Source organism: Candidatus Magnetaquiglobus sp., assembly GCF_058402785.1.
Genome location: NZ_JBZVFG010000017.1, coordinates 1 through 57671 on the forward strand (window position 1 = coordinate 1; position 57671 = coordinate 57671).

The 57671-nt window shown below is 62.3% G+C and carries 37 protein-coding genes (1 of these 37 running past the window's edge); 27 read left to right on the plus strand and 10 right to left on the minus strand.

Annotation, left to right across the window (positions count from 1 at the left end; genetic code table 11):
* Positions 1–19: 19 nt before the first annotated feature.
* The 7 genes from ACV4UY_RS07735 (at position 20) to ACV4UY_RS07765 (ending at position 20879) form a co-directional block, all read left to right on the plus strand.
* The gene (locus tag ACV4UY_RS07735) at positions 20–13861 is read left to right on the plus strand and encodes a beta strand repeat-containing protein (RefSeq protein WP_491607026.1); all 13842 of its coding nucleotides are present in this window, start codon (positions 20–22) and stop codon (positions 13859–13861) included.
* Positions 13862–13896: 35 nt separating this feature from the next.
* Positions 13897–15576, plus strand: coding sequence for an ATP-binding cassette domain-containing protein (locus ACV4UY_RS07740; RefSeq protein ID WP_491607027.1), 1680 nt, complete (start codon positions 13897–13899; stop codon positions 15574–15576).
* The gene (locus ACV4UY_RS07745) at positions 15573–16886 is read left to right on the plus strand and encodes an HlyD family type I secretion periplasmic adaptor subunit (RefSeq protein WP_491607028.1); all 1314 of its coding nucleotides are present in this window, start codon (positions 15573–15575) and stop codon (positions 16884–16886) included. Before ACV4UY_RS07740 ends, ACV4UY_RS07745 begins: the two co-directional genes overlap by 4 nt.
* Before the next feature lie 447 nt (positions 16887–17333).
* Positions 17334–18416, plus strand: coding sequence for a TIGR03032 family protein (locus ACV4UY_RS07750; RefSeq protein ID WP_491607029.1), 1083 nt, complete (start codon positions 17334–17336; stop codon positions 18414–18416).
* Positions 18417–18424: 8 nt separating this feature from the next.
* Complete coding sequence (locus ACV4UY_RS07755) at positions 18425–20236, plus strand: O-linked N-acetylglucosamine transferase, SPINDLY family protein (protein ID WP_491607030.1); 1812 nt, start codon at positions 18425–18427, stop codon at positions 20234–20236.
* A gap of 104 nt (positions 20237–20340) precedes the next feature.
* Positions 20341–20610 (plus strand): hypothetical protein, encoded by a 270-nt coding sequence (locus ACV4UY_RS07760; RefSeq protein WP_491607031.1) that lies wholly within the window; start codon positions 20341–20343, stop codon positions 20608–20610.
* A gap of 56 nt (positions 20611–20666) precedes the next feature.
* Positions 20667–20879, plus strand: a complete 213-nt coding sequence (locus tag ACV4UY_RS07765) for a hypothetical protein (protein WP_420904484.1) — start codon at positions 20667–20669, stop codon at positions 20877–20879.
* Between the two features lie 227 nt (positions 20880–21106).
* Here ACV4UY_RS07765 and ACV4UY_RS07770 read toward each other — a convergent pair whose 3' ends face one another.
* Entirely contained in the window at positions 21107–22459 is a 1353-nt protein-coding gene (locus ACV4UY_RS07770) for a class II 3-deoxy-7-phosphoheptulonate synthase (protein ID WP_491607032.1), read from the minus strand.
* Between the two features lie 266 nt (positions 22460–22725).
* On the opposite strand from ACV4UY_RS07770, the gene prfB reads away from it, so the two are divergent.
* Positions 22726–23839 (plus strand): peptide chain release factor 2 gene (gene prfB, locus ACV4UY_RS07775; RefSeq protein WP_491607069.1). Its coding sequence is split into 2 segments (ribosomal slippage): positions 22726–22794 and positions 22796–23839, totalling 1113 coding nucleotides; the frame shifts between segments, so codons are not numbered across the junction.
* Between the two features lie 78 nt (positions 23840–23917).
* Positions 23918–24757, plus strand: coding sequence for a fused MFS/spermidine synthase (locus ACV4UY_RS07780; RefSeq protein ID WP_491607033.1), 840 nt, complete (start codon positions 23918–23920; stop codon positions 24755–24757).
* 78 nt (positions 24758–24835) lie between these two features.
* Here the strand turns inward: ACV4UY_RS07780 and ACV4UY_RS07785 are convergent, their stop codons facing one another.
* The 4 genes from ACV4UY_RS07785 to ACV4UY_RS07800 form a co-directional block, all read right to left on the minus strand.
* Complete coding sequence (locus ACV4UY_RS07785) at positions 24836–25666, minus strand: hypothetical protein (RefSeq protein WP_491607034.1); 831 nt, start codon at positions 25664–25666, stop codon at positions 24836–24838.
* 112 nt (positions 25667–25778) lie between these two features.
* Positions 25779–27272 (minus strand): 23S rRNA (uracil(1939)-C(5))-methyltransferase RlmD, encoded by a 1494-nt coding sequence (gene rlmD / locus ACV4UY_RS07790; RefSeq protein ID WP_491607035.1) that lies wholly within the window; start codon positions 27270–27272, stop codon positions 25779–25781.
* 118 nt (positions 27273–27390) lie between these two features.
* Complete coding sequence (locus tag ACV4UY_RS07795) at positions 27391–27918, minus strand: LEA/WHy family protein (protein ID WP_491607036.1); 528 nt, start codon at positions 27916–27918, stop codon at positions 27391–27393.
* 94 nt (positions 27919–28012) lie between these two features.
* Positions 28013–29314, minus strand: coding sequence for an adenylosuccinate synthase (locus ACV4UY_RS07800; protein ID WP_491607037.1), 1302 nt, complete (start codon positions 29312–29314; stop codon positions 28013–28015).
* 251 nt (positions 29315–29565) lie between these two features.
* Here ACV4UY_RS07800 and ACV4UY_RS07805 point away from each other — a divergent pair, with 251 nt between their 5' ends.
* The 14 genes from ACV4UY_RS07805 to ACV4UY_RS07870 all read left to right on the plus strand — a co-directional run bounded on the left by ACV4UY_RS07805 (position 29566) and on the right by ACV4UY_RS07870 (position 47548).
* Positions 29566–34449, plus strand: a complete 4884-nt coding sequence (locus tag ACV4UY_RS07805) for an invasin domain 3-containing protein (RefSeq protein ID WP_491607038.1) — start codon at positions 29566–29568, stop codon at positions 34447–34449.
* Entirely contained in the window at positions 34427–35479 is a 1053-nt protein-coding gene (locus tag ACV4UY_RS07810; protein ID WP_491607039.1) for a hypothetical protein, read from the plus strand. Before ACV4UY_RS07805 ends, ACV4UY_RS07810 begins: the two co-directional genes overlap by 23 nt.
* The gene (locus ACV4UY_RS07815; protein ID WP_491607040.1) at positions 35476–36246 is read left to right on the plus strand and encodes a hypothetical protein; all 771 of its coding nucleotides are present in this window, start codon (positions 35476–35478) and stop codon (positions 36244–36246) included. The genes ACV4UY_RS07810 and ACV4UY_RS07815 overlap by 4 nt, the downstream gene beginning before the upstream one ends.
* On the plus strand, positions 36243–36791 hold the full coding sequence (locus tag ACV4UY_RS07820; protein ID WP_491607041.1) for a hypothetical protein: 549 nt from the start codon (positions 36243–36245) through the stop codon (positions 36789–36791). Before ACV4UY_RS07815 ends, ACV4UY_RS07820 begins: the two co-directional genes overlap by 4 nt.
* Before the next feature lie 8 nt (positions 36792–36799).
* A complete protein-coding gene (locus ACV4UY_RS07825; protein WP_491607042.1) occupies positions 36800–37171 on the plus strand; it encodes a hypothetical protein in 372 nt (123 codons plus the stop codon).
* A gap of 294 nt (positions 37172–37465) precedes the next feature.
* Positions 37466–37825: a hypothetical protein gene (locus ACV4UY_RS07830; protein WP_491607043.1), complete on the plus strand. Its 360-nt coding sequence runs from the start codon at positions 37466–37468 to the stop codon at positions 37823–37825.
* 61 nt (positions 37826–37886) lie between these two features.
* Complete coding sequence (locus tag ACV4UY_RS07835; RefSeq protein ID WP_491607070.1) at positions 37887–38519, plus strand: phosphoribosylanthranilate isomerase; 633 nt, start codon at positions 37887–37889, stop codon at positions 38517–38519.
* Positions 38520–38721: 202 nt separating this feature from the next.
* The gene (locus tag ACV4UY_RS07840) at positions 38722–39585 is read left to right on the plus strand and encodes a DUF4351 domain-containing protein (protein ID WP_491607044.1); all 864 of its coding nucleotides are present in this window, start codon (positions 38722–38724) and stop codon (positions 39583–39585) included.
* A gap of 112 nt (positions 39586–39697) precedes the next feature.
* Positions 39698–40651, plus strand: coding sequence for an acetyl-CoA carboxylase, carboxyltransferase subunit beta (gene accD / locus ACV4UY_RS07845; RefSeq protein ID WP_491607045.1), 954 nt, complete (start codon positions 39698–39700; stop codon positions 40649–40651).
* On the plus strand, positions 40651–41952 hold the full coding sequence (locus ACV4UY_RS07850) for a bifunctional folylpolyglutamate synthase/dihydrofolate synthase (RefSeq protein ID WP_491607046.1): 1302 nt from the start codon (positions 40651–40653) through the stop codon (positions 41950–41952). Before accD ends, ACV4UY_RS07850 begins: the two co-directional genes overlap by 1 nt.
* 43 nt (positions 41953–41995) lie before the next feature.
* Positions 41996–44260 carry an LPS-assembly protein LptD gene (locus ACV4UY_RS07855; protein ID WP_491607047.1) on the plus strand — a complete coding sequence of 755 codons (2265 nt, stop codon included), beginning with the start codon at positions 41996–41998 and terminating at the stop codon, positions 44258–44260.
* A complete protein-coding gene (locus tag ACV4UY_RS07860; protein WP_491607048.1) occupies positions 44244–45596 on the plus strand; it encodes a peptidylprolyl isomerase in 1353 nt (450 codons plus the stop codon). The genes ACV4UY_RS07855 and ACV4UY_RS07860 overlap by 17 nt, the downstream gene beginning before the upstream one ends.
* Positions 45593–46603, plus strand: a complete 1011-nt coding sequence (pdxA, locus tag ACV4UY_RS07865; protein ID WP_491607049.1) for a 4-hydroxythreonine-4-phosphate dehydrogenase PdxA — start codon at positions 45593–45595, stop codon at positions 46601–46603. The genes ACV4UY_RS07860 and pdxA overlap by 4 nt, the downstream gene beginning before the upstream one ends.
* A 48-nt stretch (positions 46604–46651) precedes the next feature.
* The gene (locus ACV4UY_RS07870; protein WP_491607050.1) at positions 46652–47548 is read left to right on the plus strand and encodes a metallophosphoesterase; all 897 of its coding nucleotides are present in this window, start codon (positions 46652–46654) and stop codon (positions 47546–47548) included.
* 560 nt (positions 47549–48108) lie between these two features.
* On the opposite strand, the gene ACV4UY_RS07875 is transcribed toward ACV4UY_RS07870, so the two are convergent.
* From ACV4UY_RS07875 to gap, 4 genes are all read right to left on the minus strand, one after another.
* Complete coding sequence (locus ACV4UY_RS07875) at positions 48109–48711, minus strand: nitroreductase family protein (protein WP_491607051.1); 603 nt, start codon at positions 48709–48711, stop codon at positions 48109–48111.
* Positions 48712–48849: 138 nt separating this feature from the next.
* On the minus strand, positions 48850–49383 hold the full coding sequence (locus ACV4UY_RS07880; protein WP_491607052.1) for a cytochrome b: 534 nt from the start codon (positions 49381–49383) through the stop codon (positions 48850–48852).
* A complete protein-coding gene (locus tag ACV4UY_RS07885) occupies positions 49380–50012 on the minus strand; it encodes a class I SAM-dependent methyltransferase (protein ID WP_491607053.1) in 633 nt (210 codons plus the stop codon). Before ACV4UY_RS07885 ends, ACV4UY_RS07880 begins: the two co-directional genes overlap by 4 nt.
* A 5-nt stretch (positions 50013–50017) precedes the next feature.
* Positions 50018–51019 (minus strand): type I glyceraldehyde-3-phosphate dehydrogenase, encoded by a 1002-nt coding sequence (gap, locus tag ACV4UY_RS07890; RefSeq protein ID WP_420904508.1) that lies wholly within the window; start codon positions 51017–51019, stop codon positions 50018–50020.
* Positions 51020–51354: 335 nt separating this feature from the next.
* Between gap and alaC the strand changes: the two genes are divergently transcribed.
* The 3 genes from alaC to recJ all read left to right on the plus strand — a co-directional run bounded on the left by alaC (position 51355) and on the right by recJ (position 56039).
* Positions 51355–52545: an alanine transaminase gene (alaC, locus tag ACV4UY_RS07895; protein ID WP_491607054.1), complete on the plus strand. Its 1191-nt coding sequence runs from the start codon at positions 51355–51357 to the stop codon at positions 52543–52545.
* 99 nt (positions 52546–52644) lie between these two features.
* Complete coding sequence (locus ACV4UY_RS07900; protein WP_491607055.1) at positions 52645–53955, plus strand: homoserine dehydrogenase; 1311 nt, start codon at positions 52645–52647, stop codon at positions 53953–53955.
* Between the two features lie 329 nt (positions 53956–54284).
* Positions 54285–56039 carry a single-stranded-DNA-specific exonuclease RecJ gene (gene recJ / locus ACV4UY_RS07905; RefSeq protein ID WP_491607056.1) on the plus strand — a complete coding sequence of 585 codons (1755 nt, stop codon included), beginning with the start codon at positions 54285–54287 and terminating at the stop codon, positions 56037–56039.
* 133 nt (positions 56040–56172) lie between these two features.
* Here the strand turns inward: recJ and ACV4UY_RS07910 are convergent, their stop codons facing one another.
* The gene (locus ACV4UY_RS07910) at positions 56173–56337 is read right to left on the minus strand and encodes a hypothetical protein (RefSeq protein WP_491607057.1); all 165 of its coding nucleotides are present in this window, start codon (positions 56335–56337) and stop codon (positions 56173–56175) included.
* A 259-nt stretch (positions 56338–56596) separates the two neighbouring features.
* On the opposite strand from ACV4UY_RS07910, the gene lysS reads away from it, so the two are divergent.
* A protein-coding gene (gene lysS / locus ACV4UY_RS07915) for a lysine--tRNA ligase (RefSeq protein WP_491607058.1) crosses the window boundary here: on the plus strand, positions 56597–57671 show its 5' portion. The gene runs 404 nt beyond the window's last position; the window shows 1075 of its 1479 coding nt (coding positions 1–1075); it begins with the start codon at positions 56597–56599; its stop codon lies off the right edge, out of view.

Genomic DNA, 57671 nt, shown 5'->3' on the forward strand with positions numbered 1-57671 from the left:
CGAGGGTTCGACCGGCGCGGTGACCCTGACCGGCAATCCGGATTACGAGACCCAGTCGAGCTACAGCTTCACCGTGATCGCCTCGGACGGGGTGAACGCCGGGGTGGAACAGGCGGTGACCCTGGCGATCGCCAACGCCAACGATCCGGACACGGGTGGCGCCACCATCGAGGGCATCGCCGCGACCGGCAACACCCTGACCGCCTCCAACGATCTGGCCGATCCGGATGGTCTGGGGAGCGTGAGCTATCAGTGGAAGGCCGATGGGGTGGCCATCGCCGGGGCCACCACCCACGAACTGGTTCTCAACAACAGCCATCTCGGCAAGGTGATCACGGTCACGGCGAGCGCCACGGATGGTTTGGGCAACGCGCTGAGCGCCACCAGCAGTGCCACTGCGGCTGTCACCTACACCCAACAGGCGGTGATCTCCCTGGCCTCGCTGGATGGAACCAATGGCTTCCGGCTGGTCGGTTCCTCGGGTGAATGGGCCGGCAGCGAGGTCAGCAACCTCGGGGATGTGAACGGAGATGGCATCGAGGATCTCCTGGTCGGTGCCCAAATGGCCAATCCCAGTGGCGGATACGTGGTGTTCGGTTCGGACAACGCCTGGAACGCCAGCATCGACCTCTCCGCATTGACCAGCAGTACCGGAATCCATCTGCAAGCCTTTGCCCAGGCTGAGAACGCCGGTCGTTCAGTCGGTTGGGCCGGCGACGTGAACGGCGACGGCTACGCGGACCTGGTCATCGGCGCCCCGACTTCCGCTCAAGGTGGCAACAATGCCGGTTCCGCTTATGTGGTGTTCGGCTCCTCCAATTGGAGCCATGTGAACTTCCAACTCTCCACCCTGAATGGTTCCCAGGGTTTCCGGATCGATGGCAACGCCCCAGGAGATGCCGGGGTTGGCATCCATGCCGGTGCTTCCGTGCATGGTGCGGGCGACATCAACGGTGATGGCTGGGACGACCTGATCGTGGGCGCGACCACCAGCTATGGCTACCCGGCTGGCGTGACCGGCGCGGGATATGTGGTGTTCGGCAAGGCGAGTGGTTGGAATTCGATCGTGGCGCTGGCCGAGTTGAACGGCAGCAACGGTTTTGGTTTGAAGGGCGTGAACGATGGCGCTCTTACAGGTTACTCGGTGAGTGGGGCCGGGGATATCAACGGCGATGGCATTGAGGATCTGATCATCGGCGCCCCAAATGCCAAACCGATTGGAACCTACATGACCGGCGCCAGCTATGTGGTGTTCGGCAAGACGGGCGATTGGGACGGGGGTCTGTACCTCTCGGAACTGGATGGTGGCAACGGCTTTCGCATCAGCGGCGCCGAGATCGGGGATGCGGTCGGGAGTTCGGTGAGCGGAGCCGGGGACATCAACGGCGATGGTTACGATGACCTGATCATCGGCGTCAAGGGGGACTCTGCGGACGGAACGCATGCTGGTTCGGTTTCCGTGCTGTTCGGCCACAGTCAGGGCGAAGGGTGGTCTTCGAGCATCTCGCTGGCTTCACTGGATACCAGCGTTGGGTTCCGCCTGGGTGGGGTCTCCTCCGGCGATTATACCGGCGTGAGCGTGAGTGACGCTGGCGATGTGAATGGCGATGGTCTGGCCGATCTGCTGATCGGGGCCTGGAAGGCCGATCCGAACACCCTCGATCAGTCGGGATCCGTTTACCTGGTGTTCGGACAGTCGAGCTGGGGAACCACACCGGTCACTCTGTTGCTTTCGGAGTTGAATGGTTCGAACGGCTTCCGTCTGGACGGGGTGGCCGCCAACGACAAGATCGGCGAATCGGTGAGTGCCGCCGGGGATGTCAACCACGATGGGTATGATGATCTGCTGATCGGTGCCTATACCGCAGAGGCTGGAGGAGCCAATGCCGGGGCCGCGTATCTGCTTTTCGGCGGGAATTTCAGCAATCTCTCCCTGGAGGGGCAAATCAAATATTTTGGCTCATCGACTGCCCACGAAGTCGTGATCGGTGGCGTGGGCGATGACACCCTGATTGGCTTTGGTGGCCCGGATACGTTGATCGGCGGTGCGGGGAACGACATCCTGGTCATTGGCGATGCCACCTTCCTGCGCCTGGACGGCGGCGGCAACACCGACACCCTGCGTCTGGAAACGACGACCTTCAATCTGGATCTGACCACGGCGGGCATGGCCAATCGGATTCGGGATATTGAAGTCATCGACCTCTCCACCGCCAACGACGGAGCAGGTAATCCGCGCCCGTATACGTTGAATCTGAATCCCGCGGTGGTCAGTCAGATCACCGGCGCGGGGGCGGATCTGCGCATCATGGGCGGCAGCGATGACTCCGTGCAGATCGGCGGGGGCTGGATCTCGGGTGGCACCGTGACCCTGGCCGGGGATGCCAACACCTATGTCTCGTATACGCATGGCGCCCAAACCCTGCTGATCGACCAGAGAATCGTCAATACCGCCGGTCATTTCAGCCAGGGCTATGCGCTGCAAGGCGATGTCACCCTCTCCGGCACGATGAATTACGGCCAGACCCTGACCATCACCCATACCCTGACCGATGCCGACGGGTTGGGCCGCATCGAATATCAATGGTTGCAGAGCGGTCACGCGATCACCGGCGCGACCGGGAGTTCGTTGTATCTTTCCGGTGATCTGATCGGCAGCACGATCAGCGTGCGGGTGACCTACACGGATGCCCAGGGCAGCGTGGAATCCAGAATCGGCACCATCGCCGGAACCGTGGCGTATACGCCGGTGGCTTCGCTGTCGTTGGCATCCCTGGATGGCAACAGCGGTTTTCGACTGGATGGCGACGCGGAAGGGGACTTCGCCGGCAAGTCGGTTTCCGGGGCCGGGGATGTGAACGGCGATGGGTTCGACGACCTGATCGTGGGCGCCTACATGGCGGATCCGGATGGAACCAGCAACGCCGGTGTCAGCTATGTGGTGTTTGGCAGCCGGACGGGATGGACCTTCTCGCACCCCCTTTCTTTTTTGGCCAACGGGATCAACGGATTCAGGATCGATGGCGCGGGCGCCGGGGATCAGAGCGGCGTGAGCGTCAGTCGCGCCGGGGATGTCAACGGCGATGGCATCGAGGATCTTCTGATCGGCGCCTCGTCCTCGGATGTGGGCGGAATGGACTCCGGGGCGGGCTATGTGGTGTTTGGCAAGAGCGACTGGAGTTCGACGGCCACGTTGGATCTTGCCAACCTGGATGGTGGCAACGGTTTCCGCCTGAATGGACCTTCCGCCATCGTCATGAGCGGCCATTCGGTCCACAATGCCGGGGACATCAACGGGGATGGCTGCGACGATCTGATCATCGGCGCACCCGTTCTGGGCAATACCGAGGGTGGCGCCTATGTGGTGTTCGGCAGTCAGAGCGCATGGTCCCCGAACCTCGATCTTTCCACCCTGGATGGCAGCAACGGGTTCTTGATCACCGGCGATGCGAATGGGGATTACGCCGGCTTTTCGGTGAGTGGGGCCGGCGATGTGAATGGCGATGGCCTGGCGGATCTGATCATCGGTGCCAAGAACAGCGATCCATTGAACAACAATGCCGGCTCGACCTACATCGTGTTTGGCAAGGCGACCGGGTGGAACCCGGTCATGGATCTTTCCACGTTGGTTGCCGGGCAGGGGGTGAGCCTGTTCGGCACCCAGGCCGATGAGAAGAGCGGCCTTTCGGTCAGTGCCGAGGGGGATATCAACGGCGACGGGTTCGCTGATCTGCTGATCGGCGCGCCCTATTCGGATCAGAACGGTACCGACAACGGGTCGATCTATGTCGTGTTCGGCGCGGCATCCTGGGGATCCACATTCCTGATGCTCTCCAACCTGGGGAACACCGGCGGCGGTTTCCGCATCGATGGCGTGGAGATGGCTGACAATGCGGGCTGGTCGGTGAGCAATGCCGGGGATTTCAACGGCGACGGCTACGACGACATGCTGGTTTCCAGTTGGAAGGCGGATTCAGTCAGCAACAGCGATGTCGGAGCGGTTTACCTGATCTATGGCAAGGGCAGTTGGAGTGGCATCACCGCCCTGGATCTCTCGGCTCTGGACGGAACCGATGGTTTTTGCCTGGAAGGGGTGGATGCCGACGATCGCGCCGGCATGGCGGTGCAGGTCGCCGGAGATGTCAACGGCGACGGCTTCGATGATCTGATCATCGGCGCATCCCTGGCCGAACCGGGTGTGTTCGGGAGTCCGAACTGGAACTCCGGGGCCAGTTATGTACTCTTTGGCGGCAATTTCAACAGTGCCGTTCGTCCCGATCTGACCGCCAGCGGGACCGTTCTGGTGGGTGGCGCGGGCTACGACACGCTCACCGGCGCGGCTGGTGGTTCCGCCGACGTGTTGATCGGCGGAGCGGGCAACGACACCCTCAAGATTCTGGATGGGAATATCCTGCGCATCGACGGTGGCGGCGGATTCGATACCCTGGTGTTGGGGGCGTCCGGCTACACAACGGGTGGGGATGTCGGTTATTGGACGCCTGGCAACGGCGTTTCGCTTGATCTGGGCGCAAGTTCGGTGATGGGGGCGCTCCGCGATATCGAGCGCATCGACATGGTGGGCAATAATTTCGCGCATCTGTGGGTGACCCCGTTGGGCGTGGGGCAGATCACCGGGGCGGGAACCACGCTCTACGTGACGGGTGATGTCACCAACACGGTCCACATCACCAACCACTGGGTGGATACGGGGATCCAGGTCACCGGACCGGATGGTCAACTGTACGACAAATACACGCTGGACAGCGTGACGTTGATGCTGGATCCGGATCTCAACTTCGCACCGGTCGGCCCCCTTTCGGTGACCGGAAATCCCTATCGGGGCCAGACCCTGACCGCGAGTACCGCGGGGTTGACCGATCGCGACGGCATGGGAGCGCAGAGTGATTACAGCTTCCAGTGGTATGCCGATGGGGTGGCGATCTCTGGAGCGAGCACCACCAATGCCACCAGTTCCACCCTGACCCTGGACAACGCCCTGGCGTTTGGCACGGCCATCACCGTCGAGTTCCGCTACAAGGACGGCAACAGCAACCATACCTACAAGAATTCCATCATCGGCCAGGCCAGTGGCGTGGTTCGGGGCGGTCCGGACAGCGGGGACTCGACCCTCACGATCACTGGCAACGCCCTGGTGGGCTCGGTTTTGACCGCCAATCTGGGCACGGATCCGGATGGCGGCGTGTTGAGCGGCAACGTTCCCACCTATCAGTGGAAAGCGGACGGGGTGGACATCAGCGGTGCCACCAGTTCGACCTTGACCCTCACGGTTGCCGAGGATGGCGCGGTGATCTCCGTGGAGGTCTCCTACATCGATGCCAACGGGTATGAAGAGCTTTTGACCAGCCAGACCCCGGCGGTTCAGACCCCGACCCTGGCGATGTCGTTGGGGAGTCTGACCAGCGGCGAAGGGATTCGCTTCACCAACAAGACCTTCGACGATGATGACTACGCGGGCTCCTCGGTCGCCGCGGTGGGGGACATCAACGGCGATGGCATCGCGGACGTGGCCATCGGCGTGCCGTATGCCAACTCCTCGGCCACCGATGCCGGGTATACCTACATCCTGTTCGGCAAGGCGGACGGTTTTGGGTCGAATGCCCTGGAGATGGCGTGTTCCCTGGGATCCTCGAGTGGTTTCCGTATCGCCGGCGGGTATGCGAACGATCGGTCTCCGCTGTCGATCGGACATGGGGATTTCAACGGCGATGGCATCGACGATCTGCTTATCGGCGCGCCCAACGCGTTCGCCGGCAACATGGTGAATGGCGGCAAGGCCTATGTGATCTTTGGCAAGGATACCGCGTTGGAGGGTGGTTTCGACGAGACCATCACCGTGAATACATTGAACGGCGGTAAGGGGTTTGGCATCAACGGAACCGCGGTCAACGGGTATCTCGGCAATGCGGTGGCATCCGCCGGGGATGTGAATGGCGATGGCTACGATGATCTGTTGATCGGGCATAGTTCCATGGACGTGATGCGTGGCGCGAATCTGGAAAGCGATGTGGGCGGCGCCTATGTGGTGTTTGGCCACGGCGGCACCTTCGCGGCGGAGTTCAACATCGGCGCCCTGGATGGCAGCAACGGTTTCCGCATCGAGGGGTCCGTGGCGGGCGACCAGGTGGGCTACTTGGTTGCCTCGGCGGGGGACATGAACGGCGACGGCTTTGCCGATATCGCGATCACCGCACCTTACTTCAATGGCGGGGAGGGCAGGGTCTATGTGGTTTTTGGCGCTTCGAGCGGCTTGGCCGCGTCTCTCGACCTGACCGATCTGGGAACCGGTTTCGCCGGTTTCGGTTTCAAGGGAAAAGTGGGCAGCAAGGCCGGTTGGTCGGTCTCGTCCGCCGGGGATGTCAACGGCGATGGGTACGATGATCTGCTGATCGGCGCGCCGAAGGCGGATGGCTCGGGGAGCGCGGGAAACTATCGCGGCGAGAGCTACGTGATCTTCGGCAAGGCGAGCGGCCTGACCGGCGTGATCGAGGCGGACGGGATCGATGGCTCCAACGGCTTCGCCATCTTCGGGGATCGGGACAACGACCGGACCGGTTTTTCGGTTGCCGGAGGCGGGGACATCAACGGCGACGGCTTTGCCGATCTGCTGGTCAGCGCGCCGTTCGCGGATGTCTACGATGGCAGCGCATGGGTGCCAGACCATGGTTCGACCTTCGTGATCTTCGGCAAGGACGGGGGGTTCGATGCAGCGATGGAGCTGTGTCAGCTCGATGGTATCGCGGGTTTCCGTCTGAATGGCGCGAACAGTCAGGATCGTGCCGGTTCGGCGGTCGCCAGCGCCGGGGATGTGAATCACGACGGCTACGAGGATTTCCTGATCGGTGCGCCCAATTTCTATTACAGCGGTCATGTGAACGCCGGCGCGGCTTATCTCTATTACGGCGGCAATTTCACCGGTCTGTCCGATGGGACGGCGATGGCCAATGGGAGCGCCTCGGCCAACATTCTGCATGGCGGGTTGGGCAACGATACCCTGAACGGTTGGGGTGGCACGGATGTGCTGCTCGGCGGAAATGGGAACGATCGACTCTCCGTGTCGGATGACACCTTCTTGAAGATCGACGGGGGCGGTGGCTTCGACACCCTGGAGTTGACCGGGCTGGCCAGCTTCGAGCTGGATCTGACCCAGACGGGTCTTCTCAACCGCATCTCCCACATCGAGGCCATCGATCTGATCGGATCCCTGGATGCCGACAACCTGGGCGAACTGCATGGTCATGCGCTCTGGTTGAGTCACCAGGCGATCTCCCAGCTCAGCGATCCGACCGACGGAATCGATCTGATCATCGAGGGGGACGCCTCCTGCCTGGTCCATCTGGAGTACGGTTTCACCCGTGATGCCGGTTTGAGCGCGGGCGATGCCACGTACGACGTGTATACCGACGGCGCCCTGGCATTGAAGATCGGCAAGACGGTGCAGGTACACACCTGGGTGCAACTGGGCAATCTGGATGGGTCGAACGGTTACCGGTTGAACGGATTGGCCGCCGGCGATGATGTCGGAACCGCGGTCGGCATGGGGGGGGATTTCAACGGCGACGGGTTTGGTGATCTGGTGATCGGCGCGCCGAACGTGCGGTATGCGGGCCAGAGTCAGACCTATGGCACCGGCGGCGCCTATGTGGTGTTCGGATCGAGTCTGCCCTTGTCTTCGGCGCCGGATCTGAGCACGCTGACCAACGCGCCGACCGGCTTTCTGTTTACGGGGCCGTTGAACGAAAGCCAATGGGTGGGCAGCTCGGTCTCGTTGAGCGGGGACATCAACGGCGACGGTTTCGCGGATCTGGTGGTGGGCGCGCCGAGGGTCGCGAATGTCACGACCGATGGCAACAATCAGCCGGTTACTTACGAATACGCGGGCGCGGTGTATGTGGTTTTCGGCAACGCCAATGTCAGCTGGACCACCCCGACGGATCTGACCGGGAATGACAACATGGGTTTTGCCATCTTTGGCCAGGCGAGCAACGATGCCTTTGGGTATTCGCTCGGATTTGCCGGGGATGTGAACGGGGATGGTTGGGACGATCTGGTGGTGGGCGCGCGGGGGGCACAGAGCGATTCGGGCGCGGCCTATGTGATCTTCGGCCATGGCGGTGTCTGGGCCACGGAGTTGGATCTGGATACCCTGAATGGCGCCAATGGCTTCCGTTTGAATGGCGCCGCGCTGGACCGGGCGGGCATCGCGGTGTCGTCCGCCGGGGACGTGAACGGGGATGGCCTGGCCGATCTGCTGGTGGGCGCGCCGTCGAACATCGTGGACGCTCCGGGCCGGACCTATGTGGTGTTGGGGCAGAGCGGCGGATGGAGCGCGCAACTGGATCTGAACAATCTGGGAAGCCAGGGTTTCGCCCTTGCCGGTTTCGGCGGCGAGGTGAATACCGGCTGGTCGGTGTCGTCCGCCGGGGATGTGAATGGCGATGGTCTGGATGACCTGATCGTTGCCGCGCCGTGGGGCGACAATGCCGACGGCGTGGCATCCGGCAGCGCCTATGTGGTGTTCGGGGCCACCAACCTGACCGCCATGGATCTCTCCACCCTGAACGGCACCAAGGGGTTCCGGATCGATGGGCAAATGAACGGGGATCTGGCCGGATTCTCGGTGTCCGGAGCCGGGGATGTGAATGGCGATGGACTGGCCGATCTGGTGATCGGCGCGAGCGGTTCGGATCATGCGGGCAGCGATGCCGGACGGGGGTATCTGCTTTACGGCAAGACCACCTGGAGCGATGTCGTCTCTTTGGATCGCATCGGTATCGCCGACGGACTCACCTTCGAGGGGGCCAAGGCCAACGATGGGGCCGGTTTCTGGGTGAGCGGCGGCGGGGATCTCAACAACGACGGCTTCGACGATCTGCTGATCGGATCGCCGGCGGTGACCAACAGCAACGCCCCTGGCGCGGTGGACGTGTTTTTTGGGGGGAACCTCAACGGTGCGACCGTCACCACGGTGGATGCCACCGGAGACAGGCTGATCGGTTCCTCGGGCGCGGACAACCTGCGTGGCAACGGCGGCACGGATGTGCTGCTCGCGGGTGCCGGGGACGATTATCTCTACGTGCCGGATATCGGCTTCCTGCGCGTGGATGGTGGAAGCGGCTACGACATCCTGAAAATCGAGGCGGATCCGTACTATCCCAGTCACGGCGTGGTGCTGGATTTCACCGAACCGGGCATGGCCGGTCGCATCCGGGGGATCGAGGAGATCGACATGTCCAACGGTCGGGTGGATACCCTGATCCTTGGCGGGCCGGAGTCGATCCTGTCGTTGCCAACCGGGGCGGGTTCCTCCAGCGGCATGTACGAATTCACGTTTCGTTCCGACGAGGCGGATCATCTGATCCTCAAAGGAACCTGGATCAGCGAACTCGGGCCGGGTGGTGATACCATGCTTTATCACGACGCGGCGAATCATATCCAGCTTACCACCGGTCCGTACATCTCGGTCACCATCCTGCCGAACGATGTCGCGGCCCTGAACGGGGGCAACGGCTTTGCGCTCGCCTGGGACAACGACGGTTTGCCTTACACCGGCTATTCGGTCTCCTCGGCTGGGGATTTCAACGGCGATGGCATCGCGGATCTGCTCGTGGGCGCGCCGCATCTGGCGGATCAACAGTATGGTGGAGCCTATGTGGTTTTTGGCGCCGGCCATGCCGTCCAGTCGGATCTCGTGTCGCTGGCGTTCGGTCTGTCCAATGGCGAGGGGTATCAATTGAGGGGGGCGAGCCCACATCAGCGCGCCGGCTATTCGGTCAGCGGCATCGGTGACATCAACGGCGACGGCGTGGACGACATCGTGATCGGCACCAACAACGATGGTGCGGGATACACCGGGCCGGGCACCTGCTATGTGGTGTTCGGTTCCACCAGCCTGGCGGGAACGTCGCTGAATCTGTCCGAACTGAATGGCACGAACGGTTTTCAGCTTTCCGGCCTGTACGACGGGGATCAGTTCGGGATTTCGGCCAAGGGCGCCGGTGATATCAACGGCGATGGCTGGGACGACATGATCGTGGGTGCCGTGCGCTACGACAGTCCGGATGGCGCGGGTGGTTTTTTGACCAGTGCCGGGGCGGCGTATGTGGTGTATGGACATGGCGGCAACTTCTGGAGCGATCACCCCTCCGCGACGGTTGGCGATCTGATCAGCGACAGCAACGGACCCGCGGCATTCCTGATCCGGGGTGTCGAGGGGCACGATCATGCCGGCATTTCGGTCGCCTCTGCCGGGGATATCAACGGCGACGGCCATGCCGATCTGATCATCGGCGCCGATCGGGTGGACAGCGTGCCGGGCAACAACCCGGACGACCGGTATGGCGCGGCCTATGTGGTGTACGGCAAGGCGGGGGGGTTCGGCACCGTGCTCGACCTCTCCACCCTGGACGGCACCAGCGGCTTCAAGCTGACCGGCACGGCGGCGTATGACTTTGCCGGGTGGAGCGTCTCCTCGGCGGGGGATGTGAACGGCGATGGTCTGGACGACATGCTGGTGGGCGCCTTCCGGGCCAACTCCAATGGCCAGTATGTCTCCGGTGCCGCGTTCGTGATCTTTGGCAAGACGGGCGTTTTTGCCAACGAGGTGAATCTTTCCGATCTGGATGGCGCCACCGGTTTTCGGCTTTCGGGATTGAACGTCGGGGATTATCTGGGCACTTCGGTCGCCTCGGCGGGAGATTTCAACGGCGATGGCTTCGACGACATCGTTGTCGGCGTGCCAGGCGCCCCGCCGGCTTTTCCTGGCGGCTATTCCCGACCTGGGAGCGCCTATGTGATCTACGGCAAGGGGAGCGGATTCGCCGCCACGGTGGATCTGGCCAATCTTGGTGGTCAGGACGGCTTCCGGGTGGATGGCCTGCCGGACGGAACCCAGGCGCTTGGTATGTCGGTGGCGGGCGCGGGCGATCTGAACCTGGATGGTTACGACGACGTGATCATCGGCGCGCCGGGTTCCCCGTCCGTCGGTGCGGGGGCCAACGAGCTGTCGTATGTGCTCTACGGCGGCAATTTCAATGGCGCCTCGCCAGCCGCCTGGACCATGGGCTTCAAGGTGCTGGGCGAGAACGCCTATGACCAAGCCGGCTTTTCGGTGAGCATGGCCGGGGATGTCAACGGCGACGGATTCGAAGACGTGATCATCGGCGCCCTGGCCAATCCCGCCACCCAGAATGGTCAGGGGGGCGCGGAACCGGGTCCGGGCGCGGCCTATGTGGTGTTCGGGAGCGCCTCGAACCAACCCTTCACCCTGGAGTTCTCCACCCTGGATGGCACCAACGGCTTCAAGCTGGCGGGTGTTGCCGACTTCGACAACACCGGCGCATCGGTCTCCGGCGTCGGGGATGTGAACGGAGATGGCTACGACGACCTGCTTATCGGCGCCTGGAACGCCAACAACGACGCCAATGCGACCACGGGGGTCAGCTATCTGTTTTTTGGCCGCGCGAACACGCTGTTTGCCGCGTCCAACGGCGCTTTCAACCTTGCCCAGTTGTGGGCCAACGGCGACGGCGTGCGCCTGGACGGGGTGTGGAACCAGGATCACACCGGTCGCGCGGTGAGCGGAGCCGGGGATCTCAACGGCGATGGCTTCGACGATTTCATCATCGGCGCCGCTCGTTATCCAACCGGCGATTCCGCTGGCGCGGCTTATGTGGTGTTCGGTCAGGCGGATTGGAGCCCCACCGGTCCGGTGAGTCTCTCCGGCAGCGGGAATGTCGATCATCCGCCCACGATCTGCGCGATCACGGGTGGCAACGGTTTCCTGGCCGGTTATTCGGTGAGCGCGGCTGGGGATGTGAATGGCGACGGCTATGCGGATCTGCTCATCGGGGCCATCGGGGCCGGAGGCAACTACAAGGGTTCGGCCTATGTGGTATACGGAAAGCCCGCCGGGTTGGGAACCACGTTCGACCTGACCGCCATGACCAGCAGCGACGGCATCAAGCTGTCGGGAATCGCCGATGGTGAGCAGGCCGGGTTTTCGGTCGCTTTCGCCGGGGATATCAACGGCGATGGGGTGGCGGATTTGTTGATCGGCGCCAAGGAAGCGGATACGGTGGACAACAATTCCGGATCCTTGTATGTGGTTTTCGGCGTGCGCGGAGGCGGGGCGGGTGAGATCGATCTCGCCAGTCTGAATGGCCGGAACGGTTTTCGCGTGGACGGGCAATCCTACCACGATTATCTGGGCAGCAGCATCGCCTCGGCTGGGGATTTCAACGGCGATGGCTTTGACGATCTGGTGGTGGGGCTCTCCTCGCAGGGTGAGGTTTATATCCTGTATGGCAAGGAGTCCGGCTTTGCATCGGTGTTGACTCTGGCCGACATCCAGGGTGCCAACGGTGTGCGCATCGATGGTCCGACCGGGTATGAGGGGTTCGGTGTTTCGGTGTCCGGCGCCGGGGATGTCAATGGCGATGGTTTTTCGGACATCATCGTGGGCGCCAATTATGCGGGCTCGAATTATAACGGCGCCAGTTACGTGATTTACGGCGGCAACGACAAGACCTCCCTGGCGGTCAATCGCCTCGTGACCGGTACTTCCGGGGCCGACATCCTGCATGGCTATCTGGGGGATGACACCCTTGTCGGGGGTGGTGGCAACGATGTGCTGATCGGCGGGGCCGGGAACGATCTTCTCGCGATTGGGGATGCCACCTTCTTCGCGGTGGATGGCGGCGGCGGGATCGACACCTTGCGTTTGGATGGCGCCGGCATGACGGTGAACATGACCACCTTTGGCACGGCCAGCAGCATCCACGACATCGAGATCATCGACATGTCCGGAGCCGGCGATCAAACCCTCCATCTGAACGCCAGGCTGGTGAAAGAGATTCTTGGGACCGGGAATGTCTTGAAAATTCACGGCACCGGAACGGATACGGTCCATCTGGGCAGTGACGTGACCTGGGTCGCCAATCCCAGTTCCCAGAATGTGGATGGACATACCTATGATGTTTATAATACCGGCACCCATGGCGTGTGGGTGTGGGTGGATCACGCCATGCAGAGTACCACCTATCTGGATCCTCTGGTGTTCGATCTGGATGGGGACGGGGTGGAGTTGCGCGATGCGGCGGTCTGGTTCGACATGGGCGGGCATGGAAACTTGCAGAAAACCGGCTGGGTGGCAGCCGATGACGGCTTGTTGGCCATGGATCGCAACCACGACGGAGTGATCAACGACGCCACGGAGCTGTTCTCCGAGCGGATGTTCGACGCTGCCCCCTCCGGCATGGCTGCCCTGGCCCGGTTTGACGACAATCTGGACCACCTGTTGGATGCCCATGATGCGGCCTGGAACGATTTGTTGGTGTGGCGCGATGCCAACCAGGATGGTTTCTCGCAGGCCGACGAGCTGGGCAGTCTGGCGCAACACGGCATCGCCTCGATCGCCCTTTCGACCACGGCCAACGGCCAGTGGCAGGGTGGAAACCAGATTCTGACCGACGCTTCCTTCACCCGTTCCGATGGTGGCGTGGGTGGGATCTCGGAGGTGAATTTCGCGGTCCATCCCACGGATACGATCGCGTTGCACGACGCGGTTGCCGCGTTGCTTCCGGAGAACGTTCCGGCGACCCTTTTGCCCGAGATCGCCAGAGGGGGGTATTTCGATATTCTGGAGGATGCCACGCCGGTGGTGGCGTCCACGGACCATGATCTCGACCTGGCGATTCAGGCGATGATCACCGCCGTGCCGGATGGTCCGCAAGCGGTGACGCCAGAGGTCGCGCCGACGGATCACGCCAGCGCGGTGGTGGTCCAGAGTCAACCGTTGCTGGTGGAGGATCCGTTCCATCCGCATGCGGTGGCGCACGCGTAAGGGGGGCAGGGGATGCATGCGCGGACGTTGATGTCATGAAGGAGCTTATGCGTTTTTTGTGGCTGCGACCGGTGCTGGCCATCGAGCTTTTGGCCGCTTCGCTGTTGATCAACCTGCTGGGGTTGGCTTCGTCGCTCTATGTGATCCAGGTGCTCAACCGTTATGTGGCCAGTGGGGTGGATGCCACCCTGATCACCCTGACCGTGGGCGTGGTGCTGGCGATTTTGATGGAGGGGGGATTGCGGCGTTTGCGTCGCGATCTGGCCAACCGGGTCACCAATCCGCCCATGGGTCGGGTGGCCGCCGGTTTTTTCAACAACCTGATCGGTGTGCGGCTTGCTGAACTGATGAGATTGCCCCCCGCCGGTCAACGCGAGTTGTTGGGACATCTGGCCACGGTGCAAAAGAGCTACACCCCGGCCACCATCGTGGCGCTGTTGGACATGCCGTATGCGTTGTTGTTCATCGCCGCGCTGTTGCTGATCCATCCGTGGATCGCCGCGATCGCGGCGTCTTTTCTGCTTGTCGTCTATCTCCTGACGCTTGTTTCCCAGCATCGTCTCAACAAACCGACCCAGGAGGTCACCCAACTGTCGGCCCGGCATGCGGCGTTCTCCGCCGCCACCCTGTCCGCCGCCGAAACGGTGCGCATTTTCAACGCCGGCGCTTTGTTGCGCAAAAGCTGGTGGGAGCAGACCGTCAAGCTGCATCTGGAGCAAACCCGCCTCATCGACCGGCAGGAGGGGTTGCAATCGGTCACCCAGGGGATTGGGGCCCTGATGGGGGTGGCGGTGATCGGGGTGGGGGCCAAGCTGGCGATTCTGGGCCAGATGGATACCGGTCTGATCATCGGCGCCAACATTCTGGCCGGTCGTGCCATCGCCCCGCTGCTGCGCAACGCACAATTGGCCCCGCAGTTGGCCAAGGCGCGTCAGGGGTTGGAGATGCTCGCCCAGTTCGGCAAGCTCCCGTTGGAGAAAGGGGAGGGGGTGATGCCACAAACCTTTTCCGGCCATGTCGCGTTGCAGAGTGTCGGCTTTGCCTGGCCGGGCAGCAAGGGGGTGTTGTTCGAGGCGCTTTCGTTGGCGATCGAGCCGGGAAAGCTGGTGGCCGTGGTCGGGGACAACGGCAGCGGCAAGACCACGTTGTTGCGTTTGTTGGCCGGGGTTTTGGAGCCCAATCGTGGCAAGATCCTGGTGGATGGGATGAATCTGGCGCAACTGCAACCCGACTGGTGGCATGCGTGTTTGACCTGTTTGCCTCAGGAGCCGTTGTTTCTGGAGGCAAGTCTGCGGGAGAATCTGCTCACCGTGCGGCCTGATCTGGATGACAACCATCTGCAAGGTCTGGTCGATCGGGTGGGGTTGCGGCGTTTTTTGAACGAAAGTGATCAGGGATTGGAGCGTCCGTTGACCGAAGCCGGGCAGAAACTCGCGCCCGGCATCCGGCGGCGCATTGCCCTGGCGCGTGCCATGGCGGTGGATGGGTGGTTGGTGTTGCTCGACGAGCCGTTGGAGGGGATGGACGGCGAGGGGCGCAAGTTGATGCTTGAGTTGATCAAGGGTTGGATTGCCGAGGGGCGGGCGGTGGTGATGGCCTCCCACGATTTCAATGCCGCCCAGGTGGCGGATGTGGTGGTGGATCTCAACGTCAAGCCGACGCCGATGGTGCGCAAGGCCGAGGTGCGTCCGGCACGGATCGGGGGGCCGGCATGAGCGCCGTCGAGAATCCGGTTCCGCCCTTCGGGGAGCTGGATCCCGATTCGGCGCGGGCCTCGCGGCGGTTTTTGTGGGCGGTTTTCGTGGTGATCGTGATTTTGTTGGCCTGGGGTCATCATGGCACGTTGGACATCATCAGCATCACCCAGGGAGAGGTGGTTCCTTCGTCGCTGGTCAAGAAGGTGCAGCATCTGGAAGGGGGGATCGTGCGTGAGATCCTGGTGCGCGAGGGGCAGGTGGTGCAGCGCGATCAACCCTTGCTGGAGTTGGAATCGACCGCCTCGGGGGCGGATGTGGGTGAGTTGAAGGCGCGGGTTACCGCGTTGCAGGTGGAGATCATCCGACTGGAGGCCGAGGCGGCGGGGAAGGAGGAGTTGCAGTTCACGTCCGAGCAGACCCGTGAGTTTGGCGAGCAGCGGGTGCGGCAGGTCAAGGATCAGTTCCAGTCGAGGCGGGTGAACCTCAAGAACGCCATCACCGGACAGTCCGAGACCGTGGTTCAGCGTCAGCACGACATCCAGGAGATTCAGGCGCGGTTGCGCAACGCCCAGAAGCGTTCCGGACTTTTGAAGGAGCAGGTGGATATCAGCGAGAAGCTGTTGAAAAACGACATTTCCAGCCGATATGGTCATTTGGATTTGTTGAAGGAGTTGAGTGCGGTGCAGAGTCGCATCGAGGAGGACACTTCGGCGGTGGCGCGGGCCGAGGCGATGTTGAAGGAGGCCAATGCCCAATTGAAGTTGGTGCGCAGTCGTTATGACGAGGAGGTGAGCAAGCAGCTTGAGACCGCGCGGCGTGATTTGATCGAGCATCAGGCTCGTTTGGGCAAGTTCGAGGATAGTTTTCGGCGTACTCAGGTCAAATCCCCGGTGCAGGGGGTGGTCAAGAGTTTGAATGTGGCCACGTTGGGTGGGGTGATTCGGGCTGGTGAGACGATTCTGGAGATTGTGCCTGAGGGAGATGAGTTGGTGATCGAGGCCAAGTTGCCGATTCACGATATCGGGTATGTTTCGGTTGGGCAGCAGGCCAAGGTTCGGTTGATCTCCTCGGATGCCGCCCGATTTGGCGAGTTGAACGGGCAGGTGGTGAATGTGAGTCCGGACACATTCGTGATCAAGGAGGGCAATCCTTTTTACAAGGTGCGGGTGAAGACCGAGCGTGCTTCGTTTGTCAGTCGGGGGCAGAGTTATCGGTTGGTGCCGGGGATGATTTTGCAGGTATCGATTTTGACGGGTCATCGTTCGATATTGGAGTATTTGTTTTCACCTCTTTTCAATGCCATGCATGCTGCGTTGGGGGAGCGGTAGAGAAGGGCAAGGTATAAAATTGCTGCGGGCCGGGGGCCGAAGGTCCCCGGCTTAAGTGCGGAGGCAGAGCCTCCGAGGTGTTGCTTTTGATCTTGATCTTGGTTTTGATCTTGATTTTGACTTTGGCGCGCTCTACAAAAAAGCGTTTTTGCGTCTTTTGCGAAAAAACGCTGCGTGCAGCCTTGGCTGCGGGAACGTTTCGCGTTTTCTGGGAAACGTTCCCGCGAACATGGCCAACAACAGGCCGCTGGAGGCGGCTATCGGACGGTGAGCAATCCGCCGCGCTTCGTTGCCCCAAACCGGCAACGAAGCGCGGCACATGAGACCCGCGCGCTTGCGAGATTTTTCGCAAAAATCGCTTATCGTGAAAAGCGCGCGAAAGTCAACATCAAAGTCCCAGGGCGTTGCCCTGGGACCCCGACAGTTTGTTCAACTTGGGATCCCATCATGGAAGAACCTAACCCATCCACCACCCCGGAACCGATCCTGCGCATCGATGGCTCACGCCTGTTCACCCGCTGGCTGGAACAGGAACGGGTCAGCCTGATCTTTACCACCTATCAGGCGAGCAAGATTTTTTTCATTGGTTTGAAACCCGATGGCTCGATGTCGGTATTCGAACGTACCTTCGACCGCTGCATGGGGGTGGCCCAACGGGGACGAACCCTGTGGCTCGCCTCGCGGTTTCAACTCTGGCGCTTCACGGATATCCTCGAAACGGGCCAGACCCACGACGGACACGACGCCCTCTACGTGCCCATGACCGGCCATACCACCGGGGATGTGGATATCCACGACATCGCCATTCTGCCGGATGGACGGGCGGTTTTCGTGGTGACCCTGTTCAACTGCGTGGCCACCACCGGCGAGAACGACAGCTTCGTGCCGATCTGGAAACCACCGTTCATTTCCCGACTGGTGGCCGAAGACCGCTGCCACATCAACGGCCTGGCCCTCGATCAGGGACGCCCGCGCTACGTCACCATGGTCAGTCGTACCGACGTGGTGGAAGGGTGGCGCGAACACCGCGTCGGCGGCGGGGTGGTGATGGATATGTGGAACGACGAGGTGATCTGTACCGGACTCTCCATGCCCCATTCTCCCCGCGTCCATCAGGGCAAGGTGTGGCTGCTGAACGCTGGAAGCGGCGAGTTGGGCTTCGTGGACACCAAAAGCGAACGCTTCGAACCGGTGGCGTTCTGCCCCGGCTTTCTGCGCGGACTCTCCCTGGTCGGCAACTACGCGGTGGTGGGCATGTCCAAGGCACGCGAAAACCGTTCTTTCAGCGATCTGCCGTTCCATGCCCGCCTGGAACGAGAAGAAGTCGCACCCCGTTGCGGCATCCAGATCGTGGATCTCAAGAGCGGTGCCGCCACCCATACCCTGACCGTCGAAGGGGTGGTGGACGAACTTTATGATGTGGTGGCGGTCTCCAACCAGACGCGCCCCATGGCCCTGGGGTTCCGCAGCCGCGAGATCCACCACATTCTCAAGGTGGCGGACCTGAACCCCGATCTCATGCGCGCCTGAAACCGCGCATGGCCGCGACGCTCTTGCAAGTCGCCCTGTTCCACCATCGGGCCGGGCGGCTGGAACAGGCGGTGGATGCCTACCAACGGCTGCTCGCCGAAAATCCGCACGATGCCAGGGTGCTCGCCAACCTGGCCATCGCCCTGAATCAACTCCGTCGCCACGCCGAGGCTGAAACCATCTGCCGACGCGCCATCCGTCTCGCACCCCATCACGCCGAGGCATGGAACCATCTCGGCATCATTCTTTCGGACCGGCGCGATTTTTCCGCCTCGGTGGAGGCCTACCGGCGCTGCGTGGAGATCGATCCCACCCACCATCTGGCCTGGACCAACCTCGGCATCGCCCTGGTGCGTCTGGGGGTGGTCCACGAGGCGATCCATGCCCTTCGTCGCGCGCTCGAGGCCAACCCCGAGCATACCCAGGCGTTGATGCACCTGATCCATCAGAAACAACAGGCGTGCGACTGGTCGGAACTCGATCCGCTGATCATGCGGCTGGTCGAACAGATGCGCCGCGATCAGGCCGAGATCAATCCCTTTTCGTTTCTCTTCTTCTGTCGGGACCCGGGGGAGATGCGACGCTGCGCGGACCGTTTCGCCGCTCGCGTCGTCGAACAGACCCGCGCCATGCCGCCGGTGCGCCGTACAATGCGGGTCGAGGCTGGGGAGCGGCGCATTCGGGTGGGGTATCTCTCCGGGGATTTTCACCAGCACGCCACCGCGGTGCTGGCCCGTGAACTCTTCGCCTCCCACGACCGGACCCGGTTCCGGATCTTCGGCTATTCGTATGGTCCGGACGATGGTTCGGTGGTCCGGCGCGACCTGATGAACAACATCGAAACCTTCCGCGACGGCGCCACCCTCGATGACGCCACCCTCGCCCAACGGATCGCGGACGACCGGATCGACATCCTGGTGGATCTCAAGGGCTATACCCGCGATGCCCGTCCCTGCGTCATGGCGTTGCGTCCGGCCCCGCTCCAGGTGGCCTATCTCGGCTATCCGGGCACCATGGGCGGGGATTTCATCGATTACGTGGTGGCAGACCAGGTGGTTCTGCCCGAACACCACCGCCCGTTCTTCGCCGAACAACCGATCTGGCTGGCCGGAAGCTATCAGGTCAACGACAGTCAGCGCCGCATCGATGCAACGATTGACACACGCCGCGCCCACGGTCTGCCGGAAGAAGGGGTGGTCTTCTGCTGCTTCAACCAGACGGTCAAGATCACCCCGGACTTTTTCGGGCTCTGGCTGGAACTGCTGCGCACCGTACCGGGGAGCTGTCTGTGGCTTTTGGCCTTCAATGCCGAGGCGCAACGCCATGTGCGCGGCATGGTCGCCCGCATCGGCATGGATCCGGGCCGGTTGATCTTCGCACCCCCGCTGCCCCATGCCCAACATCTGGCCCGTTACCGCCTGGCCGACCTGTTCCTGGATACCTTGCCCTGCAACGCCCACACCACCGCCAGCGATGCCCTGTGGGCCGGCTGCCCGGTGGTCACCCTGCGCGGCACCACCTTTGCCGGTCGGGTCGGGGCCAGTCTGCTCACCGCCTTGGGGTTTCCGGAGTGGATCGCCGCCGATCTGCGTCAGTACGGGCGGATCGCCCTGGAGCTGGCCCTGGATCGGGAGATGCGGGAGCAGGCGCGCGCCCGCTTGCGTCACGCGGTATCCGGGGCCGAACTTTTTTCGGGCGCGGCCTTCGCCCGCAAGCTGGAGAGCGCTTTCCTGGCCATCCAGGCCCGCCACGCCGCCGGCTTGACGCCCGCGCCGCTGCGTGTCGGTCCGAACGGTGAGGTGGCTTTTGACGCCCGGTGACGAATGAACGGCACAAGGATGGACACGTCCGGTCCAAGCCTGTTTCATTCGTTTGATTTTTCCTGATAATTCTCGCGCGACAACCTGACTCACCCGGTTAATGCATGTTGGCAGATGGTTTGCATGTCATTAACCTGCCTGCCAATGATGCGACTGGCGCGATCGAAACAACGCGCCGCCAGTTCATGAAGAACCCGATCTTTCGAGGGTCAGGAATGAGGATGGAAAGTCGCGGAGAACCCACGTTTCCTGTCGAGCATCGCGCCGACGCGTTGGAACGGGATCTGTCCGGGCTGATGTTCTGGGGGTTGATCGCCACGAGCCTGATTCTCATTGCGCTGCTGGCGATCGCGATCTGGTCATCCCATGGATGATCGGCACCCCATCGTACACGATCACTCAATACAGACAAGCAACCTGGAGAAAAGCAATGACCACGATCGAGATGCGTCCCACCGGCAAGGGACCGTTTGGCAATGGTTTGATCGCGCGCGGTTTCGCGCGTCGCACGATCCGGCGTGGCAGCGTGCCGGAGACCGCCGCGCGGGATTGGTCGTTCGGATTGGGGCTGGGGATCAGCGGCATGACCGGTTTTACCGGCTGGATCCACATGGATTGCTCCATGGCCGGGAACGAGTCGTGACGATCTGCGCGACGCCGGTGAACGGATCGTTGTGCCCCATGGATTGCTCCATGGCCGGGAACGAGTCGTGACGATCTGCGCGACGCCGGTGAACGGACCGTTGTTCCCCAAGGGGGGCAGGTGTTTGCGTCCGGTCGTCGCGGGTCGGGTTGGCTGGTCGATTGCCGTGGAGTCGCGGCAAGGAAGGTTCGCGGTCGGGGGGAGGGGTGCTCCCCCCATCCCGCACGTTATTTGGACTGAAACGAACGCAACGCCTCGGCAACCAGAAACGCGACATCCAGACTCTGGGCCGCGTTGAGGCGCGGATCGCAGGTGGTTTCGTAGCGTTCGATCAGATGCTCTTCGCGGATGTCGTGGGAGCCGCCCACGCATTCGGTCACGTTGTCCCCGGTCAATTCGAAATGGACCCCGCCGGGCCAGACGTTTTCGGCCTGAAGGATTTCGAAGAACTGCCGCAACTCCCCGACGATATGATCCAGCGCGCGGGTTTTGTGTCCGCTCGGGGCCGAGTAGGTGTTGCCGTGCATCGGATCGCAGCTCCAGACGATGGTGCGCCCCTCCTTGATGATGCCCTGCACCAGGGGCGGGAAGGTCTTGGCGATCTGATCGTGGCCGAAGCGCCCGATGAAGGTGAGGCGACCCGGTTCGTTGTCCGGGCTGAGCTTGTCGCACAGGCGCAACAGATCGTCCACCGATGCCTTGGGACCGATCTTGACCCCCAACGGATTTTTCACCCCGCGCAGAAACTCGACATGGGCGCCATCCGGCTGCCGGGTGCGCTCGCCGATCCAGATCATGTGGGCCGAACAGTCGTAGTAATCTCCGGTCAGGGAGTCCTGACGGGTGAGGGATGCTTCGTATTCGAGCAGCAGGGCCTCGTGGCTGGTGAAGTATTCGACCTCCTTGAGCATCGGGCTGTTCATGGAGTTCAGGCCGATGGCGCGCATGAAGTCGAGGGTGTTGGTCAACTCGTCGGCCAGGTGGGCGTAGCGTTGGCCTTGCGGGCTGTTGGCCACGAAGTCCTGGTTCCAGGTGTGGACACGGTGCAGGTTGGCGAAACCGCCGTGGGTGAAGGCGCGCAACAGGTTGAGGGTGCTGGCGGACTGGAAATAGGCCCGTTCCAGACGCAACGGATCCGGGACGCGGGCCTCTTCGGTGAAGGCCGGATCGTTGACCGATTCGCCGCGGAAGCTCGGCAGGGAGACGCCGTTTTGCGTTTCCATGGGGCTGGAGCGGGGTTTGGCGAACTGGCCGGCGATGCGTCCCACCTTGATCACCGGTTTGGCGATGCCGTGGGTGAGGATGACCGCCATTTGCAACAGCACCCGGAGTTTGTCGCGGATGGAGTTGGCGGTGAAGTCGTTGAAGGATTCGGCGCAATCGCCGCCTTGCAGCAGAAAGGCTTCGCCGCGCGCGACCTTGGCCAGGTGATCTTTCAGGGAGCGCACTTCGCCGGCGAAGACCAGGGGCGGATAGCGGGTGAGGTTTTCGCAGGTGGCCGCCAGGGCTTCGGGGCTGGGCCAATCGGGCTGTTGGAGGACGGGAAAGGTTCTCCAGGAGTAGGGATGCCAGTCGGACACGGTGATGATTCCTTGCTTTGAGATTTTTATTGGCCATGAGAGCCGATTCAAAACGGAAAACGAAGAGTTTAGCGTAGAATCGCTCCCGGATACAGGGAGAATGATGATTTGGATCGGTTTTGTTTGTGGATGGTTCCCATGCGGGGGGGTGATGGACCGTTTTTCGGCGCACCTTGAACTTAAAGGGTGACGAACCGGTATGAGATGGGCTAGAATGGAGCGATTTGATTGGGGGCAACCTTGTCGAGGAGTTTCGTCGCACCACCATGGAAGAAAACGTTCAACGCCATTTCGATGCCATCCAGGAGAAACTCGATCTCCTGAGGGGGCATCTTTAACTACGATCACGGCAAGAAACGGCTGGAGGAGCTGATCTCCTTTACCGAGGATCCCGCGCTGTGGAATCAGCCCGATCGGGCCCGCGAGGTGATGCGTGAAAAAAGCCTCCTGGAAAAGACCATCGGCGAATGGGACCATCTGGTCCAGGAGTTGCGGGATGCCCGGGAGTTGCACGCCATGGCCGTGGAGGAGCGGGAAGAGGATCTCCTGGCCGACGTGACAAACCAGGCGGTGGCCATGCTCGCGCGCGTCGAGGCGCTCGAGTTGGCGCGCATGCTGTCGGGCGAGGCCGACATCAACAACGCCTTCCTGGAGATCCATCCCGGCGCCGGGGGCACCGAGTCCCAGGACTGGGCCGAGATGCTGCTGCGCATGTATCTGCGCTGGTGCGAATCCCACGGCTTCAAGGTGGAAATGAACGACTATCAGCCCGGCGACGAGGCGGGTTGCAAGTCGGTCTCCCTGCGCATCGAGGGGGAGTTCGCCTACGGTCACCTGAAAACCGAAAGCGGTGTCCACCGTCTGGTGCGCATCAGCCCGTTCGACGCCTCGGCGCGACGCCATACCTCGTTTACCTCGGTCTATGTCTATCCCGAGATCGACGACACCATCGAGATCGCCATCGAGGAGAAGGATCTGCGCATCGACACCTATCGCGCCTCCGGCGCGGGGGGGCAGCACGTCAACAAAACCAGCTCGGCGGTGCGCATCACCCACAACCCCACCGGCATCGTGGTGCAGTGTCAGAACGGTCGCTCGCAACATCGCAACAAGGATGAGGCCATGGGCATGCTCAAGGCCCGTCTCTATCAGCTCGAACTCGACAAACGCGCCGACGAGAACAAACAGATCAACGACGCCAAGAGCGAAATCGGCTGGGGTCGCCAGATCCGCTCCTATGTGCTCCATCCCTACCGCATGGTCAAGGATCTGCGTACCGGCGTCGAAAAGGGGGCCGCGGATGCGGTGCTCGACGGCGATCTGGACGATTTCATCAAGGCCGCCCTCTCCCAGAGGATCGGAGAAGGGGCCGCAGCCTGACTCCACCTCCCTCCCGAGGCGGTCCCAAGCGCGGGATCGCCTCGGCTCACGCCAGCCTTCGGGTAACCAACCATCGACATGGGCGCCAGTCGCGATCTTCTGGAACCCGAAATGCGGGTGTTGTATCGACGCGAGCACGCCGGTCGGATGATCGAGGTGCTCCAGGACGATCACTCCCGTCTGTTGGCCTTCGACAGCCACCTCACCCAGAGCCGCATGGCCATCGACGATCCGAACCGACTGATGCTCCGTTACACCCGGCGCATGATGGCTGGTTTGCTGTTTCTGGAGGCCGCGGCGCGCGACGAACCGTTCCGGGTGTTGATGGTCGGGTTGGGCGGCGGATCCCTGGCCAAGTTTCTCCTGCATCACTTTCCCGCCTGCCGGATGGATGTGGTGGAAAACGATCCCATCCTGCCCGTGGTGGCGCGTCGGTATTTCCATCTGCCCAGCGACGCGCGGCTCAACGTGATCTGCGCGGATGGAGCCCGGTTTCTGGATCTGGAACGGTTTTCGACATGGGATCTGATCCTGCTGGATGCCTTCGATCAACACGGGGCGGCGCGCGGGGTGTATGCCGAGCCGATGTTCGAGATCGCGAGGGAGCGGTTGAGCGCGCGCGGCGTGTTGACCATCAACGTGTTGCGCAGCGAGCAGCCTCTGTTCCAGGGGGTGACGGCGGGTCTGATCCGGCGGTTTCCGCGCGCGACGCTGGGGCTTTCGGTTCCCGGATTCAGCAACGAGATTCTGTTCGCCGGACCGGGTGTTCCGGAATGGGAGGGTCGCCGGAGTCTGGCCGGACGGGCCCGGTTGCTGGAGACCCGCCTGGGCATGAATTTTTCGACCTATCTCGAGGAGATGGGGCGGCTGGAAAAATACGCCCCCTGGCGACGCTGGCTGGGTTTGGCCCCCGGATGATTGCCGCCACCCGGGGGAGGTTCGTTTGCCCTCCGATGCCCATGCCGCCACCGGGGGCATCCGGGGGTTCTAAAGCGTTTATCGAATCTCGCGCGAATACCACTCCAGGGCGTCGGTCTGGTTGAACGGCAGATTGTGCCGTTTGATGTACTCCAGATAACTCCCCGACTCCGGATTGGCGGTCAGTGCGTCGGGATTGATCCCCATGGACTGAATCATGCGCAACAACTTTTGTAGATCCGGCAACCAGTTGCTCCAGTAAAGCTCGCGAAACTCCTTTTTCAGGCGTGGATGGTCCGGGGTGTACTGTTTTTCCCGCAACAGCGCCATGATCTCCTGGCGAGTCTCGGCGGCACCACTCTGATAGTTCTGGGCACCCTTCCAGAGACCAAAAAAGATCAGGATGATCACCACGATCGCCAGCGCCGGCTTGACCACGGTCTGGATGGTGTCCTTGATGTCCAGAGCGTTGTCGGTGTCCACGGCGTAGGACGAACTGGGCAGGCGGATCCCCTTCTCCTTGAACCCCTTTTCATACATCAGCCGCACCGGATGATCCTTGGGCAGCCTGCGAATGCGCTCCGGCAACTCGACCTTGCGCTCCTCGCGGGTGAACTTCAGATCTTCGACATTGACCTTCTCGATGGTCTTGGGTTTGCCGCGTTGCAGCTCCTGCTCGCGTTTCTTGCGTTGCTGCTCCAGCTTGCCGGCCAGGATGATGTTCTCCTCGGCCTTCAACTGATCCTGCATGGCGTCCAACTGCGTTGGGGTTGGCGGGGCCCCGACGACGGCCTGTCCGCTTGCCTGGGCAGCGCGCGCCGTTTTTTCCGCCTCTTCGGCGGCCTTGGTCTGTTGTGCGCGCTGCGCCTGTTTTTCCAGCATCGCGCGTTTGCCTGGAAGATCGGTCATGGTCCCATCCCCGTCGCCAACTGGTGCTCTGATGTATTCATATCGGTATTGACCATGATTCTAACAATAAATATTCAAGATGTACAATCGATTCTCTCACATAAATGTTCATTCATCCATCCGTCATGCGCGTGAAGCGGGCGATCAGCTCCACATGGCGGGTGTGCGGGAACAGGTCGATGGGTTGAACCCGTTCCAGGCCATATCCGCCGGCGATCAGGGTGGCCGCGTCGCGGGCAAAGGTGGCCGGATCGCACGAGATATACACCAATCGTGCCGTTTTCGTCACGGCGGCCCGACGGCAGACACTTTCCGCGCCGTTGCGGGGCGGGTCCAGAAGAATCACCTCCGGCGCGGCATCATCCCAGGGGAGGGTGGCTCCCCCCTCGTCGCGGAACAGGTCCACGCGGCGGGTCTGGATGCGCGTTTCCAGGCCGGCCAGGCGACCATTTTCGACACAGCGGCGCAGGGAACCGGGCAGCAGGTCGGCGGCCAGCACCGTGTCGAACCGTCCGGCCAGGGGAATGGTGAAGTTGCCGATCCCGCAGAAGAGATCCCAGGCCCGTTCACCTTCTCCGGCCAACTCCAGTGCCAGCTCCACCAGCCGTTTGTTTTGCTCGGCGTGACCTTGCACGAAGTCATCCGCCTCGAAACGAATCGTGCATCCTCCGACCCGATAGGCGAGGGGCTCGTCTCGCGTCAGGGGAGCGGGGGCGGCGCCACCCACGCGGATCCAGAGTTGCCGGAGCCCTTGTTGGCGAGCGAACGCGCGCATGGACTCCTTATCGGCAGCCGAGGGGGGACGGGATAGCGCGATGATCAGTCCGACCGTTTGATCGCCGCGGACCGGTTCGAAGGCGGTGAGGGAGTCACGGGCGCGCAGGGAGGCACCGAGGTGGCGCAGCGGAGCGAGCAGGGCGTTCAGGCGGGGATCGAGAGCCGGGCAGGTGACCAGATCCACGATCTCATGGGAGGCGTGGGCATGGAAGCCCAGCAGCAGTTCCTGACCGTTCCAGCGGGTGTGCAGCCTGGCCCGGCGGCGATAGCCATCGATCCGGTCGGCGGGCAGGAGCGGCTGGATGATCCCTTCCGGATCGATGCGGGCGATGCGGCGCAGGCTCTCATCCACGAACGAGCTTTTCAGGGAGTCTTGTCGGCTGGGATCCAGGCGTCGCAATTGACATCCACCGCAACGTTCCGCGTGGGGGCAGCCTGGATCCACGGCGTCGGGACCGGATTCCAGGAGGCTTTCCCGTTGGACGATCAGGTGATGGCGATGGGTGGCGACGATGCGTCCCAGGATGCGGTCGCCGGGAATCACCCCGGCCACGAAGGCGACCTGGCCTTGGAGGCGGGTCAGTCCCATGCCGCCCGGCACGATCTTTTCGATCAGCAGTTCCACAAGGGGGGATTCCGACCGGATGGCGGGAGCGCGCGACGGGGTGTCGCGCGGCGTTGCGCGATCGGCGGGTTCCTGGGCGTTGGAAGGGGGATTGTCCATGCCACCACCGGATCGCACGTCGCGGCGTGCCGTGTTTTGCCGGGCGTTGTTCATGCCACCGGATCGCGGGTCGCGGCGTGCCGTGTTTTGCCGGGCGTTGTTCATGCCACCGGATCGCGGGTCGCGGCGTGCCGTGTTTTGTCGGGCGTTGGAAGGGGGATTACTCATCCCATCGGATCGCGCGTTGCAACGTGCCGTGTTTTGCCGGGCGTTGGAAGGGGGATTACTCATCCCATCGGATCGCGCGTTGCAACGTGCCGCTTTTTTCGAAGGGGACGGCGCCGATGAAGGGGATTTCGACGTGGATGCGACCGCTGAGCCGGTAGTCGGCGGAGAGTTCCTTTTTGCGCAGCAGGGCGGAGAGTTGTTTCATCGCCTTGTTGAGTTCGGTGGATACCTCCAGGTCGAACTCGGTGGAGCCATGGGCCGGGATGACGAAGAAATCGGTGGTTCTGCCGGTGGCGAAATCCATGCCCTGCATTTCGAGACGACACTCGATGCCGCCGATGGGCAACTCGACCGGGTTGGGATTTTCCACCTTGACCCGTACCCGCAGGCGTGGTTCCAGGAGTGCGGGTTTGCCTTTGCGCGCCGGTTGCACGTCCACGACGCTTAAAGAGGGTTTTTCCAGCTTGGGTTTGTCCCCGGTCAGTGTCGTCAGCGGGGAGCACGCCGCGAGCCACCATCCGACGGCGATGGCGATCAGCAGTCGGGGAACGAGGTCGCGTATCTGGAAAAAAGCCTTGCCCACCGTGCCCTCGAAGGAGGTTGATTCAACCGTGGATGCGGAAGGTCGCCATCCCCGAACCGGACGGACGGGGTGATGGGGATGGCGACCTGGTGGGTCAGGAGTTGGCGCGTTGGAACGGGTTGTCGCGAATGATGGTCTGCACCCGATCCGGACCGGTGGAGAGGATGGCGGCGGGAATGCCGGTCAGTTGCTCCAGCCGGGCGATGTAGTCGCGGGCGGCCTTGGGGAGTTGTTCCACCTGATCGATGCCCGAGGTGGAATCGTTCCAGCCGGGCATCTCCTCGTAGATCGGCTCGCACGCCTCGAGCACGCCCGGATCCGAGGGCATGGTGGTGAGTTTTTGACCGTTGCGTTGATAGCCCACGCAGATTTTGAGGGTGGGCAGGCCATCGAGCACGTCGAGCTTGGTCAGCGCCAGGCCGGTGATGCCGTTGATGCGCGCCGCGTGGCGCACCACCACGGCGTCGAACCAGCCGCAACGCCGGGCGCGCCCGGTGCTGGCCCCCAGTTCGTGACCCACCTTGAAAAGATGCTCGCCCACGGCGTCGTGGAGTTCGGTGGGGAAAGGGCCGCCACCCACGCGGGTGGTGTAGGCCTTGGCCACGCCGAGCACGTAATCGATGCGGGTGGGACCGACCCCGGTGCCGGAGCAGGCCCCGCCGGCCACGGTCGAGGAGGAGGTCACGAAGGGGTAGGTGCCGTGGTCCACATCGAGCATGGTGCCCTGGGCGCCCTCGAAGAGGATCGACTGACCGGCTTCCATGGCATCGGCCAGGATCAGGCTGACGTCATCGATGAACGGGGCCAGTTGATCGGCCATGCGCAGGTAGTCGTCGCGGATCGCCTCGAGGGTGAACGTGGCGGCGTTGTGGAAGTTTTCGAGCACGAAGTTGTGGTAGGCGAGATTGTCCTGCAACTTGGATTCGAAGAGTTGCCGGTTGTAGAGATCGCCGACGCGGATGCCGCGCCGGGCCATTTTGTCTTCGTAGGCCGGGCCGATGCCGCGTCCCGTGGTGCCGATCTTGCCTTTGCCCTTGCGGCGTTCACGGGCCAGATCGAGTTCGCGGTGATAGGGCATGATGAGTTGGGTGAGGGCGGAGATCTTGAAGCCCGCGCCGGTGATGGTCACCCCTTGACGGGACAACTCCTCGATTTCGGCGATCAGGGCGCTGGGATCCAGCACCACGCCGTTGCCGATCAGACAGGTTTTGCCGCGCACGATGCCGGAGGGGATCAGATGCAGGACATATTTGATGCCATCCACCACCAGGGTGTGCCCGGCGTTGTGTCCGCCCTGAAAGCGGACCACGGCGTCCGCCTGTTCGGTGAGAAGATCGACGATCTTTCCCTTGCCCTCGTCGCCCCATTGGGCGCCCAGGATGATGACATTGGCCATGGTCGGTTGGTCTCTTTATGAAAAAATCTTAACGCGGAATGGGACAAGCCAAAAGGACCGGTCGGGTTTCGATCAGTCTGCCAACGTTTGACTATGCCATCAAATCCCCGCGGATGCCAGCGTTAAAATGCATCTTCTCGCTGGCAAGGCGGCGATATTTTCCGGAATCGGGATTGCGGTCTGAATTTTGCAAAGATTCTTCGGGTGTTCTCCGTGTCGGATTGATTCTGGTTGGCGAGGATGAAGGCGTGATGAAAATGGGTTTGCGAATCCTTGGTGTCGCTCTTGTGGGCATGATCCTGACCGGCTGCGGTGGCGGGGGCAGTGGTTCGGGTTCCAAGTCGTCGAGCGCGACGAGTACGACCACCACGACCACCACCGCGACGACCACCTATTACGGAACGTTTCAAGGTTCGACCGTGGTGGGTGTCCACTACAAGACCCAGCTGGGCACCGTGGTCAAGGAGGGGGAGACCGATGCCCAGGGACGTTTCGAGTATCTCTCCGACGGCACCACCATCGCGCCGGTGACCTTTTCCGTGGGTGGTGTGGTGCTGGGCACCCTCACGCCCATCACCACCGGTTCCTACAGCATGAGCGTGTTCGACCTGGTGAACGCCTCGGATGGGGAGGCGCGGGTCAAGGCGACCAATCTGCAACGGTTTCTGGCCAGCGTGGACACCTCTCCGAACGCCGACATCATCTGGGTTTCCTCGGCCACACGCACCGCGCTGGCTTCCGAGAGCGTCAAGCTCAACGAGTTGACCGGCAGCGATTTCGACACCCGCGCCACCACCTTGATCAACACGCTGGTGAGCAACGGCACCCTGTCGGCGGGCACCACCCTGGTTCCCGAGAGCGCGGTCACCAGCCACATCCAGGAGACCAAAACCCGGATCGATGCGGCGCGGGTCGGTTCCGTCACCCTGATCACGGGTGCCGAATCGGTGCCGGCGGATGGCAAGAGCCGTCTTCTGATTCAGGTGAGGGCGAAAACCAGCGACGGCAAGGAGTTGAGCGGCGGACTGGTCACCGTGACCACCACGCTGGGCAGTCTGGGAGGCGAGACCGATCTGTGCGCCTCCGCGACCACCCTCACCACCCAGGTGGAGCGGATGACCGACACCAGCGGCACCGTCACCCTGTTGTTGACGCCCGGTTGTCAGAGCGGAACCGGGACCGTCACCGCCTCGCTGGGCGGCATGCTCGCCTCGGCCACGGTGAAGTTCACTTCCACGACCGTTCCGGACAGCGCCACCCGGCGTACCGGCGTGTTCCAGGGCTATACCCTGGTGGGGGTCCACTACAAGAGCCAGCTCGGCTCCACGGTCCTGGAGGGGGAGACCGACTCCGAGGGGAAGTTCCAGTATCTGGTGGAGGGCGCCACCGTGGCGCCGGTCACCTTTTCGATCGGCGGGGTGACGCTGGGCACGATCAATTTGCCGAAGTATTCCGGCTATTATTATGTGACCGTGCACGATCTTGTGCCCGCCGACGGGGTGGATGCCCTGGACAAGGCAATTGGTATTCAACGATTCTTGAGTTCCATCTCCACATCCGCGACGCCGACCACGATCCTGATCAAGGCCTCGGCGCGGAGCGCCCTGGCGAGTGCATCGATCAATCTGGCCGAGCTGCCGGTCGCCCAGTTCATCCCGAACGCCACGACCTTGATCAACACGTTGATCGCCGCCAATGCCCTGCCCGCCGGGAGCGTTCTGCTCGAAACCACGGCGGTGGTCGAAAACCTGCGCACCTACAAGCGTCAGGTCGATCTGACGCGCATCGTCTCGCTGGAGATCATCACCGGAGCGGACGGCGTGGTGGCGGATGGCGCCAGCAAGGTCGGCATTCAGATCAAGGCCACGGCGCAATCGGATGATTCGATCACCGGCGCACTGGTCCGCATCGAGACCACCGGCGGTTCGTTGGGTACCGAAGGCAATCTCTGTTCCGGATCCGTGACTCCGGTGCGCCTGGTGGACAAACTGATTCAGGCCGATGGTTTCGCCTATGTGACCCTGACGCCGGGGTGTCAATCCGGACCGGTCCAGGTGACCGCCATGGCGGGTGGGCTGAACATCGCCAAGACGATTCAATTCCTTCCCGGTCCCCTCTCCTACGTCAATTCATCGCTGGTGGCCAATCCCTCCACGCTGTCGGCGGACGGGAAATCCACCTCCCAGATCACCGCCATGCTCAAGGATGGCTACGGCAATCCGCTCGCGGATGGCACTACCGTGACCTTGGCCACGGATCTGGGAACGATTTCCGGCGGTGCGAGCAAAACCACCCTCTCCGGGCAGGCCACCTTCACCCTGGTGGCTCCGGGCAGTGTCGGGGTGGCCCATCTGTCCATCCTCGAAGCCCCGTACCTGACCACCAGCGTCACGATCAGCGCCACCCCGACCGCTTCGTTGCCCACCTATCCGGGGGTGTTCCAGGGGTCGATCGTGCAGGGGTTGCACTACAAGGCGGAACTCAACGGGGTGATCCAGGAGGGGGAGACCGACTCCGAGGGCAGGTTTCAGTTCTTCACCATCGGTTCGGTGTTCTCGCCGGTCACCTTTTCGGTGGGCGGGGTGGTGCTCGGCACCATGACTCCGGCCTCGACCACCGGCATCCAGACCATCAACGTCCACGATCTGGTCAACCCGTCCGATTCCGACGCGGTGCAAAAGGCGATCAACCTGCAACGGTTCCTCGCGACCCTGGACACGGACGCCGGCAGTGATTCCATCGTGATTTCCGCCGCCGAGCGGAGCGCTCTGGTCACGCAATCCGTGACGTTGAGCACGCTTCCGGTGGCCGGTTTCGACGCCAGCGCCCAGGGTTTGATCGATGTTCTGATCGCCGCCAGCGTCAAACCATCCGGGACCATCCTGGCCAGCACGGCCTCGGTGACCGACCCCCTGCGCGAAACCAAAATCCGCATCGATGCCGCGCGGGTCGGGGACATGAGCATCGATCTGGGCGCCGATGCGGTGCGGGCCGATGGCTCCAGCCATATCCTGGTGCGCGTCACCGCCAAGACACCTGGCAACAATCCCCTGATGGGCGGATTGCTGCGCCTTTCGACCACGGAGGGAACGCTGGGCAGTGAGACCGATCTGTGCGGCGCCACCGCCACGGTGACCAGCGCGGTGGAGCGGCTCACCGATGCCACGGGGACCGTGAATCTGTTTCTGACCCCGCGCTGCGTGAGCGCCACGACCCTGCTCACCGCCACCCTGGGCGGCAAGATCGTCACCAAAACCATCCAGTTCACGCCGGGCGCCGCGACCACGAGCAACTCGTCGATCACCGTCAATCCCAGCACCCTGCCCGCGGACGGCAAGTCCACCGCCACGGTCACGGTGTCGCTGCGCGATGTCAACGACAATCCGGTGGCGGATGGGACGCGGGTCACCCTGTTGACCACCGCCGGCGCCATTCAAGGGGCCAATACCGCGACCACCGTCTCCGGTCGGGCCGGTTTCACCCTGGTGTCCGCCTCGACCAACACCGACGCGGTGTTGACCCTGAACGAGTTCAGCGGGCTTTCCAACACCGTTCGCATCGGTCTGTCGGGTGGCGTGAGCGGTTCGAGCGATCGCAAGGCCAGTTCGATCCAGATGACCGCCGGCGCTCAGAAGATCTTCGTGCGCGGGGTGGGCAAGAGCGAAACCGTCGGCGTCGCCATTCAGGTGCGCGACGCGGTGGGGGATCCCCTGGACGAAAGCAGCACCGGCCTGAACTATCCGGTCCATGTCAACAATCTGCGCGTCACGTTGAAAACCCGTCCTCAGGGCGGGGAGACCGTGGCCGGCATGGGTCGCAAGACAGGCGCCACCCTGGAGACCGACGAGGAGACCCGCAAGAGCACGGACAGCGTGAACGCGATTCTGATCCGTTCGCGCGGCGGTTCGGCGAACGTGACCCTGACCTCCGGGGTGCGTCCCGGCGTGGTGGAGTTCCTGGTCGAGGCGCTGGATACCGATGGGGTGACGGTGCTGGCCAGCGCGGTCTCCTCTTTGGTGGCCATCTCGTCGGGTCCGGCGCATGCCATGGCCATTTCCGAGGCGTTCAAGGATGGTGCGGTCAACTTGAAGGATTATGGCCGGGGCGGCGTCTATTGTCGTCTGGGGTCGGCACTGGTCACCGACCGCTACGGCAATGCGGTGCCGGACGGCACGGTGATCTCCCTGAACCTGATCGACGCGGTGTTGGCCCAAAGCTCCACCGGCGCCATCGACGCATCCTCCCCCAATCTGACCGACGCCGCCGCCAGCTTCAACACCAGCCGGTTGATCGACAGTTCCGGCATCGGTCGCACCATTCAAACCGGGGATCAGGTGCTCTTCGATCGGATCGACTCCGCCCAGGATCGGCGCCGCTTCGTCACCAGCCCCTTGTCCGCCACTGTCCTGACCACCCATCAGAACTTCTCCCAGACTCTGAGCGGTTTGAGCTATACCGTGGGCGCTTCGCTGCGCGGCGGTGCGATTCACGGCTACTCTGGCCAGACCGGTTGCGATCCGGCCCTGTTGACCACCGGCGTGACCTCCACCACCGGAGGCGTGGCGCCGATCCGGGTCACCTATCCGGCCAATCGGGAGACCATCCAGCTCGGTTGTCTCGGCTACAATGCACTGACCGGCCTCTACAACACCACCACGGTCGAGAATACCCGCTTTCCGAACCGCTCCGGTCAGGTGTTGATCGTGGCCGGAGTCAATGAAATCAACGATGTCGGGGCCAGCGGCGTCACTCTGGCGACCAGGGGGAAATTCTGCTATTCCGCGCTCTTGCCGGCCAAGGTCACCGTGTCGCCGACGCGCATCGGCGGCAATACCTCCCAATATTTCACCGTGACCACCGAGGATGATGGGTCGATCCAGGTGCCGAATGAATCGATCAGTTGTGCGAGTGCCAGCAACAGTACCGGGACCGTGACGATCACGCTGCAGTCCGTGACGTTCGATGCCTTTGGCACCCCCACGTTTGGAACCGCTGGAGCCTCGAGCAGTACCTTGACCAACGCTTACGGCGTGGCCACTTTTTACGCGGTCGTGACCGGCGCCGGTCGATCGGACGATGCGGGAGGCATCTATTGCTCGGGAATGAACACCAATGTCAGTATCTCCGTCTATTGAGGGCTGGTTCGCCAGGGTGCGGGAGCGTTTGACCCTCCGCGTGCCCGACGGTTGGCAGGGGTTGAGGGAGCCGGTCGATTTCAAGAAGTTCCTCAAGCGACCCCGCAAGAAGGCCGAGGGGGTGGCCGCGCTGCACGCCTCTCCCGAAGGGGTCGGGTTGGTGCATGTGCTGTTTCCGGAGGGGGAGAGGCCGCGTCTCGAGGTGTGCGTTTTCTCACCGGTCCCCAAGGGACAGACAGCCGCCAAGGTGGCCCAGGGGCTCGTCAAGAGCCGCAAACTCGAAAAGGCCCGTTTCGTGGGCGTGCTGGATCGTTCCGCCTACGTGCTTTTTCCCGCCGACGCACCGGATTTGCCGCGCGAGGAGTGGAACGCGGCCATGAAATGGCGCATCAAGGATCAGATCCCCTTTCCGGTCACCCAGGCGGTGGTGGAGATCTTCGCGATGCCGGGCAATTCGACACGCATCTATGTCGCCGTGGCCAGGGAGTCGGAGGTGCGCGACATGGTGCGGCTCTTTCAGGGTGCGGGGGTGAATCTGACGGCCCTGGATATCCCGGAGTTGGCGTTGCGCAACCTGGCGCGGGGGTTGCCCGACGATCACGACGGCATGGTGGTGCTGCATCTGGAGAAGAAAAGCGGCATGGTGATGATGATCAAGCGTGGTCAGTTCTATCTGGCGCGGCGCTTCGAGAACGGATTCGATACCCTGCTTGAGAATCTGGATGACGATGGCGGCGGGGTGACCCGGGCGCCGTTCATGGATCGGATCGCCCTGGAGGCGCAGCGCACCATGGATTATTTCGAAAGCCACTTTGGTCAGGGGCAGGCGTCGTCGTTGCATATCGCGCCTCTGGCCGTGCCCATCGAGGGGGTCCGGCAGGCCCTGGCCGAGCGGTTGGGGATGCGGATTCGACCCTTGCCGGTGAACGAGATTCTGGAGTGTCCGGAAGGGGTCGCCGAGTCGGATCTGGCGCGGCTTCTGCCGGCCATCGGCGCCACCATGCGGGAGAGAGGTGGGGAGGAGGCATGAGCCGGCAGGAGGTCAATTTTTATCAGGAGATCTTCCACCCCCGTTTCGATCCTTTGGCGCTGGGCACGATCGGACGCTTTCTGCTGCTTCTGATGGTGTTGACCCTGGGATTGGTGCTGTTCGTCCAGTGGAGGCTCTCCATGGATCGGGGGGCGCTGCGTGCGCTGGAACAGGAGCGGGAGCGCATCACCAGTCGGGTGACCGAACTCTCCGCGCTCTATCCTCTGCGGGAGCCCCAGCCGGCGTTGGCCCACGAGGCCGAGCGGCTCGACCAGGAAAAAAATCTCAAGAGTCGCATGCTCACCATGTTCCAGGATGGCCGGGTGGGCAGCGACAAGGGATTCGGCGGCTACTTCCGGGAGATGGCCACCACCACCCAGGATGGGGCCTGGTTGACCGGTGTCGGGATTTTCGAGGGCGGGCGGGAGATCCTGCTGGAGGGGGCCGCGGCGCGGAGCAAGCCGGAGAGCATTCCCGCGGTGATTCAGGCGATCGTGCGTCGCCCGGTGTTTGCGGCGTATCGTTTCACCCATCTGCGGATCCTGCCCGGCGGGGAGGAGAGCCAGCTGTTGCGGTTCCAGACGCATACCGGCTCCGATCGGGAATTGGATCGGTTCTGGGAGAAGAAAGAGCGCAAGGAGCCGGAGATCATGGAGAAGACCCGCAAGGCCCTGGAAGAGGATCAGGAGCGCATGAAGAAAATGAGCAGACCCCTGGCCATTCCACTCGGGGATCCCCCGGATTCCAAAAAGGGTGCCAAGCCGTGAGCGGTCTGAATGATCTGAAGAAACAGTGGCAGGGGAGCCTGGCGCGCATGGAGAAGTTTTCGCGGCGCGAGCGGATCCAGTTGCTGGTGTTGCTGCTGATCGCCCTGGGCGCGCTCTGGTCCCAGGTGATCCTCGATCCCTTCACCAGGGAGCGGGCCAATCTGGAAAAACAGCGTACCCAGGTGCAAAAGGGGATCCGAGAAATGGCCACCCTCGAGCAGGAGGTGCTGGCCCGCAAGGACAAGCATCCGGATCAGTTGGCCAGGGAGCGGATCGCACGGCTGAAAGGGGAGGTGGAGAGCCTGGACAAGCAGTTGGGCACCGGACTCGGGGGCATGGTCTCCCCCGCCGACACGCTCAAGCTGCTGCAAGGGATGCTGGCCGGCAAGAGCGGTCTGAAGCTCATCTCCCTGGAGGTGCAACCGCCCGTCACCCTGCTCGAGGGAGAGGGCAAGGCGCGCTCGATCCATCAACACACCCTCAAGATGCGCTTTTCCGGTCAATATTTCGATTTGGTGCGGCATCTGCGCGATCCGCACGGCTGAAAGGGGAGGTGGAGAGCCTGGACAAGCAGTTGGGCACCGGACTCGGGGGCATGGTCTCCCCCGCCGACACGCTCAAGCTGCTGCAAGGGATGCTGGCCGGCAAGAGCGGTCTGAAGCTCATCTCCCTGGAGGTGCAACCGCCCGTCACCCTGCTCGAGGGAGAGGGCAAGGCGCGCTCGATCCATCAACACACCCTCAAGATGCGCTTTTCCGGTCAATATTTCGATTTGGTGCGGCATCTGCGCGATCTGGAGCGTCTTCCCTGGAAGCTCTTCTGGGATGATGTGGAGTTCGTGGTGGCCGACTATCCCACCTCGTATGTCTCGCTGCGTCTGCACACCTTGAGCTTTTCGCCGGAGTTGATCGGCAAGCCCGAATAGCCCTGCACGTTCCCTGAGAGGTGGTTTGGTGATTCCTGTGTATGGCATCACAAACCTGCACGAATCGAACACATATCGATAGCGTGCTTCTCACAATGGCTGCGCAATTGGGGGGCCATGCATGGCCGTGGAGGCTGTTTGGCAGGTGCCAAACAGCCTCTGAACGGCGTTGAAAAGAACACAAACCTTCGGTGTGGATCTCTTGCGCGGTTGCCAGCGCGAGGCGATTTCGTTATTCTTCATGATTGGTCGCATCCTTGTTCACCTTGCTTCAAAATCTCGGGACACTGCCCCATGGAAAGCATCGAAGTCGCCAAAATCAAGCCCGGCCAGAGCATCACCCTGGAGTTCGGCAACAAGTCGCCAATCCTCACCCGTCTGGACGAGTCGAGAAAATTCACCCTCGAGGATTGGTATCCGGAGGCGTGCGAAATCTATGTCCTGGACGAGGAGATCGCCGAGGATGAACCGGTCCGTTACGCCTTCGATCCGGAGTTGACCCTCGACGATCTGGACGAGGATCAAAAGCGGTTCGGAGAGGGGCGTCGCATCTTCGACTTCCTGGGTCGGGTCGTCGGCAGCATCGAGGGCGACGAGGATGAAGAGGACGATGAAGAGGAGGCGGATGGCGAGGGGGACGGCGACGAGGAGTGATCCTCGCCATGGCGGCCCTGATGCCCGACGCGGGGAATGGCTTGTCGAGGCGTGACGGATGATGCCGCGCGTCAAGATCTGCGGCATCACCCGCCTCGAGGATGCCCTGGCGGCCTGCGCGGCAGGAGCCGATGCGTTGGGATTCGTTTTTTTCGAGGGTTCCAGGCGCTGCATCACCCTCGAGTCCGCTGCGGCGATCATCCGGCGCCTGCCGCCGTTCGTCACCGTCACCGGCCTGTTCGTCAACGCGGCGCGTGAAACCATCCTGGAGACCGCCGGGCGTTGCCGGCTGGATGCCATCCAGTTGCACGGGGATGAACCCCCCGAGGCCTGTCGCGATCTGCCCGGACGGGTGATCAAGGCGCTGCGGGTCGCGGGCCCTGAGGATCTGATCGGCGTGGCACGCTATCCGGTCCAGGGGTTGCTGCTCGACGCCAAGGTGGCGGGTCACTACGGCGGGTCGGGCCAGCCGTTCGACTGGTCGATTCTGGCGGGGTTTCAACCTCCGGTGCCGTGGATTCTGGCCGGTGGGCTCGACCCGGAGAACGTGGCGGATGCCGTGCGACGCGTGCAGCCCTATGCCGTGGATGTCTCCAGCGGCGTGGAGGCGACTCCTGGCATCAAGGATCCCGCGAAAATGATCGGATTCGTCCGGCGGGTTCGGGAAGCCGCCGCCCTTTTTTCCCGCTCCTGACAATCGGCTTCTGCCCGGTTGATCGAGGTGGAAGCTGGATCATCCCGACTCCTCGGCCTCCGCCTTGTTTGGAACGCTCCGTGTCGCGGATTCAAAACCGTTGGCCCGGCAGCTTCTCTTCAAGCGGAGACATGGAACCGACCGGGTGGTCGGTCAGTCGAACAAATGGCGGATCAAGAGGTTGGCATATCAAAAGGCACGGATGGAGAATACAAACGAAAACAACCGCTCCCAGTACGACACCACGCTCAAGGATCTGTTCGAACACCTGCCCCAGACGCTGTTGCGGATTTTGAGCGGTTCTCAGGCGATCGAATCGCTCTCCGTGGAGTTCGCATCCACCCGGAAGTGGCTGCCGGACCTGGTGTTTCGAATGGAGGACGGTTCGATCCTGCACCTGGAGTTGCAAAGCGCATCCGAGGGCATGTCGTGGCGAATGCTGATCTATTATGCGCTGATCCGCCAGCGCTATCCGGACAGCGATCTGGTTCAAAAGGTGTTGTACGTCGGACTGGAAGCCTGGAATCCGCCGGCGGCGATTGCTGAAAAAAATCTCTCCTTTCGCTACGAAGTGGTGGACATCCGCACCATCGACTGCCAGGAGTTGATGGCCAGCCCGCTTCTGGAGGAGAACATCCTGGCCATCCTGTGCCGGATGGACCGGCAGATGGAAACGATCCGGGAACTCTTGTACCGCATCAGCGAATTGCCGACCAAGGCTCGGGCCGATGCCCTGACGAAACTGTTCGTTCTGTCCCGGCTGAGGAGACTTGAGAAGATCATCCAAAAGGAGGCTGAAGAGATGGCCCTGACATTCAATGTAATGGATAACGACGTGCTGCGACCGTTGTTCATGAAAGCGCAGATGGAGAGCAAGCAGGAAGGTCGCCAGGAAGGCCGCCAGGAAGAAGCCGCTTCCATGCTCTTGAAACTGATGCGCCGCAAGTTTGGCCAAACGCCGGATTGGGTGATTGAGAAGGTCGGATCGGCGAACCTGGAGCTGATCGAGACCTGGAGCGACAACTTCGTTTTCGCCAATTCCGTGGACGAGGTGTTCGCCTCTTGATTGACCACGTTCCTGGCCATGGAACCTCTCGCCAGGGAGAGCCACTGTTTGACTAACGAATTCCTTTCTCTTGCGCCATGAAGGGGAGGAAACCATGGGGAGTCTGGATTCCATGACGTCCAATACACCGATGAACTGGCTCAACCGCCTGATCCGGCCCAAGATCAAATCCGAGGGGAGTCGCGCCCAGCACGCCCCGGAAGGGTTGTGGATCAAGTGCGAACCGTGCGGACAGACCCTGTTCCACAAGGAGCTGGAGCGGAATCTGAATGTCTGCCCGCACTGCAAGCACCACTTCCGCATCTCCGGCTTCACGCGCATCGACATCACCCTCGATCCCGATGGACGCCGGGAGCTGTTCGCCAACCTGCAACCTTCTGACCCTCTGAAGTTCAAGGATCTCAAGCGCTATCGCGACCGGGTGCGCGATGCCCAGAAGGAGACCGGGCTTCACGACGCGGTGCGGGTTTTCAAGGGGACCATCCAGTCCATTCCGGCGGTGGTGGCAGCCTTTGATTTCGATTTTCTCGGCGGCTCCATGGGGTCGGTGGTGGGTGCCAAACTCGCCCAGGGGGCCATGGCCGCGGTGGATGCCGGCTGTGGTTATGTGGTTTTTTCTGCTTCGGGCGGGGCGCGCATGCAGGAGGGGATCCTCTCGCTGATGCAGATGGCCCGCACCTCCACCGCCTTGACCCGCCTGGATGAGGCCGGCCTGCCTTTCATTTCGGTGCTCACCGATCCCACCACCGGTGGGGTCACGGCCTCGTTCGCCATGCTCGGGGATATCATTCTCGCCGAGCCTCACGCATTGATCTGCTTCGCCGGTCCGCGCGTCATCGAGCAGACCACCCGCGAAACCCTGCCGGAGGGGTTCCAACGCAGCGAATACCTGCTGGAGCACGGCTTTATCGATCGCATCTGCTTGCGCCACGAAATGCGCGATCAACTGGCCGATCTGCTCAACCGTCTGACCCGTGGACGGGATCATCGCGACGAGGCGGGCCGGAGCGGTCGCCTGGATCCGGTTCATCTTCCGGCAGAGTCGAAAACCCTGGTCTCCCCGTGATGGACGGGGAGTCCCCCGTCCTGCGCCAACTCCTGGAACGCCGCCCGTCGGAGACCATTCGACCGGGCCTGACCGCGATCCGTCGCCTGCTCGCCCGACTTGGCGATCCGCACCGGCATCTTGCCGTGATGCATGTGGCCGGGACCAACGGCAAGGGGTCGGTGATCGCCTTTCTCGAAGCCATGCTCGGAGCCGCCGGAATCCCGGTGGCCCGTTTCACCTCGCCTCATCTGCGCCGTTTCAACGAACGGATCTGCCTGGACGGTCGCGCGATCGACGATCGGGAGCTTGATCCGCTCCTTCTCGAAACCTTGGCCGCCGATCCGGACGCGGAGACCACCTTTTTCGAGTTGACCACCGCCGCAGCCTTTCTGCATGTGGCCAGACAGGCGCGGTTCCGGAGCGGCGCCGGGATCGTGCTGCTCGAAACCGGCCTGGGCGGGCGGTTGGATGCCACCAACGTGGTGACCCCCCTGTTGAGCATCGTCACCGCCATCGGCCTGGACCATTGCGATTATCTGGGTCCCTCCCTGGAGCGGATCGCCTTCGAGAAGGCCGGAATCTTGAAAAGAGGGGTTCCTGCCGTGGCCGATACCGCCGGTCGCGCCACCACGCGGGTGGTGGCGGGGATCGCGCGTCGCCGGGGGGTGCCTCTGGCGATCGGCGGGCGGGATTTTCGCCGGCGCATCTTTGCCGATGGGCTGGGACGAGTTGGTTGGTGGCGTTTCGAGGATCAGGAAGGGGCGGTGATCCTGCCGCGACCGGCCCTGGCCGGTCGGCATCAGGTTGCCAACGCGGCGTTGGCCGTGGCCGGTCTGCGCTGTCTGCGGCGCGAGGGAATTTTGGGGGTGTCCGACGCGGCGATCCGGAGCGGAGTCGGTTCGGCATGCTGGCCGGGACGGCTGGAGCGGTTTTCGGGAGCCCCGCCGGTCTGGCTGGACGGGGCCCACAACCCGGACGGCGCCCGCGCCCTGCGACGGTTCCTGCGCTCGCCGGAGTCGGCAGGGGGCGGTGGACCGACGGTGTTGCTCTTTTCCGTGCTCGACAACAAGGATGGCCAAACCATGGTCCGGCTGCTCGCGCCGCTGGCCGACGCGGTGGTCGTGGTGCCCATGGGTGGGCCGCGGGGTCGGAGCGCGTCGGAATTGCTCGGGTTGTGGCCAGACGATGGGCGCGTTGTCGCCTGCGACGATACGGTCCAGGCACTGGAACACGCGCGCGTGATGGCCGGTCCCGAGGGGCGCGTGGTGGTGACCGGTTCATTGTTGCTGGTGGGAGAGGTCCGTTCTCTGCTATGTTAAGGGAATCGATTGTGATAAACGTTCCAGCGAGCCGAGGCCACGCATGAAGCGCGATTCCAGAAAACCTCCGATCACCCGAGATGGCGGCATGCCTGGCGCGGCACGAATCGCAGCGGCGCGCGGCGCGCGACTGCCGTCCCTGCCGTCCCTGCTGTCCCTGCTGATCATGGCGGCGCCGGTGGCGCTCTGGGCCGAGGATCGGGCGCTCGACATGGATGCCGACCACCTGGACATCGACCACGACAAACGATCGGTCACCGCGCGCGGCAAGGTGAAACTCTCCCAGGAGGGGGGGGTGGATCTTTACGCCGACGAGGCGACCTATTTTATCGATCAGCGTGAGATCCAGGCCACCGGCAACATCCGCCTGATGCGCGGCAGCGATCTTTTCACCAGCGACAACCTGCGCCTGAATCTGGAAACGCGCAGCGGCAGCATGGATCGGGTCTCCGGAACGATCAAGGGTGCCAAGGGCAAGATCAACGCCGACAAGGTGGTGTTCAAGTCCCAGGACACCTTCACCATGGAACGGGGACGGTATACCACCTGCGAGTGCGAACCCACGGCAACTCCGTCGTGGGAGTTGGTGGCCGAGACCATCGACGTGGACCGGACCGAGAACACCCTGACCGCCCACGGTGCCAGTTTGCGGGTGGGGGATGTGCCGGTGTTGTGGTCGCCCTGGTGGCAGCATCCCTTCATGCCCAAGCGGCAGAGCGGTTTTCTGTATCCTCTGATGCGCGTTTCCGGGGGCAACGGTTTCGAACTGGATCTGCCCTACTACTGGAACATCGCCCCGGAGCGGGATGCCACCTTCGCCCTGCACCCCACCTCGCGGCGCGGCGTGCTCACCAAGGCGCAATACCGCTACATGGGGGAGAACTACACCGGCACCCTCGACACGTTGAACATCGTCGATACCGTGGAGGACCGGCATCGCGGATTGACGCTCTTCACCCACCGTCACGACCTGGAGAGCTGGGAGTTGGATGCCCGTCTGGCTGCCAGCCAGACCCGCGATTTTCTGCACGATTTCCAGCAAAAGAAGCTGGTGGACTCCCGCGAGCGGCGTCTGGAGTCCCATTTGATCGCCGATCGTTTGTGGTTGCGTCAGAACGGCTTCACCAATTTCGAGGCCGGTTCGCTGTGGTTCCAGAATCTGGATGCCGCCAACGACCGTTACACGGTGCAGCGTTTGCCCTATGTGAGCTTCACGGATGATCGTCCGCTCCATGCCCTGGATCGGGCCGTGGAGGGGAGCGGAACGCGGGTGGGTCACTTCACGCTGCACAACGATGCCAAGTTCGACAGCTTCTATCAACTCTCCGGCGACGCGGCGCAGAGGTTCGATCTGGCGCCCGAGCTGCAATACTGGCGTACCCTGCCGATCGGTCATGTGAGCGGTGCCCTGGGTCTGCGGGAGACCGGTTACTGGATCCAGGGGGATCCCAATCAGACCGGTCTGGATTACGATTCGACCGTGGCGCGCGAATCGGCCTCCTTGCGGGTGCGCCTGGATCTGGACCTGTCGCGCACCTACGGCAATGGCGCCTGGAAGCATACCCTGGAGCCGGCGGTGCAATATGCCCTGATCTCTGCCTCGGATCAGAGCCGTCTGCCGAACTTTGACGCCACCCTGCGCAATTTCACGGTTTCGAATCTCTATGCGGGCAATCTCTACTCCGGCGAGGACCGGGTGAGCGCCGGGCAGTGGGTGACCTATGGTTTGACCTCGCGTCTTTACGGGCGCCAGGATGATGGCGCGATTCGCAACCTGTTGAACGCCACCATCGGACAGCGTTGGGCACCGGAAGGGGATCGGGAGTACCAACAGGGACACGCCTTCTCGAACATGGTGGCCGGGGTCGAGTTCTTTCCCTGGAGCCACTGGGGGCTCTCCCTGGGTGGGCGCTACAACCCGCATCAGAACCTGATGGAGTATGTGGAGTCCATGGTCAACTATGGCGATGCCAACGTGATGGTGGGTCTGGGGTATCATCGCAACCGTCCCGATCCCATGGCCGGGGTGATGCTGACCGAGGGAAGCCGCGATCCCTTGGAGGACGTATCCTTGCAGACCCGGCTGCGTCTGGATGAGAACTGGCGTTGGAAACAGACTGCCGATTATTCGTTGGAGAGCAGTGCCATCAAGAGTTGGCGCACCGGCTTGACATACGAGCACTCCTGTTGGAGCCTGGAGCTTTCCGGCGGTCGGGATCTCTCCTCGCAGACCAGCGAGCACGGCGGCGGATTCGTGGGGTTTTTCTTCATGTTGCGAGGTTTGGGTGGCTATGGCTTCTCTTCGTGATGGTGATGGGCGTCGTCGGGTCCCGGCGTGGCTGGCGATCGGCCTGGGCGGGTTGTTGACGTTCGCGGCCTGGCAGGAGCTTCTGGCGGTATCGGACCGGATCGTGGCCGTGGTCGAGGCGGGCATCGTCTCGGAAAAACCGGTCAAACCCAGGGCCATCACCGCCTCCGAGGTCGAGGAAGCGGCCCGTCCCATGCTCGAGCGCATCCGTCAGGAGGGCGGCAACGTCGATCAGGACAAGTTTCGTCAGAAGGTGCTCGAAGAGCTGATTCAACGGGTGCTGCGCGAGCAGAAGGCCGAACAGATGGGGCTCAATGTCTCGGATCAGGATGTGGACTCGGCCATGGCCCAGGTGGAGCGCAACAACCAGCTCCCTCCCGGCAAGCTGCCCGAAGCCCTGGTTCGGCAGGGGATCGATCCGGAGGGGTATCGTCAGGGATTGCGGGATCAGATTTTGAAGACCCGTCTGATCACCAAGGTGATCCGGCCCATGGTGTCGGTGTCCGACGACGAGATCCGGGCGTTGCATGATGTTTCCCAGGGGGGTGGCGGTCCCAGAGAGGTTCGTTTGGGGCAGATTCTGCTGGCGGTGGATGGATCGACCTCGGCCTCCAAGGTCGCGGAGAAGGCTGAACTGGCGGAAAAACTGGTCGGGCGGTTGCGGGCCGGGGAGTCGCTGGCCAATCTGGCCGGTCAGTTCTCGGATGATCCGAGCGGCATCGAGGGGGGGGAGATCGGCTGGTTCAAGCAGGGCGAAATCATGCCGGAGTTGGAGACCGTGGTCTTTGCCATGCGACCGGGCGAGGTGACGAAACCGATTCGTACCCAGCAGGGGTATCATGTGGTGGTGGTGCTCGATAGTCGTCAGGGCAAGGGGCCGGGAGGTTCTGGCCAGGTCAAGGTGCGGGCACGGCATATCCTGTTGAAGGTCGGCGAGGGTGCCGGAGGTGGGGAGGAGCGTCAGGTTCTGGAAAAACTTCAGAAGATTCGTCAGGAGTTGATGAAAGGGGCCGATTTCGCGAAAGTGGCCCGTGAGATCTCCCAGGATGGCAGCGCCAAGGATGGTGGGGAATTGGGTTGGTTCGGGCCGGGGATGATGGTGGCGCCGTTCGAGGAGGCGGCTTTCCGGTTGCGTCCCAACGAGCTTTCCCAGCCGGTGCGCACGCCGTTCGGCTGGCATCTGATCCTGGTGGAGGAGAAAAAAGAGCTGGCTCCCGACTCCCTGGAGGCGCGGCGCAAGGAGTTGGAGGAGCGGTTGATGGAATCCAAGCTCAACGCGCGTTATAATCAATGGTTGCGCGATATCCGGTTGCGTGCTTTCGTGGAGTACCGATGATCGACCTTCTGGCGGTCAGCATGGGCGATCCGGTGGGGGTGGGGCCGGAGATCGTATTGAGGGCGTTTGCCGAAAAGCGGGTATCCGAATATCGTTTGTTGCATGTCGGCGACCCGGAGGTGTATGCGCGTACCGCCGTCCATCTGGGTTTGGCGATTCCGTTTCGGGTGTTCGGCGCGGTGACGGTCGATGCGGGTGGTTCGCCGGACCATTTCGACATCCTGGCCACCCGGAATCCGGTCGATCACGCGGCGTTCGCGTTCGGCAAGCCTCATCCGGGTCATGCCGCTTGTGTTGTCGAGAGCATCGAGACCGCCTGTCGGCTCGCCGAGGCGGGACAGGTGGCCGCCATGGTCACCCCACCGATCCACAAGGGGTCGATCCACGCTGCGGGCTTCGATTTCCCCGGCCATACCGAGCTTCTGGCTCGTTTGTTGGATGTGCGCATGCCGGTGATGATGCTGGCTGGAGAGGGGTTGCGGGTGGTGTTGGCCACCATTCACCAATCCGTGGAATCGGTGTCGCGATCGTTGACGCGCGAGGGGTTGCACGGGTTGATCCTGGCGACCTTGCAGGCCTTGCGTCACGATTTCGCCATGCCTGAACCGCGTCTGGTGGTGACCGGCCTCAATCCCCATGCCGGCGAAGGGGGTGCCTTCGGCGACGAGGAGATCCGTCTGATCGAGCCGGTGTGCCGGGAGTTGCGGGAGACGTTTCCGGGATTGCGCGGTCCCTTGCCGGCGGATACCCTGTTCCATGCCCGTGCGCGGGCCGGGTATGATGCGGTGGTGTGCATGTATCACGATCAGGGGTTGATTCCACTGAAGATGCTGGCTTTTGGTCATGCAGTTAACGTAACATTAAATCTCCCCATCGTTCGCACCAGCGTGGATCATGGCACGGCCCACGACATTGCCGGGCAGGGGGTTGCCGATCTCGGTTCGTATCTGGTGGCGTTGGAGACGGCCAGGCAGATCGCTTTCAACCGTCGATCGGGGCATGGGTGATGCCTGTTTAGGGCATGGTTCGCGAGACGACCAGGAAGGTTGGATGGGATGTCCAAGCATCACGACAAAGAGCACAAGAAACACGAAGAACCCCGCTTTGCCGTGGTGTTGTCGGACACCGACAACGATTTGCGTGCGGTGCATTATGCGTTGCACATCGTGGGGGTGTGTGATCGGGAGGGGGACTGGCGCAAGGGTGTGCATGGCATTCGGGTGATCCACACCGGCGATTGGCTGAACAAATTCGCGCCATCCCTGGCCATGATTGATTATTTTATTCATTTATCGCGCACCGCTCCAAAAACATGCGATGTAAAAATTCTGAATGGCAACCATGAGCTGGATGTGTTGCATCGGTTGGAAAAGGGGGCATACACCTATTTGGGTGGGGTGCGGGAGGCGTTCATTCACGGGCGCGATCTGATTCATGTTTTTGGCAAGACATTGTTTTTGCATGGTTATCCAACATTATATCTGTTGCGTTTCCTGGCGCAGATCCGGGCCGAGAAGCATGATTTGAATGATTTCAACGATCGGGTGCGCAAGGCGTTTTACGAGGGGCATCATGCCTTGTTTCGGTCCGAGGAGGGCAAGGTTTTGATGGGCAATATCAAGAAGGCTCGTTTGTATTATCAGGAGAGCAGTTTCGACGGGGAGAAGCGTGCGGAGAAGATCAGTCGCATGCTCAAGGAGTTGGATATTCATACGGTGGTGCATGGTCATCGTCCGAACATTCTGGTGCAGAAGGACGAGGCCATCGAGATGGAGACGCCGGGGGTGCGGTTGGTGAACAACGACAATCAGCCGAAGATGAGTTTGTTGGGTGCGGCGATTGTGGACCGCAAGGGTGAGGTTTATTTTGTGAATGCGCGGGAGATGTATTGGCAGGGTGGGGAGGAGCGGTTCAAGAGGCAGATGCGGGAGTTGTTGGGAATTCATCGGTGAAGGGGTGAAAACTGGCGGGGGGCGGGAGTCTGGTTGGGGGAGGGAGTCTGGTTGGGGCCGAAAATTGGCGGGGTCCAGGGGCCAATGGCCCCTGGTGGGGTTCGGGGCGAAGCCCTGAGGTTTGGTTTTTGATTGTGTGACTTTGACTTTCGCGCGCTTTTCACGATAAGCCCTTTTTCGCGTCTTTTGCGAAAAAGGGCGCAAGCGCGCGGTCTTATGTGCCCTGGGTTGTTGCCGGTTTTGGGCAACGACCCAGGGCGAATTGCATGTCATCGACCAAGCCGGCTCCGGCGGCCTGTTCTGGCGAGGGTTCTCTGTTGACGTTTTGCAAAAGACGCAAAACGTCAACAGAGAACCAAGGCTGCGCGCAGCGCTTTTTCGCAAAAGGCGCGAAAAAGCGCTTTTTTGAAGAGCGCGCTAAAAGACATTCAAGCAAAGGCAAAACCTCGGAGGCTCTGCCTCCGAACCTCCGCCGGGGGCCGAGCCGGCCCCCGGACCCCGGCGACGGTTTACCCGGTTGTCCTCTCTCCACGCGACAGTTTTTCCGAATCATCCCATCCTCAAAACCGATCCAACACCCGCACCTCATCCAGATCCAACTGCCCCCCACGCGGATTGGCCGGGGCCGACGCCTTGCCCACCGCCACGATCATGGTGACGATGTGATCCGGCGGCATGCGGATGAATCGCCCCACCGCCTCGAAATCGAATCCGGTCATGGGACAGGAGTCATAGCCCATCCCCTGCGCGGCCAGCATTAACGTCTGCGCGGCGATGCCTCCGGACCGGATCGCCTCGTCATGCTGCAAGGCGTCGTTGCCGGAATAGTAACCGCGAATCATCTGAACCAGCGTCTGCTGGGTCTCCGACGGGGCGGAACGCCAGTAACGCTCCGGCTGCTTGTCCCAGGCCTTCAGATCGGCACACACGATCACCAGCAACGAGGCGTCGGTGATCTGCGCCTGATTCCAGGCCACGGCGCGGATCTGCTCGCGCAACGAACGGGAACGCACCACCACGAAACGCCAGTTCTGGATGTTGAAGGCCGTGGGGGAAAGGATGGTCAGACGCAACAAACGCTCCTCCTCCTCGCGACTCATGACATGATCGGGATCGAAACGTTTGACCGCACGACGGTTCTCAATGGCGGCGAGTACATCCATCTTGATGTTCCTTCAAAAAAGTATCGGTTGGGATCGAGTCCCTTCAGGGAATGGCCCGAGATCCGTTTTTCGGGCGATACGACCAGACGACCGGATGATCCTGGTCATGCGCTGGTCGGAGAGAAAGTGGAGGCCATGTTACCACATGCGCGACAACAAACCATCCCGGTCGAGATGATGGTGTTTGAACACGAACAGAATGTGCAGGGTGGCGAGCGTGGTCAACAGGAGCGCGGTGCCGAAATGGGCGGCGGCCAACGCGGTGCCACGCGCCTTGTCGGCCTCCAGGAGCGCCGGGAGTTCCAGACCGAACACGCTCACCGCCTTGCCATCCGCGGTGGAGGCCAGATAGCCGGTGATCGGGATGACCAGAATGAGCAGGTAGAGACCGCGCTCGATCCGTACCGTGTCCCGTCGTTCCCACTCCGGCATGGCCGCGTGGAAGGGTGGCAGGGGGTGACGCAGACGCCAACTCAAACGAATGACCGCCAGGACGAAGGCAAACACACCCAGGGAGCGGTGCCAGTGGAACAGACGCGGGGCGATCGGATCGTCGGGCTTGAGATTGGCGGCGTAGAAACCAAGAATCACCATGCCGATCAACAGGAACGCCATGGTCCAGTGCAGCAGGCGCGCGACCGGATCGAATCGGATGGGGAGGGGAGGGTTCATGGGCGCGGGTCACGGGGCTCAAGAAGGGTGAAGAGTGCCACGGGTTGATGTTCGAGGGTTCCCTCGAAACGACTGGCGCGACTTTCGATCGGTTGGAAGTGGCTGGAGAAGAGTTGGTCGATGGCCGCAGCGTCGAAACGGTATGGACCACCCTCCATGCGGGTTTCCTGGACGTGAAAGGTCTTGAGGAGGAGCAGACCACCCGGCGCGAGCAGACGGTGAAGGGTTGCCACATAATCGGCACGCCGCTCCGGCGGCAGGACGTGAAAGCAGCCGCGATCGAAGATCCAGTCGAAGGGACCGGCCAAAGAGGTGTTCAGGATGTCGTCGATGACCCATGTGACCTCGACCCCCGCGTCCTGCGCGTACCGACGGGCCGATTCCAGCGCGGTTTGGGAAAGATCGGTGCCGGTGACCCGAAACCCCTGTCTGGCCAGCCAGACCGCCTGGGTGCCGGGACCAGTGCCCAGATCCAGGAAGTGGCCGTTGCGCATGGCACGGGTGGAGAGGGTGGCGAGAAGATCGCCATCCGGTTCCGGGGTGTACCAGGGGAGCTTGTCGATGGCATCGCTCCGGTAGCGGCTCTCCCAATCGGTGAATTCTCCGATCTGGCGGGGTGGCGTGCTCATGGCGGTCAGATCTCCAGGGCGTGCATGTGATGGATCAGATCCAGGACACGATGGGCGTAGGCCCATTCGTTGTTGTACCAGATCAATATTTTGACCGTGGTGTCGATGACCCGCGTGGAGAGGCCGTCCACCACCCCGGACCTGGACTCCTCACGGTAGTCCGAGGAGACCAGGGGGAGATTGGAGAAGCCCATGTAACGGGTTTGGGCGGCTTGCAGGATCTCGTTGAGGGTGTCGGTGTTGGTGCTTTTTTCGACCTCCACCACCATGTCCACCAACGAGACGTTGGCCACCGGCACCCGTACCGACATGCCGTCGAAACGACCCGACAACTCCGGGATCACCAATCCGATGGCCGCAGCGGCACCGGTGGTGGTGGGGATGATCGAGGTGGCGGCGGAACGGGCGCGACGCAGATCGTTGTGCGGGGCGTCGAGCAGACGCTGGTCGGCGGTGTAGGAGTGGATGGTGGTCAGAAGCCCCCGCTTGATGCCGAAATGGTCGAGGATGAGGCGTGCCGGATGGGCCAGGCAGTTGGTGGTGCAGGAGGCGTTGGAGACCACCCGGTCCCGATCCGGATCGTATTCGTCTTCATTGATCCCCATGACCACGGTCTTGACCTCCCCCTTGGCCGGCGCGGAGATGATCACGCGTCGGGCGCCACCGCGCAGATGGGAGGAGGCGTCCGCCAGGTTGGCGAAACGACCGGTGGCTTCGATCACCACGTCCACCCCGTACCGATGCCAGGGGATGGCCGCGGGCAGGGGCTCGGAGAGAAATTGACAGGCGTGGGTGTTCAGGGTCAATGTGGCTCCGTGCAGGGAACACTCTCCCTTCCACGGGCCGATGAACGAGTCGAACCGGAACAGATGGGTGAGGATCTCCGGGGTGGAGAGATCGTTGATCGCCACGACCTGGAGATCCTGGAAGGCCGGATCGCTCAAGGCCGCGCGAAAGATGGCACGGCCTATGCGACCGAAACCGTTGATGCCGATGCGTATGGTCATGACGGAACCTTGCGGGATGGTGGCCGGTGAGGCCAATGTGGGTTTGAACCACGCGCCAAACCATTATCTTGCCAGAGAATGGCCCCATTTTTCAAGTTCTGTTGGCAGATCCTTGACGTGACCCGCTGGCTTTAAGACCGGGGGCGGGAACGTCGGGTTCCCCCTTGGGAGCGGTTTTTTCGGTTCAAAAGCCGAGCCGATGGCCGCGTGGGATGACCCTGTGTGACGGATTTTCACTTTCAACGGACCTGCCGTTGGTTTATCCTCCCCTTGTAAGGAGCGATTATCGTTTCCTTGAAGGTTTCATCCACCCTGACGCAATCAAGAAGCGAACCATGGAAGAGTTTCAGCGCATCAAGAGGCTGCCCCCGTACGTCTTCGCGGTGGTCAACGACCTCAAATACGCCGCCCGGCAACGGGGAGAGGACATCATCGATTTCGGCATGGGCAATCCGGATCAACCCACGCCCAAGCACATCGTCGATCGACTCTGCGAGGCCGCCCAGGAGGGACGCAACCACCGCTATTCGGTCTCCAAGGGGATCCACGGGCTGCGCAAGGCGATCTGTGCCTATTACCAGCGCCGCTTCGACGTGGAACTCGATCCCAACACCGAGGCCATCGTCACCATCGGCTCCAAGGAGGGGATCTCCCATCTGGCCCTGGCCATGACCAATCCGGGGGATACGGTGCTGGTGCCCAATCCCACCTATCCGATCCACGTCTACGCCTTCGTGCTGGCCGGCGCGGATATCCGCCATGTGCCGCTGGTGCCCAACACCGATTTCTTCGAGGCGCTCACCCAGGCGATCCGCAATACCTGGCCCAAGCCAAAAACTTTGGTGATCAATTTTCCATCCAATCCGACTGCTCAGGTTGTTGATCTTGATTTTTACTACAAAATCAACGAATTCGCGCGGGAACACGACCTGTTCGTCATTTCGGATATCGCCTATGCCGACATCTGTTTCGACGGCTACAAGGCCCCGAGCATGTTGCAGGTGCCGGGCGCCAAGGAGCGCTGCATCGAGTTTCATTCTCTTTCCAAGACCTACAGCATGCCCGGTTGGCGCGTGGGTTTCGGTGTGGGATGCGAGCGCCTGGTGCATGCCCTGACGCGCATCAAATCCTATCTCGATTACGGCATGTTCCAGCCGATCCAGATCGCCGCCTCCGTGGCCCTGAACGGTCCGCAGGAGTGTATCCAGGAGCACTGCGCCACTTACCAGTTCCGCCGCGACGTGCTCATCGAAGGGCTGGATCGCGCCGGCTGGAAGGTGGAAAAGCCCAAGGCGTCGATGTTCGTCTGGGCCGAGATCCCGGACGAGTTCAAGTCCGTCGGCTCCCTGGAGTTCTCCAAGCTGCTGCTCAAGGAGGCCAAGGTGGCGGTCAGTCCGGGGATCGGTTTTGGTCAGTACGGCGATCATTATGTGCGCATCGCCCTGATCGAGAACGAACACCGCACCCGGCAGGCGATCCGGGGGATTCGTCGCTTCATGAATCTCGGGGGCGATGTGGCGCCTTGAGTGAGGGTGGAACGTGGCACTCCCGACAGGGGAGGCCCATGGACGGGGGGACGAGAGGGGTTCTCGTCCCATCTGGCAAGTCAATCGGGAGCATGGACGTTGGAAGCATTGCGCATCGGAATGTTGGGTTTTGGCACCGTGGGACGCGGCGTGGCCGATCTGTTGTTGAACCACCAGGAGTTGCTGGCCCAAAGGGCCGGGGTGCCGTTGCGTCTGGTGCGCATCGCCACCCGTACCCCGGAACGGGATCGCGGCCTGCCGCTGGGCAACGTCGAGTTGACCGGCAACGTCAATCGGGTGGTGGATGCCCAGGATCTGGACGTGGTGGTGGAGTTGATCGGCGGCATCATTCCGGCCCGTGATCTGGTCGGACGCGCCCTGGAGAGCGGCAAGCACGTCATCACCGCCAACAAGGCGCTGATCGCCGAGTTTGGCCACGAGATTTTCGCCCTGGCCAACTCACGCGGGGTGCAGCTGGGTTTCGAGGCCGCCGTGGCCGGCGCCGTGCCGGTGATCAAGGCGCTGCGAGAGAGCCTGTCGGGCAACCGCATCGATCTGGTGTACGGAATTCTGAACGGCACCTGCAACTACATTCTCACCGAAATGCGCGAGAAGGGCCTGCCCTTCGCCGAGGTGCTCGCCGCGGCCCAGGCCAAGGGATATGCCGAGGCCGATCCCTCGTTCGATGTCGATGGCATCGACGCGGCCCACAAACTGGCGATCCTTACCGCCATCGCCTTCGGCGCCCGGCTGGACTTCTCCCACATCGACAAGGAGGGAATCCGCCATGTGTCGGAGGTGGATATCGCCTGGGCGCGCGAGATGGGCTATCGGTTGAAGCTGCTCGGCATGGCCCGCATGCAGGAGGGGATGCTGGAGGTGGCGGTTCGCCCGGTGATGGTGCCGGAAGGGTCGATGGTCGCGGCGGTGGAAGGGGTCTCCAACGCGGTGTTCGTGCATGGGGATTACGCCGGCACCACGATGTATCACGGACGCGGGGCGGGGGAACGTCCGACGGCCAGCGCCGTGGTGGCCGATCTGATGGACCTGGCGCGGGATCTCAAGGCCGGCGCGAAGAATCGCGTGCCGCCGCTTTCCGTGCCGGTGCATCATCTGCGCACCATGTCGATCCAGACCTCGACCCAGCGGCGCGGAAGTTTTTACATCCGTCTGGCCGTGGCCGATCAGCCGGGGGTGCTGGCCGACATCACGGCGATTCTGGCCAAACAGGCCATCTCCATCGATGCCATCCATCAAAAGGGCCGTTCTCCGGTGGATGCGGTGCCTCTGGTGATGGTGACCCACGAGACCACCGAGTCCCGCCTGTTCATGGCCATGGAGGAGATCGAGCTGCTCGATGCGGTGCGTGAGCCGCCACGGGCCATCCGCATCGAGTCGGCCCTGGCGTGAGGTGTTCATGGGCTTGCATGATGGGGGAGAACCCCCTAACCCCCTTACCATGGACCTCCCTGGAGGGCGTTCCATGGTAAACCGCACCCAGCTTGGGATGTGTGGTTCTTATGGGTGAAAAAAAGAGAGGATCTGGGAGGTTCCTCTCCCAGGGTTTTGATTTTGCCTTTGACTTGAGTGCGCTTTTTGTTTTGTCGATTCGCGCATGCGTGGGGTGATTCCCTGTCCCCGAGCCGTGGAAAGATTTGTATGGTCGTTTCCAGGGCAATCCATGTCCCCTTCTCATAACCAATTCCCCCAACGCCGTCTCATCTCCCGAAAGGGCATCCATGCTTTCACTCACAGGCAAGAGCTGGCAAACCCGCGCCGAGGTCACCGAGGCCGAGCGACGTTTGACGCGGGAGTTTGGTCTGCATCCGCTGTTCGCTCCGATCATCGCCCATCGACAGTTGAAGACTCCGGACGACATGGAGCGGTACCTGCGGCCTGTGTTGAGCCATCTGGTCGATCCGTTGGGGCTGGCGGGCATGGAGACGGCGGTGACGCGGCTGGTGCGCATGCTGGAGGCCAAGGAACCGTGCGCCATCTTCGGGGATTACGATGTGGACGGCGTGACCTCGAGTGCGTTGTTGCATCGTTATCTGGGTGCCCTGGGACAACCTCCGCGCATCTACATTCCGGATCGCATGGCCGAGGGGTATGGCCCCAACGGTCCGGCGCTGCGGCGTCTGCATGCCGAGGGGGTGCGGGTGGTGATCACGGTGGATTGTGGCATCACCGCTTTCGAAGCCCTGGAGGAGGCGGCTTCGGTGGGGCTGGATGTGATCGTCACCGACCACCATCAGGCCCGCGAGGCGTTGCCGCCCGCCGTGGCGGTGATCAATCCCAACCGTCGCGATGACGAATTCCCCCACAAGGAGTTGGCCGGGGTCGGGGTGGCCTTTTACCTGGTGATGGCTTTGAACCGGGCTTTGCGTGCGCGGGGTTGGTTCAACTCGGGCGTGCGCGAGCCGGATTTGAAGGGGGTGTTGGACCTGGTGGCCATCGGCACCATCGCCGATGTTGCCAGTCTGACCGGCTTGAATCGCACCTTGACCACGGCGGGGTTGCGTCAAGTCTCCCAGCCGGGCGGGTTGAAGGCCGGGCTGGCCGCATTGATGGAGATCGCCCGGTTGCACGGTTCGTTGAGCGCCGGACAGGTGGGGTTTCAGATCGGACCCAGACTCAACGCCGGCGGGCGGTTGGGACGGGGGATGCTGGGTGCGGAGTTGTTGATTTCCGAGGATCCGGAGCGTGCCCGCGAGATTGCCGCCCAGTTGGAGGCGTTCAACCAGGAGCGGCAGGGGTTGGAGCGGCGGATTCAGATCGAATCGGTGGCCCAGGTGGAACGGCTGGGTCTGGCGGAGCGTCGCATGGGGTTGGTGGTGGCGGGCGAGGGTTGGCATCCGGGGGTGGTGGGGATCGTCGCCTCGCGGTTGATGGAGCGTTATCATCGTCCGGTGGTGGTGGTGGCGTTGGACGGGGAGGGGGGCGGCAAGGGTTCGGCCCGATCGATACCGGGGGTGGATCTGTTGGCCGCGGTGGAGGCGTGCGCGGAGCATTTGCAATTTTTCGGCGGCCATCGCGCCGCCGCCGGGGTGACGTTGCAGCCGAACCGGGTGGAAGCGTTCGCCGAAGCGTTCGATCAGGCGGTACGCGCCGGCAACGACCCGGAGGTTTTCCTGCCGACGTTGCGGGTGGATGGGGAGATCCCTTTCGAGGCGATCGATCTGGAGTTGGCGGGCCGCATCGAGCGGTTGCAACCCTTCGGGCGCGGCAATCCGGAACCGGTGTGGGTGGCCCGTGATGTGCGGGTGATGGATCCCAAGGGGTTGAACGACAGGCATGTGAAGTGTCATCTGGCCGATGGTCGCGATCGGGCGTTGGAGGCGATCGCCTTTGGCGTGCTCCCCGGTCCGCTGGGTGAGGGACTGCTGCGTCCGGCTGGTCGTCTGGATGTGGCCGGCACCTTGTCGATCAACCGCTATCACAACCGCGAGCGGGTGCAGTTCTTGATCAAGGATGCGCGGATGGCGGGGGAGTGAGGAGAGTGGGAGGGGAGGAGAGTATTGAGGAGCAAGAAAAAATAAGATAATTTTTGTCTTTTTCTTCGATGAGTTTCAAGCGATGTTTCTGGTCTGGAAATATCGCTTGAAACAGCTTTTGAAGATAGAGTTGTCAGCCTGCTTTTTCAGAGGTCTCCCGCGCAGACTCCTCCGCTTTTTCTTCCGCTTCCGTGTGTTGGATGTCGGCATAGACATCTTGCAGGTCGCGTTTGTTGACCCACAGCACCCAGGCGAAAACCGCCACCAGCAGTCCACCCACCACAAAGATCGTGCTCATCGGTCTGGTCTCCCGTTCGATCGAGGGGATTGTCGTTGCATGCGCTTTTTTTGAGTTTCCATAGTGATATTCTCTCCTGTTTACCGGCTCGAATGCAATCGCAATCGCTTGGGCTGTGACATTCGGTGCAGGGGCGTGATCGGATGGTGACGGGCGGGATTGGGATATGGTATTTTAATCGATTGTACCTTCAGGCTTCGGAGATCCCGCAATGCGCGATTTCCGAAGGTTCACCCCTTTGCAAGTCGATCGAGTCAGCATGTCCAAGGAAGAGAATCCCCTGATCGCGGCCCGCAAGGCCAAGTTGCAGGCCCTGGTGGAGGCCGGGGTCAATCCCTATCCCAACGACTTCAAGCCCGAGGATCGCCTGGGCGAGGTGCGCGCCCGTCACGAGGCGGTGGAGGATGCCGAGCTTCTGGCTGCGGTGCGCGTGCGGTGCGCGGGGCGGATTCTGTTGTTGCGGAATTTCGGCAAACTCACCTTCGCCACCTTGGCCGATGATTCCGGGCGGATGCAGATCGCCGTCTCCCGCGACGAGGTGGGCGAGGCGCTCTACCGCGACGTGTTCCGCAAGATCGAGGTGGGGGACATTCTCGGCGTGGCGGGGAATCTCTTTCGGACTCAGACTGGCGAGCTGACCATCCGGGTGAGCGGCTTTCAGTTGCTCTCCAAGGCGGTGCGTCCGTTGCCGGAAAAATTCCACGGCCTGGAGGATGTGGAGGCCCGCTATCGGCAACGCTACGTGGATCTGATCGTCAATCCCGAGGTGCGGGCGGTGTTTCGCACCCGGTCGCGGTTGATCCATCTGATCCGCTCCTTCATGGAGGCGCGAGGGTTTCTGGAGGTCGAAACCCCGATGATGCATCCGATTCCCGGCGGCGCGGTGGCCCGGCCTTTCGTGACCCACCACAACGCCCTGGATCGGGATTTGTACCTGCGCATCGCGCCGGAACTCTATTTGAAACGGCTGATCGTCGGCGGCTTCGAGAAGGTGTTCGAGATCAACCGCAACTTCCGCAACGAAGGGTTGTCGGTCCGGCACAATCCCGAGTTCACCATGATGGAGTTTTATCAGGCCTACGCGGATTATCGGGAGTTGATGGCCTTGACCGAAACCCTGATCACCCATCTGGTGCAGGAGCTGCACGGTACGTTGGTGATCACCCATCAGGGTCGGACCCTCGACTTCACCCCACCCTGGCCGCGTCTGACGCCGGGTGAGGCGTTGGTCCGGCATGCCGGATTTGCCGCCGACCGGGTGGAGGAGCGGGCCTATCTGGAGGAGCGGGCCGCCGGTTGCGGGGTGAAGGTGGCGCCGGCCTGGGATTTGGGCA

Bases quoted from the DNA above. Each gene is read 5' to 3' on its own strand.
- ACV4UY_RS07830 (WP_491607043.1), top strand. From the start codon at position 37,466: ATGGAAAGCATCGAAGTCGCCAAAATCAAGCCCGGCCAGAGCATCACC.
- ACV4UY_RS07875 (WP_491607051.1), bottom strand. From the start codon at position 48,711: ATGGATGTACTCGCCGCCATTGAGAACCGTCGTGCGGTCAAACGTTTC.
- ACV4UY_RS07860 (WP_491607048.1), top strand. From the start codon at position 44,244: ATGGCTTCTCTTCGTGATGGTGATGGGCGTCGTCGGGTCCCGGCGTGG.
- alaC (WP_491607054.1), top strand. From the start codon at position 51,355: ATGGAAGAGTTTCAGCGCATCAAGAGGCTGCCCCCGTACGTCTTCGCG.
- pdxA (WP_491607049.1), top strand. From the start codon at position 45,593: ATGATCGACCTTCTGGCGGTCAGCATGGGCGATCCGGTGGGGGTGGGG.
- ACV4UY_RS07910 (WP_491607057.1), bottom strand. From the start codon at position 56,337: ATGAGCACGATCTTTGTGGTGGGTGGACTGCTGGTGGCGGTTTTCGCC.
- ACV4UY_RS07765 (WP_420904484.1), top strand. From the start codon at position 20,667: ATGACCACGATCGAGATGCGTCCCACCGGCAAGGGACCGTTTGGCAAT.
- ACV4UY_RS07840 (WP_491607044.1), top strand. From the start codon at position 38,722: ATGGAGAATACAAACGAAAACAACCGCTCCCAGTACGACACCACGCTC.
- ACV4UY_RS07805 (WP_491607038.1), top strand. From the start codon at position 29,566: ATGAAAATGGGTTTGCGAATCCTTGGTGTCGCTCTTGTGGGCATGATC.
- ACV4UY_RS07855 (WP_491607047.1), top strand. From the start codon at position 41,996: ATGAAGCGCGATTCCAGAAAACCTCCGATCACCCGAGATGGCGGCATG.
- ACV4UY_RS07815 (WP_491607040.1), top strand. From the start codon at position 35,476: ATGAGCCGGCAGGAGGTCAATTTTTATCAGGAGATCTTCCACCCCCGT.
- recJ (WP_491607056.1), top strand. From the start codon at position 54,285: ATGCTTTCACTCACAGGCAAGAGCTGGCAAACCCGCGCCGAGGTCACC.
- ACV4UY_RS07740 (WP_491607027.1), top strand. From the start codon at position 13,897: ATGAAGGAGCTTATGCGTTTTTTGTGGCTGCGACCGGTGCTGGCCATC.
- ACV4UY_RS07870 (WP_491607050.1), top strand. From the start codon at position 46,652: ATGTCCAAGCATCACGACAAAGAGCACAAGAAACACGAAGAACCCCGC.
- ACV4UY_RS07745 (WP_491607028.1), top strand. From the start codon at position 15,573: ATGAGCGCCGTCGAGAATCCGGTTCCGCCCTTCGGGGAGCTGGATCCC.
- ACV4UY_RS07835 (WP_491607070.1), top strand. From the start codon at position 37,887: ATGCCGCGCGTCAAGATCTGCGGCATCACCCGCCTCGAGGATGCCCTG.
- gap (WP_420904508.1), bottom strand. From the start codon at position 51,019: ATGACCATACGCATCGGCATCAACGGTTTCGGTCGCATAGGCCGTGCC.
- ACV4UY_RS07755 (WP_491607030.1), top strand. From the start codon at position 18,425: ATGGCCGCGACGCTCTTGCAAGTCGCCCTGTTCCACCATCGGGCCGGG.
- ACV4UY_RS07785 (WP_491607034.1), bottom strand. From the start codon at position 25,666: ATGACCGATCTTCCAGGCAAACGCGCGATGCTGGAAAAACAGGCGCAG.
- ACV4UY_RS07880 (WP_491607052.1), bottom strand. From the start codon at position 49,383: ATGAACCCTCCCCTCCCCATCCGATTCGATCCGGTCGCGCGCCTGCTG.
- ACV4UY_RS07810 (WP_491607039.1), top strand. From the start codon at position 34,427: ATGTCAGTATCTCCGTCTATTGAGGGCTGGTTCGCCAGGGTGCGGGAG.
- ACV4UY_RS07885 (WP_491607053.1), bottom strand. From the start codon at position 50,012: ATGAGCACGCCACCCCGCCAGATCGGAGAATTCACCGATTGGGAGAGC.
- ACV4UY_RS07850 (WP_491607046.1), top strand. From the start codon at position 40,651: ATGGACGGGGAGTCCCCCGTCCTGCGCCAACTCCTGGAACGCCGCCCG.
- ACV4UY_RS07780 (WP_491607033.1), top strand. From the start codon at position 23,918: ATGGGCGCCAGTCGCGATCTTCTGGAACCCGAAATGCGGGTGTTGTAT.
- rlmD (WP_491607035.1), bottom strand. From the start codon at position 27,272: ATGAACAACGCCCGGCAAAACACGGCACGCCGCGACCCGCGATCCGGT.
- ACV4UY_RS07760 (WP_491607031.1), top strand. From the start codon at position 20,341: ATGTTGGCAGATGGTTTGCATGTCATTAACCTGCCTGCCAATGATGCG.
- accD (WP_491607045.1), top strand. From the start codon at position 39,698: ATGACGTCCAATACACCGATGAACTGGCTCAACCGCCTGATCCGGCCC.
- ACV4UY_RS07750 (WP_491607029.1), top strand. From the start codon at position 17,334: ATGGAAGAACCTAACCCATCCACCACCCCGGAACCGATCCTGCGCATC.
- ACV4UY_RS07800 (WP_491607037.1), bottom strand. From the start codon at position 29,314: ATGGCCAATGTCATCATCCTGGGCGCCCAATGGGGCGACGAGGGCAAG.